Origin of the sequence: Acidovorax sp. 22279, from assembly GCF_052045435.1 — a bacterium.
Taxonomy (GTDB): Bacteria; Pseudomonadota; Gammaproteobacteria; order Burkholderiales; family Burkholderiaceae_C; genus Acidovorax; species Acidovorax delafieldii.
The window spans coordinates 164,748-218,273 of sequence record NZ_JBQEOV010000009.1 but is presented as its reverse complement, the minus strand read 5'-3'; the positions used below and the strand labels follow the sequence as shown (position 1 = coordinate 218,273).

Below are 53,526 nucleotides of genomic sequence, written 5' to 3'. Positions count from 1 at the left end.
GGGCGCCACGGCGGTGTTTCGGCGCCTCAAGCTGGACTTCTGCTGCGGTGGCCAGGTGAGCCTGGCCAAGGCGGCTGCCGACAAGAGGCTGGACGCCGACGCCGTGCTGGCCGAGCTGGCGGCCCTGCAGCGCAGCGACGCCGTGCCCGAGGCAGCGTCGCCCAGCGCGCTCATCGACCACATCCTGGCGCGCTACCACGAGGTGCACCGCCAGCAGCTGCCCGAGCTGATCCGCATGGCCCGCCGCGTGGAGGCCGTGCACCGCGACCACCCGCAGGTGCCGGTTGGCCTGGCCGACCACCTGGAGGCCATGCACGAAGAGCTGCTGTCGCACATGCTCAAGGAGGAGCAGGTGCTGTTCCCCATGCTCAAGAACGGCGGCAACCCGTTTGTGGGCCAGCCCATCGGCATGATGCGCGCCGAACACGTGGACCATGGCGAGGCGCTGGACAAGCTCAACGCGCTGACGAATGACGCCACGCCTCCCCAAGGCGCATGCAACACCTGGCGCGCGCTCTACGCGGGCATTGCCCAGCTGGGCGACGACCTCATCAACCACATTCACCTGGAAAACAACGTGCTGTTTCCACGGTTCGAAGCCAGCGCTGCACCCGCGCAAGCTTGTGCCACGTCAGCCTGCGGCTGCCAGTGAGCCAGCACACTGCCGCCATGACCGAAGAAGCCCACCCTACACAGACCGCCGGCAAGCTCGCCCCCAGCGCGGAGAGCATCACGCAACTGGTGCACGGCTTTTATGGGGATGTGCGGCGCGACCCGCTGCTGGGTCCGGTGTTTGAAAAGGCCCTGCACGGCCAGTGGGACGCCCACCTGCAGCGCTTGGTGGACTTCTGGAGCACCGTCGCGCTGGGCGCCCGCAGCTTCAAAGGCGATGTCTTCGGCAAACACATGGCGCTGGAGGGCGTCACGCCCGCCCACTTTGCGGCCTGGGTGGCGCTGTGGCAACAGCACACCAATCGCTTGTTTGCGCCGGAGGTGGCGCACGACCTGCAGGTGGCGGCCCATGGCATTGCACGCAACCTGTTCCGGGGCTATTTTGCGAACGACCCCGGTTTTGTGCAGCACCGCGACGAGAGCCATGGGCGCCATGGGCGCGATGAGCACGGCGCCCGTCACCAGGGCAGCGGAGAAACCCAGCGAGGTTGAAGACTGCCGACTGGCAACGCGGTCGCCAGCGCCCGCTACTGGCTTATTTGCCCTTGTTACCCGGCGTGAAGAACAGCGCCAGACCCACTGCTATCAGTGCCACAGGCCACCACACCCGCAGCAGCTCGCGCAGGCTGATGCTGATCAGTCCCAGGTTGGTCAGCAGAAAAAACACGCCCAGCACGACCAGAACGATCGCAGCGATATTGCCCTTCATGTGCATTCCCTCGGTGTGGTTGTTGGTATGGCCGCGATTATGGCGGGCGGGACAACTGCGCGCCCAGGTAATCCACCCACACGCGCACCTTGGGCGACAGATGGCGGCTGGAAGGCCACAGTGCCCGGAACTGGCGGGCCGGGCCCAGGTGTGGCTCCAGCACGCTCACCAGTCGCCCCTCAGCCAGGGCATCGCGCACCAGAAAGTCGGGCATACAGGCAATACCGATCCCCCGCAGGGTGGCACCCAGAACGGCTTCGATGTTGTTGCAGGCCAGCACCGTGCGAAGGCGTGGTTCGTCGCTGGCCAGATCCTCGCGCCACGGCCAGTCGAGCAGCTTGCCGGAATCCGGGTGGCGAAAGCGCACGCAGGCATGTCGCTCCAGGTCGCGCAGTGCAGCGGGCGTGCCGTGGCGCTCCAGGTAGCTGGGCGCAGCGCACAGCAGCAGCCGAAAGGTCTGCAAGGGCCGCGACACCAGGCGTGAATCGCGCAGGTCGCCACTGCGAATCGCCACGTCGATGCCTTCGTCGATCAGGTCGATCGCTCGGTCGCTGAACGTGATGTCCAGCTCCACCTCGGGGTAGCGCGCCAGAAACTCCGGCACCAAGGGGATCAGGAAGTGGTAGCTCACGATGGGCGCACTCACCCGCAGCTTTCCCCGTGGGGTCTCCCGCGAGAGCGACAGCATGGCCTGCGCGTCGTCCAGGTCGTCCAGCACGCGCCGGCAGCGCTCATGGAACAGGCGCCCCTCTGCCGTCAGCTGGATGCGCCGGGTGCTGCGCTGCAATAGGCGCACGCCCACCTCCTGCTCCAGCCTCGCCACGCCCTTGCCCACCGCAGACGCCGATATCTCCAGCGCCCGTCCGGCGGCCACAAAGCTGCCCAGTTCTGCCGTTTTCACAAAGGCCAAAATGCCACTGAGCTTGTCCATCTGCGTTTTTCACTCCGGTTGAGCACGGCCAATTCAATCGTTTTATTCCGCAATAAGAGGAATGAAAGCCACTTTTTTGCTGATTCGATCCAGTCTAACCTTCTTGCACTTCCACACATCCACGCCATGCCGAACCCGTCATTCCTTCGCGCCGACTCCACCAGCACCTGCGAAACCCGAAAGTCGCTGATGGGTTTGCAGGCTGAATATCTGCGCTGGGTGCATGGCGAAATAGCCCGGTGCTTTCCGGCCCTCTCCCCGCGTGCCAGCTTGTCGCTGCCACCGGAGGACCTGCCCGGATTGAAGGTCTCACAGACCGGAAACCGGCCAAACAGCGCGTACTACCTGATCGCCGTGAATGGCGAAGCCGCAGGCATGTGTGGCCTGCGGCCCTTGGGCGCAGGCACCGTCGAAGTCAAGCGCCTGTACGTCCGCCCCGCCTACCGGGGCCTGCATCTCGGTTCGTCGGCACTGCGCAAGCTGTACGCAGATGCCTGTCAGGCGGGCTACACCCGCATTTGCCTGGACACCGCCCTTTTCATGCAGGCAGCACACCGCCTGTACGAAGCCCAGGGCTACGCCGACTGCGCGGCCTACGAAGGCACCGAGGTGCCGCTGGCACTGCACAGCCACTGGCGCTTCATGCAGCGTCCCATCCACCGCCCCAGCCACGGCATCACCCATGAGCACGATCTTCGAACGGCGTAGCACGCAAGCAGGTCTGGTCCTCGCAGTGCTCCTGCTGCCCCTGGTACTGCAACCCTTCGGCCACCACTGGGTGCGCGTTGCTGACGTCAGCCTGCTGTACGTCATGCTGGCACTGGGCCTGAACGTTGTGGTGGGTTATGCAGGCCTGCTGGACCTGGGGTATGTGGCCTTCTACGCACTGGGTGCCTACCTGTTTGCCCTGCTGACCTCACCCCACCTGACCGACCACTTTGCGTGGATCGCTGCGCTGTTCCCGCAGGGGTTGCACGCCCCCTGGTGGGTGACCATCCCGCTGGGCGCGGCATGCGCGGCCCTGCTCGGCATGCTGCTGGGAGCCCCCACCCTCAAGCTGCGGGGGGACTACCTGGCGGTGGTCACCCTGGGCTTTGGCGAAATCGTGCGCCTGCTGGTCATCAACATGAGCCACCCCGTCAACATCACGCAGGGCGCCCAAGGTCTGGGCTTGATCGACCCGGTGCACATCCTGGGGGTGGACCTGGGCCGCCCCCTGGTGGTGGCGGGCCATGAGGTGGCGTCGGTCACGCTGTACTACTACCTGTTTCTGGCGCTGGTGACGCTCACCATCGTTGTCTGTCTGCGCCTGCAACACTCCCGCATCGGCCGCGCATGGATGGCTATCCGCGACGATGAAACCGCAGCCCGGTCCATGGGCATCAACACCCGCAACCTCAAGCTGCTGGCCTTCGGCGTGGGCGCCAGCTTTGGCGGAGTGACTGGCGCCATGTTTGCGGCTTTTCAGGGCTTCGTTTCCCCCGAGGCCTTCAGCCTGCAAGAGTCTGTGCTCATCGTTGCCATGGTGGTGTTTGGCGGCATGGGGCATATCCCCGGGGTGGTCCTGGGAGCCGTGCTGCTCGCAGCGCTGCCAGAGGTACTGCGCTATGTGGTCGGCCCCCTGCAGGCAGCAACGCACGGGCTACTGGATGCGGGCGTGATGCGCCCGCTGCTGATTGCCTTGGCCATGATCGTCACCATGTTGTGGCGCTCCAGCGGCCTGTGGCCAGCGCCCGACGCAGCGCAGGCACTGGGGAAGAATCACCGCCCCCGCAAGGGCCGCAGCAGGTCCGACAGCCCGTTGTGATCAATCTCGTGCATCAGCGCCAGCAACTGGCCCAACTCGCCCTTGGGAAACCCCTCGCGCGCAAACCAGTTGAGGTAGTTGCCCGGCAGGTCCGCCAGCAGCGTGCCTTTGTGCTTGCCGTACGGCATCTCGGTGGTGACCAGGCGCTGCAGTTTCTCTGCGTCCATTGCCCTGCCCCGCTCAGCCGCCCGCGCGCTTGACCTTGTGGCCCAGCTTCTGCAGCGCGGCCATCACACGCTCCACATGATCGCCCTGCACCTCGATCACGCCGTCCTTCACCGTGCCTCCGCTGCCACAGGCGGCCTTGAGCTGCTTGCCCAGCTGCTCCAGCGCGGCCTCGTCCACCAGCACACCCTTGACCAAGGTGACCGCCTTGCCGCCACGCCCTTTGGTCTCGCGCGAGACGCGCACGATGCCGTCGCCCGTGGGCAGCGGTTTGTTCTGCTTGCACACGCACTGCGCCACCGGCTGGCGGCAGGTAGGGCACATGCGGCCTGACTCGGTGGAATACACCAGGCCACCCAGGTCGGCAAAAGACTTCATGGCTTCTTCCCCTCCACCTCTTGCTGCAGCATGTGAAAGTCGAGCAGGCGTGTGGCCAGCAGCGTCTCGGTCAGAAAACACACCAGCGCCAGCAAAAAGCAGGCAACGCCCGCCAGAAACCCGCCCACCGCAAGGCGGCTGGACTGAAAGTCGGTGGTTTCGCCCAGAAACAGCAGGATGATGGTCGTGCCAATGAGGAAGGCACAAAACGTCAGCAGCGCAATACAACCGTTGGCCAGCCGTCCACGCAAACGCAAGTCCGCCAGCTCCTTGTAGGCACGGGCCAGAAATTCGGGTTCGGCATTGACGCGCGCGCGGTCTTCCACCACACGCGCCCGGTCGATGATCCGGGCCAGGCGGCCGGCCACCGCGCCGATCATGCCGGACACCGCAGTGAGCAAAAACACGGGCGCCACCGCCAGCTGGATGCCGTGGGTAATGGCGGAGGTATCTAGGGGCAAAGCCATGGGGTTCGGGTCCGGGAAAACTGTCAACGAAAAACGGGGCGGCCCGATTATCGGTTGCCCAACGCAGGGGCCGAGCACTCGCATTCCCTGCAATCTTGCAAGTGCAAGGCGCGCATTGCTGGCCTGTGAGAACGCACCGGGCATGAGGGCATCGGGCAAACGCGGCGACAATGCGGGCCATTACTGCTTTGTCCGCGCTGCCTTGCGTGCCCTCCTCAACGCATTACCAGCGCCTTTCCATGCCTTTTGCCTCCCTCGGTCTGTCCCCCGCCCTTGTCCATGCCGCCGCCCAGGCGGGCTTTGTGGCGCCCACGCCCATTCAGGTGGGCGCCATTCCGGCCATCCTGCAGGGGGTAGATCTGCTGGGTGCCGCACAGACGGGCTCGGGCAAGACGGCGGCATTTGCCCTGCCCTTGCTGCAGCAGCTGCAGCTCAGCGCCACTGGCGGCCCGCGCCGGGTGCGCGCCCTGGTGCTGGTGCCCACCCGTGAACTGGCAGCGCAGGTGGGAGAAGTGCTGCGCAGCCTGGCGCAGCACCTGCAGCAACCGCTCAAGATCGCCATCGTGTTCGGCGGCGTGTCGATCAATCCGCAGATGCTGGGCCTGCGCGGCGGCGCCGACATTGTGGTGGCCACGCCGGGCCGCCTGCTGGACCTGGTGGACCACAACGCACTGCGCCTGTCGGCCGTGGCACACCTCGTGCTGGACGAAGCAGACCGGCTGCTGGACCTGGGCTTTGCCGAGGAACTGCAGCGCGTGCTGTCGCTGTTGCCAGCCCGGCGGCAGAACCTGTTTTTCTCGGCCACATTCCCAACCGCAGTGCAGGCGCTGGCCGATGGCCTGCTGAAGCAGCCGGTGCGCGTAGAGGTGCCCCACACGCCGGGTAACGAGCCTGCCATCGAACAACGCGCCATTGCGGTGGATGCGAGCCGCCGTACCCAGTTGCTGCGCCACCTGGTCAAGGAGCACAACTGGTCGCGCGTGCTGGTGTTTGTGGCCACGCAATACGCGGCCGAGCATGTGGCCGAGAAGCTGTACAAGGCGGGCATCTTTGCATCGCCCTTCCACGGCGGCCTGAGCCAGGGCGCGCGCAACCAGGTGCTGCAGGAGTTCAAGGACGAGCGCTGGCAGGTGGTCGTGACCACCGACCTCGCAGCACGCGGCATCGACATTGCGCAGTTGCCTGCCGTGGTGAACTACGACCTGCCCCGATCGGCCGTGGACTATGTGCACCGCATCGGCCGCACCGGCCGGGCGGGCGAGAGCGGCATGGCCGTGAGCTTTGTGACCGCCGATGCCGAGGCGCATTTCCGGCTGATCGAAAAACGCCAGCACCTCACCATCCCACGCGAGCAGATTGCGGGCTTTGAACCCACCGAGGCTCCCGCGCCCGCACCATCCACCGACCCCGGGGGCACCGGCGGCATCAAGGGCAAACGCCCCAGCAAAAAGGACAAGCTGCGCGCAGCAGCGGCGCAGGCAGCCGATGCCCCCGCTGCGCACAAAAAAGGCCCCTGAAAGGGGCCTGCAGTGCTTGACTGAGGGTGAGCGGGGTGGCATCCACCCAGCGCCAGGGCTTACGCGCCTTCTTCGTCGTCCGCGTCCAAGCCATCTGGCCCGCTGTGTGAAGCCTCACCAGCCGGACGGGGTGTGCGCTTGCCGGGCTTGGCCAGAATTTCCACATAGAACTGGGCGCCCCCCTCGGCGGCCACGCCGTTGATCAGCCCGGTCAGGGCGGCCAGGTGCGCCACGGCGGCGTCTTCCTTGGTGCAGCCAAACTGGCAGTCAAAGTCCCAGAAATCGGCGCCTTCTGGCAGGTCGCGGCGCCGTTCGCGCTTGATGTACTTGCGGATTTCGTGCTTGACGGCATCCAGAACGCGATCGCGGTTCTTGCCTTCAACGTGGAGTTGGAAAGTTTTTCTCATGGGCGATAGTACCGCCTGCGACAGGTGCCGTTTCACACCGGCGCATCCAGGTGCCACAATGGTGCATTACTTTTGGTTACCACCAGCCCATGAACCACGACCTGCGCCTGCTGCACCTGTTGCCAGCGGCTGTGCTTGTCACACAACAGGGCGCCATCCGCTTTGCCAACGCCGCCAGCATGGAGTTGCTGGAGGCGCCCAGTATCGACAGCCTGATCGGGCGGCTGTCTGGCGACTTTGTGCACCCCCTGGACCAGGTGCGCTCCACCAACCGTATCCAGCAGGTGGCCGTGCCCGAGCAGGCCGGGCGGCCCAACAAGTCCTCCGAGTTCCGTATCCGCACCGAGCGCGGCAACTTGCGCATGGTGCTGATCAGTAGTGTGGCCATGGAATGGGACGGTGCCCCCGCCGTGCTCATGTGCGGCATGGACATGACACACCAGAGCGAGATCGAGGCCCAGCTGCGCGAGAGCGAGCAGAACTTCCGGCGCCTGTTCGAGAACATGCAGGACGTGTACTACCGCACCGATGCGCAGGGCACCGTGCAGCATGTGGGCCCGGGCGTGCGCCGGGTGCTGGGCTACGAGCCCCACGAAATCGAAGGCCGCACGGCCGAGTCGTACTACCCCCAAAGCAAAGACCGCGACGCGTTCAAGGCCGCGATCATGGAGCACGGCGAGGTGTCGGACTTTCCGGGTCAGATGGTGCGGCGCGATGGCACGGTGATCGACATCTCCATCAGCAGCCATGCGCTGTACGACCATGCAGGCAATTTTGCGGGGGTCGAAGGCATCTACCGCGACGTCACGCAGCGCAAGAACCTGGAGCGCGAGCTGCAGCGCCTGGCCACCACCGACATGCTGACGGGCATTGCCAACCGCCGCGCGTTTCTGGAATGCGCCGAGTCGGCCTATGCCCATTCACGCAGCAACGGCGAGCCGCTGACCTTGCTGATGCTGGACCTGGACCACTTCAAGGCCATCAACGACCGTTTTGGCCACCTGGAGGGCGACCGGGCGCTGCTGGCGTTTGCACAGGCCATCAAGGGCCAGTTGCGTGCCAGCGATGCTGTGGGCCGCCTGGGCGGCGAAGAGTTTGGCGTGCTGCTGCCGCTGACCACACTGGCCGAGGGCCTGGAGGTGGCCACGCGCATGCTGCGTAGTGTTAGCGCGCTGGAACTGACGGACGAAGCAGGCCACTGCTACTGCGTGACCACCAGCCTAGGGGTGAGCACCTTCCGCCAGAGCGATCGCAGCCTGCGCGACATGCTCGACCGCGCCGACCAGGCGCTGTACCTGGCCAAGCACCGGGGACGCAACCAGGTGGCTTCGCTCGAGACGCTGGACGAGTGATCATTTCCGTCGCCCTGATTGGTGAGAGATCAGGGCCATGCAGCATGCCAAGGCACCTGTTCAAAGGCGCATGCGTTCCTGCTGCAGGTTCCACAGGCAGGCGGCGATGCGCAGCAGCATCTCCATCACCTGCTCCGAGCCGCTGCAGGACAGCTCCAGATCATCAATGAGCATCGCCAGCTGGGAGATGGCGTCTTCGGGGGCGGCAGCGCCGCCACTGCGCGCCACCTCGGCAATCGCGATCAATACGTCGGTGCGGTTCATGGCGCAGGTCTTGGCGTGGTGGGTGGCAATGTCTCAGTCATTGGCTGCATAGGCCACGCGATGCAGAGACCACGCCGCCGCCGGGCTAGCGGGCCGAGATGGCCAGTTGCGCGCGACTGCCAGCCCCGCCCTCCAGAGCCACAGCAGGGGGCAACCCTGCCGTTTCCAGCAAGGGCGCGCCTGCAGCAGGCAGGGGCATATCTGGCGACAGGCGGAACTGGTGAATCACCTCCAGCAGGCGCCTTACCTGATTCTTCATGCCGGTCGAGGCAGACGAACTGTCATCCACCAGCGCAGCGTTCTGCTGCGTGGCCGCGTCCAGCTGGCGCACGGCCTCTCCGATCTGGGCAATGCCCCGGGCCTGCTCCTGCCCGGCATCCTTGATGGCGGTGATGAGCGACACCACCTGGTTCACATGGTGCACGGTGTTGGCCACACGCTCGCCCGCCTGCCCCACCAGGGTGGACCCGCGCTCCACACCCTGCACGCTGGCCGAGATCAGGCCGCGAATCTCCCGGGCCGCCATGCTGCTGCGCTGCGACAGGCCCCGCACCTCGCCAGCCACCACGGCAAAGCCCCGGCCCTGCTCACCCGCACGCGCCGCCTCCACAGCCGCATTCAGCGCCAGCAGGTTGGTCTGGAAGGCGATGTCGTCGATCACCTTGATGATGTCCGTGATCTTTTGCGACTGGGTCTTGATCTCCTGCATGGTGGCGATCACGTCGCGCATCACGCTGCCGCCTTCGTTGGCCACGCTGCTGGCCTCCTGCGCCAGGGCGGTGGCACGCTGGGCGTTGTCGGTGTTGTGCTGCACCGTGATGGTCAGCTGCTCCATCGACGCGGCCGTCTCCTGCAGATTGGATGCCTGCACCTCGGTGCGGCGTGCCAGGTCTTCGGTGCCGCCCGCCATCACCACGGCCTCGTGGGCGACCGTCTCGGTGCTGGCGCGCACCTCGGTGATCACGCGCACCAGCTGGTGGTTCATCTCACGCAGGGCCCCCAGCAGCTCGGCGGTCTCGTCGTTGCCACGCACATCGATCTGCGCCGTCAGGTCGCCCCCCGCCACGGTGCGTGCCAGCACCACGGCCTGACGCAGCGGCCGCGAGATGGAACGGGTGATGACCCAGGCCATCGCAGCACCTGCCAGCAATGCCAGGGCGGTGGCGGCCAGCATCCACCAGTGGATGGTGTCGCTCATGGCGCGCGCCCCGGCAAACTCTGCCGCCGCCACGTTGATCTGCAGCGCCACCAGGCGCTCGATGGCGTCCTGCACCTTGAGCGCATTGGGGCGGATCTGGGTGATGTACAGCTCAGAGCCGTCGTCGTACTTGCCGGCCACCAGCGCGGCCGACGCCGGGATCAGGCCCTTGTCCAGATAGGTGGCGTTGGCATCGGCAAAGGCCTGCGCCAGGGCCTGCTCCTCGGCCCCCAGGGGCTTGGCGGCGTACTCCTTCCACAGGGCCTGGATGCGCTCGACATTGGCGGTCAGGGCTGCGTGGCTGGCCTCCAGGTTGCTGGTGCCGGGGTCCATCAGCATGTCCATCACCAGCACGCGGTTGCGCTGCGTCAGGTGGCTGATCTCGGCCAGCACGCCCATGGGCACGGTGCGATCGCCATACAGGGCAGCGCTGCGCTCGGTCAACCGCTTGGCCCCGCTGATGCCACCGGCCGCCAGGGCCGATATCAGCAACAGCAGCACGGCAAAGGCCAGGGCCAGGCGGGTACCAATTTTCATTTTTTGAAGCATCTGAATCTTTCGTGAAGGTCCACCAGGGCGCCGCCGCCTTGTGGGAGCGAACGCGTGTTGCTGCGGGGGGTAAGCCAACCACCCGCCGTGCAACAAGCCCCCGATGGGATGCGAAAGATACTAATTGTTTCAAATGACAGATTAGTGACTCCGCGAGAAACCTTAGCCGTTCAGGCCAATGCTTCAAATCGCTGTCATTTTGCTAGGATCGGCACCGAAATCTGTCCGACTGCTCAATGAACACGCGTGAATTTCACTGCACCTGAAATCCTGCATGGCATATCGTTATTCATAAAAACCATTACATAAAACACATGAAATATATTTACTTCCTTTTGCTGGTGACCGTGGCGCTTGTGCAGGCGGGCCTGGCCAGCGCACAGACCGTGACGGGCGCTGGTTCGTCGGCGGCGGCGCCCATCTACCGCAGCTGGGCCAAGGCCTATGCCAAGGCCACTGGCAGCGCGGTGGACTACGACCCGGTAGGTTCCAGCGCGGGCATGAAAAAAATCCAGCAACAGGCCGTCGGTTTTGGCGCGACGGACGTGTACCCCGCAGAGAAGGACTTGCTGGAGCACGGCCTGCTGGCGCTGCCCGTGGCCATCACCGGCATCAGCCCCATCGTCAACCTGCCCAAAGTGCAAAACACCCAGCTGCGCCTGACGGGTGAGGCTCTCAGCCGCATCTTCATGGGCGAGATTACCCGCTGGAACGCGGCAGAGATCGCCGCACTGAACCCCGATGTCTCCCTGCCCGACCTGCCGATCAAGGTGGTGGTGCGGGCCGACGGGTCGGGCACCACCTACAACTTTGCAGACTACCTGGGCAAGGTGAGCCCACAATGGAAATCATCGTACGGCGCCAAAACCAGCATCGCCTGGCCTGTGGGTGTGCTGGCCTTCAAGGGCAGCGACGGCGTGGCCAAGGGCGTGCGCGACACGGTGGGCGCCATCGGGTATGTGGACCACGGCTATGTGGCCGAATACGGCCTGACCACTGTGCAGATGAAAAATGCCGACGGCAGTTTTGTCAAACCCTCCATCGATGCCTTCAAGGCGGCACTGGCCAACAGCGATTGGTCGGCCACCGGAGTTTTCCACAGCACCTTGACGCAGCGGCCCGGTAAATCGGCCTGGCCCATCACCATGGGCACGTTTGTGGTGTTCCCCAAGGTCACGCAGAACCCCGACCTGACAGCCCAGGCGCTCCGGTTCATCCTCTGGTCGTTCCTCAATGGCGACACCCTGGTGCAAGAAAATAATTTTGTCCGCCTGCCAGACCGGGTTCAGGCGTCTGCATTCAAAATCATCACCTCCATCCGGGATAATCAAGGAAAACCGCTGGGCATGAGCTTGATATCCTCCTTCAATCGCCCTTCATAATCAATACACCCTCACTTGAATCAATGATTTTCCATTATTGGAGAATAACCTCTGCGCGCCCTTCATCCGGCGCGGCCCTGCGATGGGGATACCACGGGATAATGCATCCACCATGGAAATCGAATTCAAGTTCTGCATCCCGCCCGACCGTCTGGCTGCCGTGCAAGCGGCGGTGCGCCGGGGCCGGTGTGTCGCCATCCGCATGGAGGCTCGCTACTTCGACACGCCCGACGGCGCACTGGCGTCACGCGGCATAGCGTTTCGCCTGCGGCGCGAGGGCGACCAGTGGGTGCAAACCGTCAAGGCGCTGGGCGATGGTCCGCTGGACCGGCAGGAGCACAACGTCGCACGCGGCCCCGCCATAGAAGGCATCGCGCCCGAACCCCTGCCCCAGTTGCACAGTGGCACCGTGGCAGGCGCCCAGCTGCAGCAGGCCCTGCAAGCCGCTGGTGGCCCCCTCGTCGAAACCTATGGCACCGAGATGGACCGGCTGACACGCGATATCACCCGCCAGGGAGCGGTGGTCGAGCTGGCGCTGGACACCGGCCGGGTGGTGGCCCACCGGGGCACGCCCCAGCAGGCCGAGGCCCCCATTTGCGAGGTGGAGCTGGAACTCAAGGCCGGGCCGGTGGCGGGCCTTGCAGCGCTCGCCGCGCAGTGGGCCACGCGGCACGGGCTGTATCTGAGCACCGTGTCCAAGGCCGAACGGGGCGAGCGCCTGCTGGCACCAGCTGGCAGTCCATCTGGCATTCCCATTCCATCTGACAGCCCAGCCAGCAGCGGTTCGCCCCGCAAGGCCCGACCCCGGTCCCCCCTGTACCAGCAACTGCCCGCCGGGCAGGCCCTGCAGCGCGCCGTGGTGGCGCAGTGCCTGCAGCAAATCCTGGGCCCCGCCAGCGACATTGCCGAAGGTGCGAGTGATGAGGAGCTGCTGCACCAGCTGCGCATCGGCATCCGCCGCCTGCGCACCGCCCTGCGCGAGCTGGCGCCGCTGGCCCCAGGCAACTTTGACCCCGCCTGGGAGCCGCCCCTGGTCCAGGTGTTCCAGCAGCTCGGCCATCTGCGGGACCGCAGCCAGGTGATGCAACGCATCGGTGCCGAACTGCAGGCCGCCGGAGCGCCGCCCCTGTCCACCCACCAGGGCGACAACACCGCTCTGGTGGCCCAGGCCGCGCAACAGACCGTGCGCGATACGGCCTTTCAGGAAGCGCTCGTGTATCTGATGGCCTTTACCACCCCAGGGCTGGACGCCACGGGCGACGCCGCAGCAGGCCTGGACGCCCGTGCGACGCGCCGCCGGCTGCAGCAGCGCCTGCGCGCACTGCATGCCCAGGTGCAAAAAGGCGCACGGGGTTTTGCCACGCGCACGCCCCAGGCACAGCACCGGCTGCGCAAACGCCTCAAACGCCTGCGCTACCTCACAGAGTTCGTGGCGCCCGCGCTGGATGCACACAGCGCCCGGTTTCTGGACAGCCTGCAGCCAGCGCTGTCGGCATTGGGCCACCTCAATGACGAGCGTGTGGCGGCAGCGCTGTACCGCGAGCTTGCAGAGTCCGGCGACCTGAAGGCCTGGTTTGGCGCAGGCTGGCTGGCGGGGCGGCAGGCCCAGTCGGTGGCGGCTTGTGAGCAAGCCCTGGGCCAGATGGAGGAAGCCCCCCGCTTGCGCAAAACCGGCAAACGCTGAAGGGACACCTACACGGCACAATGGCCCGCATGACGGCCTCTCCTCCTTCGCGGCGCCAGCCGCCCTCCGCGCCCCGCCACCCCTCTGCGCGCACTACCCAGCGCCCCACGCCAGACAAAGACCAGATCGCGCTGCTGGAACCCTTTGAACGCCTGGGCATGGACCGCATTGCGCTGGTCGCCACGCCTGCACAGGCCGACCAGGCTTGCCAGGCGCTGGCCAGCGCCAGTGCCTGGGGTTTTGACACCGAATCCAAACCCACCTTTGTGCGCGATGAGCCGTCGGACGGGCCGCACATCGTGCAACTGGCTACGCTGGAGCGGGCCTGGGTGTTCCAGCTGCACGACCCCGGCTGCCGAGCGCGCGTGGCCGAGCTGCTGGCCCTGCAGGGTGTGACCAAGGCGGGCTTTGGGCTGGGTGACGACACCAAGCGCATCCAGCACAAGCTGGGCGTGCAACCGGCCGATGTGCTGGAACTGAACACCGTGTTCCGCCAACGCGGCTACCGCAAGGACATGGGCGTGAAAGGGGCTGTGGCGGTGCTGTTCAACCGGCGCTTCATCAAGTCCAAAAAAGCCGCCACCTCCAACTGGGCCAACGCCCGGCTGAGCGAGGCCCAGCTGGTCTACGCGGCCAACGACGCGTGGGCAGCGCTGCGGGTGTTCAACGCCTTGAATCTGTCCGCCTCAGGGATAAGGAGGGCACAGCCGCCGTGACCCATCACGGCAGTCGCCATCCTGTATTCACTATCAAAAATATAGCTGCTCAGGCATATTCCACTAGCGCTACCAGCCAAAAAGACCTCAACAACACGCCTGACAGGCCCTGTGAAACCCTGTGAGCCCCTGCAGGCGATGTACGCACCGACCTACAGCCGGGCTGCCAGCCGCGCCGCCTGGTCGATGGCGCGCTTGGCGTCCAGCTCGCCGGCCTCCAGCGCACCACCGATGAGGTGGGGCTTGCGGCCCTGGGCCTCCAGGTCCTGCGCCAGGCTGCGCAACGGCACCTGGCCCGCGCACAGGACCACGGTGTCGCAAGGGATCCAGGTCGGGTCTTCGCGCTTCTCGCCGTACGAGACCAGCAGCCCTTCGTCGGCAATGCGCTCGTAGTTCACGCCACCCACCATCTCCACCGCTTTCATCTTGAGCACGGTGCGGTGGATCCAGCCCGTGGTCTTGCCCAGGCCGCCGCCCAGCTTGCCCTTCTTGCGCTGCAGCAGCGTCACCTGCCGTGCAGGGGGCGTCACACGCGGGCCGCTGGCGGCCAGGCCACCGCGCGCCTCGGCCGGGTCGGTGATACCCCATTCGGCCTTCCAGGCGGGCAAATCGAGCGTGGTGGAGGGGTGCTCGCCGTGCGTGAGGAACTCGGCCACATCAAAGCCGATGCCGCCCGCGCCGATGATGGCCACGCGCTCGCCCACCGGCTTGCCGTGGCGCAGCACGTCGATATAGCTCAGCACCTTGGGGTGGTCCTGGCCGGGGATCTTCGGGTCACGTGGCTCCACGCCCGTAGCCACGATGACCTCGTCAAAGCCAGCCAAGTCGGCGGCTGCGACCTTGCGGTTCAGATGCAGCAACACGCCCGTGTCTTCCACGCGTGTGGCCAGGTAGCGCAGCATCTCGTGGAACTCTTCTTTGCCCGGAATCACCTTGGCCATGTTGAGCTGGCCGCCGATGGCGGGCGCCGCGTCAAACAGGTGGACCTCGTGGCCACGCTCGGCAGCCACCGTGGCAGCGGTGAGGCCTGCAGGCCCCGCGCCCACCACCGCGATGCGCTTGCGCGACGACACGGGGCGGTACACGAGCTCCGTCTCATGGCAAGCACGCGGGTTGACGAGGCAGCTGCTGGTCTTGTTCTGGAACACATGGTCCAGGCAGGCCTGGTTGCAGGCGATGCAGGTGTTGATGCGGTCGGCCCGTCCTTGCGCAGCCTTCTTCACAAACGCCGCATCGGCCAGCAGGGGCCGCGCCATGGACACCATGTCGGCGCAGCCATCGGCCAGCACCTGCTCGGCCACCTCGGGCGTGTTGATGCGGTTGGACGTGACCAGCGGCGTGGTGATGCCTGCCGCCGCAAACTCGGCCTTCATCTTTTGCGTGACCCAGGCAAACGCTGCGCGCGGCACGCTGGTGGCAATGGTGGGCACCCGCGCCTCGTGCCAGCCAATGCCGGTGTTGACGATGTTCGCCCCGCCCGTGGCCACGGCCTTGCCCAGGGTGACGATCTCGTCCCACGCACTGCCGCCAGGCACCAGGTCGATCATCGACAGGCGGTAGATGATGATGAAGTCCGGCCCCACGGCCTCGCGCATGCGGGCCAGAATCTCCACCGGCAGCCGCATGCGGTGGCTGTAGTCGCCGCCCCAGGCATCGCGCCGCAGGTTGGTGGCTTGCGACAGAAACTGGTTGATGAAATAGCCCTCCGAGCCCATCACCTCCACGCCGTCGTAGCCCGCCTCGCGCGCCTTCACTGCACAGCGCACGAAGGCGCGGATCTGTCGCTCCACCCCGCTCGCCGACAGCGCGAACGGCGTGAACGGCGAAATCGGCGACTGCAGCCGCGACGGCGCCACCGCCAGCGGGTGGTAGGCATAGCGGCCCGTGTGCAGGATCTGCAGGGCGATCTTGCCGCCCGCCTCGTGCACGGCCTCGGTCACCACGCGGTGGCGCTTGGCCGCGCCAGAGGTCGCCAGCGTGCCCGCAAACGGTTTGGCCCAGCCCGCGATGTTGGGCGCAAAGCCACCCGTCACGATCAGGCCTACATCCCCCTCGGCCCGCTCGCGGAAGTACGCCGCCATGCGAGACAGGTCGCGCCCGTCCTCCAGCCCGGTGTGCATGGAGCCCATGAGCACACGGTTCTTGAGGGTGGTGAAGCCCAGATCGAGCGGGGCAAGCAGGTGCGGGTACAACGCGGCACCAGGCATGGAGGCAGCGGCGGCTGGAGCGGCCATGGGAGGAGAGGAATGCATGGAAGGATCGTGAACTAGAAGTATTTTCTAGAACTTTATTCTAGAATCCCGTTCCATGGCAAGCCGCAATTCCCCGCCCCTCACCTCATCCCCTGCCGAAGCAACCACCGACCGCCGCCAGGACATCCTGAACGCCGCCCTGGCCTGCGCGGCCGAAGGCGGCGTGGATGCAGTCACCATCGACGGCGTGCGGGCGCGCTGCGGGGCCAGCGTGGGCAGCATCTATCACCACTTTGGCAACCGCGACGGCATCGTGGCAGCGCTGTTCTTCGAGATCTTTCACGACCAGTCGCGCAGCGTGCAGGCGCACCTCGATGCCGCCCAGGGCGTGGAGGCGGGCGTGTTGGCCCTGGTCACGGGCTACCTGGATTGGGTGGTGGCGCAGCCCGAGCGGGCGCGGTTCATGTTCCAGGCGCGCAGCGCAGTGGCAGCGGGCCCGCGCACGCCCGACCTGGCCGAGGCCGCACGGCGCCGCAACCAGGCGCTGGTGGCCTGGTTCGAGCCGCACCGCCGATCGGGCGCGCTGCGCGACCTGCCGTGCGAGCTGATGCCATCGCTGGTGATGGGGCCGGTGCAGAGCTATTGCAGGGCCTGGCTGTCGGGCAACGCTGCCCAAGGTGGCCTGCCGTCGCCCACCACCTACCGCACAGAACTGGCGGACGCAGCCTGGCGGTCCGTGAAAGCCTAGATCTCTAGATCAGTAATGCGGCGGCAGCTCGTCGCGCAGGTTGCGCGGGCCGTTCGAGCCGCCTTCGGGCGCCTGCTGGCGCAGCTGAATGACTTCGTGCGTCAGCCGATCGATCAGTTGCTGCTGCTGGTAGATGGTCATGTTCAGCTGGTCCAGCAGGTCTTCGGTAAAGCTGGCCTTGATCTCCAGGCTTTCGAGACGCTGGAGAACGTTGGCGAGATCGTTGGTGTCGGACATGGAGGCGTCAGATCGCCTGGCCCAGGCGCGCTACGCCTTCGCGGATCTTGTCCACATCGGCCGTCGCAAACGACAGGCGGAAGGTGGCGTGGTCCGGGTTGGCGCAGAAGAACGGCGTGCCGGGCACAAAGGCCACGCCCTTATCAATCGCGCGCTTGGCCAGCACGTTGCCATCGGCCACCTTGCCGCCTGCCCCCGTGAGGCGCGCCCACACGAATAGGCCGCCCTGGGGCTGCACAAATTCGATGGCGTCGCCCAGCTCCTTGCGCAGCGCATCGCCCATGGCCTGGGCGCGCTCGGCGTACACCTTGCGCACATGGGCCAGGGTGCCAGGCATGCGGCCGGCCTTGAGGTACTGCGCGGCCGTGGCCTGCGCAAAGGTGCTGGTGTGTGCATCGCTGAACTGCTTGCACATGGTGGCCTTGCCCAGCAGCTCGGCCGGGGCAATCATCCAGCCCACGCGCAGGCCGGGCGACAGCACTTTGCTCAAGCTGCCGCAGTGCACCAGCAGATCGCGGCTGCCGGGCACGGTGGCCGACAGGTTGAGCAGGCTGGGTGGAGGCGCATCGCCAAAGTACAGGTCGCCGTAGGGGTCGTCCTCGACGATCAGCGTGTTGTGCTTGATGGCCATCTCCAGCACGGCCTTGCGGCGCTCCAGGCTCAGCATGGCGCCGCTGGGGTTGCCGAAGGTGGGGATCAGGTAAACGAATTTCGGCTTGTGCTCGGCAATGAGCTTTTCCAGCTCGTCGGTCTTCACGCCGTTGCCATCGATGGGCGCGCTGATGAGTTCGGCGCCGTACAGGCGAAAGCACTGGATGGTGGCGAGGAAGGTCGGGCCTTCCACAATCACCTTGTCGCCGGGGCTGATGAGGGTCTTGCCCAGCAGATCCAGCGCCTGCTGGCTGCCGGTGGTGACGATGAGGTTGTCGGCCGCGACATCCTTGGCGCCCTTGCTGGTCATGAAGGCGGCCAGTTGCTCGCGCAGCGGGTTGTAGCCCTCGGTGGCGCCATATTGCAATGCTGCGCCAGGCTCTTCGGCCAGGGCGGCGTTGCTGGCTGCGCGGATGCCTTCCACGTCAAACATCGCGCTGTCCGGAAAGCCACCCGCAAAGCTGATGATGCCGGGCTTGCCCAGCAGCTTGAAAAGCTCGCGGATGGCGGAGGTTTCTACGTTGTTCAGGCGGTCGGCAAATTGCATGGCGTGGACAGAAGTGGTTGGCAACAAACTGTGCATTGTCGCCAATTGCGACGCAGGATTCATGCGGTGTCTTTCCAAGAGGCTCTAAACTGGGTTTTCCGTCCACCGCCACTGCCCTGCCCGCCATGACCCTGACCCTCCGCACCCTGCCCCGCATGCGCCTTGCCACCATGCGCCATACCGGCGCCTACGGCCACCCGGGCCTGACCGAGTTGTGGGAGCGTTTTGGCAGCTGGTGTGCCGCCCATCGGCTGGATGATCCGCGCCCCAAGTTCTATGGCTTCAGCCACGACGACCCGGGCTGCACGCCGCCCGAGCAGTGCCGCTATGACGCAGCGGTGCAGATTGGCGTGGGCCTGCGCACCGGGCCCGATGTGCAGGTGATGGACTACGAAGGCGGCGACTACGCCTGCATGCACTTTGTGGGCACGGGGCCCGAGATTGCCGCCGCCTGGGCGCAGATGGGCACGCCGGGCCAGATCCCCGACGGCTGGGAATGGGAGCCCCGCGCTGCGCTGGAGATCTACGACGAGGACTTTGCGGTGGACCCGGCCACGGGGCGCTTTCCGTGCTGGCTGTGCATTCCGGTCAAGCGGACGCGCTGAATCCCATGGGGTTGCGCTGACGGGCCGGGTAGCCCTTTTCAGCGCCGACCGTCAATCCACCCGGATATCCGCCCGTGCCGCCACCGCGCGCATCAGTGGCAGCTCGCGTTCAATGCGCGCGCGCAGCGCGTCGCCATTGCCACCCAGCGGCGTCAGGCCGATGTCCACCATCTTCTTCTTGAACTCCGCCGAGGCCATGGTCTCGGCCAGGGCCTTTTCCAGCTTTTTCTGCACGGGTGCGGGCAGCCCTGCAGGCCCCACAAAGGCAAACCAGGAACCCATGTCAAAGCCGGGGTAGCCGCTTTCGGCCACCGTGGGCACATTGGGCAGCAAGGCCAGGCGCTGCGGGCTGAGCGCCGCAATCGCCTTGATCTTGCCGGACTTGATGAGCGGGGTGGATGCCACCACGGTGTCCACCGCCAGTTGCACCTGCCCGCCCATCAGCGCCGTGAGACTGGGCGAGCTGCCGTTGAAAGGCACATGCATCATCGGAAAACCTGCGGTGGTCTTGAGCATCTCGGCGCCAAAGTGCACCGACGAGCCCGTGCCATAGGAGCCGTACGAGAACTTGTCCGGCGCGGCCTTGGCCTGGGCCACGATGTCCTTGAGCGACTGCCCCGGGGTGTTGTTGTGGGCCACCAGCAGCAGCCCCATGTCGGCCACCAGGGCCAGGGGGGTGAAGCTCTTGATGGGGTCGTACGGCAGGTTGGTGCGGATGGCCGGGTTCATGGTGAGCGTGGTGTTGGACCCGAGCAGCAGCGTGTACCCGTCAGCGGGCGCCTTGGCCACTATGGACGCCGCCACCACGGTGCCCGCGCCGGGCCGGTTCTCGACCACCATGGGCTGCCCCAGACGCTCTCCCAGGGCCGTAGCCAGCAAACGTCCCAGGATGTCGGTGGCTCCGCCTGGGGCAAAAGGCACGACCAGCTTGATGGGCCGGTCGGGGTAAGTCTGTGCCTGCGCCAGGCCGGGCGCGCCCAGCACCAGGGCGCTGAGCAGAAGACTCGATACGAAGAGGGAACGCAGCATGGTGAAGCTCTCCAGAAAGCACGTTGACAAAAGCGGGGGGTAGCGGGGGTTCACGGTGGGAGACGGAATGGCGAGCAGCGAGGCCCAGGTCACCCCAGCAAGGGGCTGCGCTGGCGCGCGTACCCACTGGCCTGGTCGTAGGCATGGCCGATCTGCAGCACGGCGGCGTCAGACTGTGCCGGGCCGATGATCTGCAGCCCCGCAGGCAGGCCGCCGGGGCCAAAGCCTGCGGGGGCTGCCAGCGCGGGCAGGCCGGCCATGGTGGCGGGCACCACGGTCTCCATCCAGCGGTGGTAGGTGTCCATGGTGCGGCCGCCGACCTCGTGGGGCCAGTCCAGCCCGGCATCGAACGGAAAGACCTGCGCAGCGGGCAACACCAGAAAATCGAATTGCTCGAACAGGCCGCGCAGCACCTGATACCACGCGCTGCGCACGCGGGCCGCGTCGTACACCTGCAGGGCCATCAGGCGCATGCCACGCTCGATCTCCCACACCGCCTCGGACTTCAGCAGCGCATGCGTGGCCGGGTTGCGATACAGGGCCGCATTGGCCCCTGCCACGCTGAAGCTGCGCAGGTCGATCCAGGCGTTCCACAGCTGCTTCAGGTCGAACGCGGGCACCACCGACTCCACTGTGCAGCCCACGGTGCGAAAGTGCTCCAGCGCCTGCTCGCAGGTGGCCAGCACGCCGGGCTCGGTGGGCAAATGGCCCCCCAGGTCACCCAGCCAGCCGATGCGGGCACCGCGCCAGTCGCGCTCCAGCGGCTGGCCCAGCAGGGCCACATCCTCGTGCCGGCGCGTGAGCGGCAGGCGCGCATCAAAACCCGCCTGCACCGACAGCAGCAGCGCCAGGTCCGGGATGTTGCGCGCCATGGGCCCGGCCACGCTGAACTGCTGGAAGAACACTTCCTCCGTCGGCCCGTGCGGCACCAGGCCGAACGAGGTGCGCAGGCCGTATACGTTGTTGAACGCCGCGGGCGTGCGCAGCGAGCCCATCATGTCCGAGCCATCTGCCACGGGCAGCATGTGCAATGCCACCGCCACGGCTGCGCCGCCGCTGCTGCCCCCCGCCGACACAGACGGGTTGCAGGCGTTGCGTGTGGTGCCATAAACGGGGTTGTAGGTGTGGCCGCCCAGGCCAAACTCCGGCGAGTTGCTGCGGCCGATGAACAGTGCGCCGCCTGCGCGCATGCGCTCGAACACCACGGCGTCGGTGGCCGACACCTGCCCGGCAAAGATGGGCGAGCCCCGCGTGGTGACCATGCCTGCGGCGGGCATGATGTCCTTGGGCGCCTGCGGAAACCCATGCAGCGGGCCCAGGCTCTCGTCACGCGCCAGTTGCGCATCGCGCTCTGACGCCTGCGTGCGCAGGGCGTTGCGGTCCGCCATCGCCACCAATGCATTCACCACGGGGTTCAGCCGGTCCACCTGGGCCAGGTAGGCGTCAAGCACCTCGGTGCAGGAGACCTCCCGTGCATGGATGGCGCGCGACAGTTCGGTGGCCGTGTAGTCCACGATGGGGCTGGGGGTCCCACCCGGGGTGACGCTGTTTGCAGAAGGCATGGGGGCTGGGGCCGGTGAATGTGTCATTGGTGAGTCAGCATAAGCAGCCCGCTGCGTTTCGACAATCAACGATTTCTGGGGTTATCTTTGCGTTTTACGCAATCCACCCCCCGAAAGGCCCCCGATGCTTTCCAGCCGCTTGCAGGACACCGCGCTGCGCTACTTTCTGGAAGTGGTGCGCAGCGGCTCGGTCAGCGAGGCCGCCGCGCGCCTCAATGTGTCGCCCTCGGCCGTGAGCCGCCAAGTCGCCGCCCTCGAAGACCTGCTGGGCGTGCCGCTGTTTGACCGGCGCCCACGCGGCATGGCGCCCAGCGCGGCGGGCGAGCTACTGGCCGCCCATGCCCGGCGCGGCGCGCTGGAGGCCGACCGCGTGGTCTCCGACATCCAGGCGCTGCAGGGCCTGCGCACGGGGCTGGTGCGCATCTGCAGCTCTGCGGGTTTTGCCATCGAGTTCCTGCCCCGCGTGATGGCGCAGTTCCGCCTGCAGTACCCCGGCATCCAGTTCCACCTGCGCGTGGCCAGCCCCGCAGCTGTGACCGTGGCGGTGCTCAACGGCGATGCGGACATTGGGCTGACCTACAGCCGCTCGGCCGAGCGGGACATCACCGTGCAGCACCGCCAGGCCGCGCCCGTCATTGCCATCATGCGGCCCGACCACGCGCTGGCACGCGCCCACTCCGTCACGCTGGCGCAGATGCACGCCTACCCCATCGCCCTGCCCGAGCGGGACAACACCGTGCGCCAGCTGTTCGACATTGGCTGCAGCCAGCGGGGCCTGGTCTTTGAGCCCGCGCTGGTGTGCAACCACTTCGAGACGCTGATGCACTTTGTGCTGCATGGCGGCGGCCTGTCCATCTCGGGCGAGGTGACGGTGCGCGATCGGGTGCAGCGCGGCGAGATGCATGCCGCCCAGATCCGCGAGCCCGGCATGAGCGCCCGCGCCGCCGAGCTGCAGACCCTGAGCGGCCGCACCCTGCCCGCTGCCGTGCGCATGTTACTGGAGTTTCTGCAGGCGCAGCTGCGGGACAATGCGCCACCGGCCACGCCCGCCAAAAGAAGCCAGCCCCCTGTCCCACTCCGCCAACGATGATGATGAAAACCGCCCAGATCGAGCCCTTCTTCGCCACCCTCAAGGCGGCCAACCCGATGCCCAACACGGAGCTGGAATACACCACCCCGTTCGAGCTGCTGGCCGCCGTGCTGCTGTCGGCCCAGGCCACTGACGTGGGTGTGAACAAGGCCACGCGCAAGCTGTTCCCCGTGGCAGGCACGCCCCAGGCCATCCTGGATTTGGGACTGGAGGGGCTGGAGGGCTACATCAAGACCATCGGCCTGTACCGCACCAAGGCCAAGAACCTGATGGAGACCTGCCGCATCCTGGTGGAGCAGCACGGCAGTGTGGTGCCCCGCACGCGCGAGGCGCTGGAGGCCCTGCCCGGCGTGGGCCGCAAGACGGCCAACGTGGTGCTGAACGTGGCCTTTGGCCAGCCCACGATGGCGGTGGACACGCACATCTTTCGCGTGAGCAACCGCACCGGCCTGGCACCGGGCAAGAACCCGCTGGCGGTGGAGCTGCAGCTGATGAAGCGCGTGCCCGCCGCCTATGCGGTGGACTCGCACCACTGGCTCATCCTGCTGGGCCGCTATGTATGCCAGGCGCGCAAGCCGCGCTGCTGGGAATGTGTGGTGAGCGAGTATTGCGACTACCGGCCGAAGACGCTGGCGCCCTAACGCGCAGAAAGCACAGTGCTTCAAATTTCATAGCAACCAGCGCATATTCTTCTGGCGCATCCAGCCAAAAACACTCAAAACCTGCGCTCTGGCAGAGGTTTCGATCCCTTGCGCAACCGCCAGCCTGCAAGGCCGGGTCAGACAACGCAGCGGGTGCCCAGCGCCGCCATTTCCTGCGACACCCCCACCCAGGCCACATCAAACCCCGCCACCTTGCGCTCCGGTGGCACGGGGTGCGCGCGCAGCGCCCAGGTGGCACCGGCCACCACGCTGTCGATCACGGGCACCGACACCTGCGGCTGCACGGCGGCAGCCATGCCTGCCAGCCCCGCCCCACCCAAAATGACGGCCTGCACCCCCATCTGCCGCACCACATCCCGGCAGGCCTGGGCCAGCAAGGCACGGGCTGCTTCGGGGTCAGCCGCCAGTTGCGCCCCGGTGGGGGCGACGGTGTGAATGCCTGCCAGTGCGTGGGCGTGGCCCAGCGCCTGGGCCAGCCGCTGCAGCATGGGGCCCCAGCGCTCGCCGCCGGTGACGATGGCAAAGCGGCCGTGGCGCGCAGCCTCGATGAATGACGCTTCGGCCAGGCCGGTGACGGGCACCGGACTGCTCTCGCGCAGCGCCATCAGGCCAGGGTCGCCAAAGCAGCCGATCAGCACCGCGTCGGGCGCAGTCTGCGGCTGTGCGATCTCATGCGCCCACACATCGAGCGCGGCGTGGGCCGCCACGGCGTAGCTCGCCTCGCACGCGATGTACGGTGCCCCAAAGCGGGCCGTGGCCGTGCGCACCGCCACATGCGAGCCCGCAGCCCCCTGCACATGCCGCTGCAGCAAGGCACTGACATGGGCCGACATGTTGGGGTTGATGACGAGCAGTTGGCGCATGGGCAAGCGTGTGAAAAAACCGTCAGACCCCGCCCAGCAACCGCGCCAGATCGGGCGCCTCTGCCGCAGGCGGCGTGAACTCCAGCTGCGACTCGATCCGAGCCAGGTGGGCCAGCATCAGCCGGGGCGCCTCGCGCGCGTCACGCAGGCGGATGGCGTCGATCAGCGCACGGTGCTCGCGGCAGCCGCAGGCCGTGGCCTCTTCGCGGGTCTGCGCGTGGCTGGGGCTGTAGGTCATCAGGATGAGCGAGGTGCGCGAGACCAGCTCTCGCAGGATGCGGCCCAGCGTTTGGTGCCCTGCGGCCTGCGCGATGTGCAGGTGGAAATCACCCGACAGGCGGATGGCGCGGCGCATGTCACCACTGGCGCGGGCGGCCTCTTCGTCGTCGATGCAGGTGCGCAGCGCGGCGATGTCGGCATCGGTGGCGTTGGCGATGAACAGCTCCACCAGACGCGGCTCCAGCAGGCGGCGGGCCTCGAACACTTCCAGCGCCTCTTGCGGCGTGGGCTGGGCAATGGATGCGCCCCGGTTGGGCGTGAGCGTAACGACCTGCTCGTTGGCCAGCCGCACCAGCACAGGCCGCACGCGGGTGCGGGACACGCCAAAGGCCGCCGCCAGCTTGTCTTCCACCAGCTTGGTGCCGGGTGGTAGCCGGTGGTCGAGGATGGCCGACACCATGCGGTCGTACATGTCGTTGTCGCTGAGCTGGCCCGTCGTGTCGGGCTGCACGGGCGGTTCGGTGACCGCAGCGCGCGCGCGCCGGGGCTTGGGGAGGGTGGTCGTCATAAGGGTGCCGTTTTTACCCCGAACGGCCCTTGCGCCTGCGGCCCAATGCCCACACCAGCGCCAGCGTGATACCCATGACCACAAAAGACACCACCGTGGTCAGCGTGCCCAGCGCGTAGATGGACGGCGTGGTCACCGTGCTGGTCAGGCCCTGCAGCTCCAGCGGCAGCGTGTTCGCGTCGCCGATGGCCTGCGAGGTGCGGGCGATCTCGTCCCAGCTCAGGGTGAAGCCGAACATGCCGATGCCCACGACCGAGGGTGCGATCAGCGGCAGCACCACGTGGGCGAAGCCCTGCCAGGGGGTGGCGCCCAGGTCGCGCGCCGCCTCTTCGTACGCGGGGTTGAAGCGGTTGAACACCGCGAACATGATGAGCAGGCCAAACGGCAGCGTCCACGTCAGGTGCGCGCCCAGGGCCGAGGTGAACAGGCCCAGCGAGGTGCCGTAACCTTCGAGCGTGCTTTCCATGCCCAGCCATTCGAGCGCGGCCTTGATGCCGTTGTCGATGAGCCGGAACTCCAGTCCGATGCCCAGCGAGACGATGATGGACGGCATGATGAGGCTGGCCACCACGATGAAAAACAGCGTGTTGCCGCCCGCCAGACGCTTGCGAAACGCCAGCCCGGCCAGCACCGACAGCACCACCGTGCACAACATCACCGCCACGCCCAGGCCCAGCGAGCGCCACAGCGCCGCGCCAATGTCCACCACACCCAGCCCTTCGGCCAGCTTGGAGAACCAGTGCAGCGACACGCCGCGCATGGGGAAAGTGAGCCCGCCCTCGGGGCCCTGGAAGCTCAGGATGAAGATGACGAACATGGGCCCGTACATGAACAGCACGAACAGCGCAAAGAAGATGGCCAGGGGCCAGAAGCTGGCGGGACGAGATTCACGGTCTTTCATCTCACAGCTCCTTGCGAATGTCGACGAGGCGCGTGAGGCCCCAGATGATCATCAGCACCACGGCCAGCAGGATCACGGCATTGGCCGCCGCCAGCGGGAACTGCAGGTAGGACGTCTGCACCTGGATGATCTTGCCAATCGATGCGATCTGCTGCCCGCCCATCACGCCGATGGTCACGAAGTCGCCCATGACGATGGTGATCACAAAGATTGAGCCGATGATGATGCCGGTGCGCGACAGCGGCACGATCACGTTCCACAGCGTCTGCCAGCCACTCGCGCCACTGTCGCTGGCCGCCTCGATGAGGCTGCGGTCGATGCGCATCATGCTGTTGAAGATGGGCACGATCATGAACATGGTGTACAGGTGCACGAAGGCCAGCACCACCGAGAAGTCCGAGAACAGCAGCCACTCCACGGGCGTCTCGATCAGGTTCATGCCCATCAGCGTCTGGTTGACCAGCCCATTGCGCCCCAGCAGCGGCACCCACGAGATCATGCGGATCACGTTCGACGTCCAGAACGGGATGGTGCACAGCACGAACAGCAGGGTCTGCATGCCCGAAGAGCGCACATGGAAGGCCAAAAAATAGGCCACGGTGAAGCCGATCACCAGCGTGATCAGCCACACCAGATAGCTGAACTTGAGAGTGGAGTAATACGTCTTGAGCGTGACACACAGGCCCTCCGACGCATCGCCACAGCCCGCGAAGATCGACACGTAGTTCTTGAACGTGAAGCCGGGCAACAGCTCGTACTCATTGAAGTCCCAGAAGCTGACCATCACGATCAGCGCCAGCGGAATCAGAAAAAACAGCGCGAACACCAGCGTGAACGGCGCGGCCTGCCACCAGGCGGCAATGCTACGACCGGGGACGGCTGCAGCAGGTAAGGACGGGGTGGTGGTGCTCATGGTGTTTGCAATCAATGAATCCAAAGGTCTACCGTTCGGCGCTTGCTCTTGAGACTGGCGCTGCTCAAGGCCAGTGCCCCCGTGCAAGGGCCGCCCCGCCGCACCGGGGGCGTCCCCCTCCCGACCCGCGCAGCGGGTCGAGAGAGGGGTGAAGGCGCGCAGCGCCTCAGGGGGTGCACTCCTTACGCCGCGACGAATTCATTCCACTTCTGCACCATGTAGTTGTTCTCGTCCATCAGCGCGTTCCAGCAGGCAATGCCACCCATGCGCGACTCATAACTGCCGCCGTCGCGCACTGCACCGGCCTTGGCCAGCACGTCGCCATTGGGGCTCTTGATGTCCTGCGTGGCGGGCTTGCCTTCCATCCAGTAGGCCCACTCGTAGGCTTCCATCTTGGACTTGGCGGTCTCCAGCACGGCGCTGTAGTAGCCCTGGCGGTTCAGGTAGGCACCGGCCCAACCATCGAGGAACCAGTTGATGAACTCGTAGGCGCCATCGAGCTTGCGGCCGCTCAGCGTGGCGGGCAGGCCAAAGCCTGCGGCCCAGGCCCGGTAGCCTTCCTTCAGGGGCTGGAAGTTGCAGGCGATGCCCTTGGTGCGCACGGCGGTGACGGCCGGGCTCCACATCGACTGGATCACCACCTCGCCCGAAGCCATCAGGTTCACCGACTCGTTGAAGTCCTTCCACAGCGCGCGGAACTGGCCCTGCTTCTTGGCCTCGATCAGGGTCTTGATCGTGAGATCGATCTCCTTCTTGGTCATGTTTCCCTTGTCGGGGTACTTGTAGAGGCCCATGGCCTCGACCACCATGGCGGCGTCCATGATGCCGATCGAAGGAATATTCAGGATCGCGGTCTTGCCCTTGAACTCAGGGTTGAGCAGCTCGGCCCACGAGTTGATCGGGCGCTTGATCAGGTCGGGGCGGATGCCCAGCGTGTCGGCGTTGTACACGGTGGGGATCAGGCTCATGAACTGCGTGGGCGCAGTCGCGAACTTCTTGGACTTTTCACCTTCCAGGTAGATCACCTTCTTGGGTGCGGTGCCCTGATCACCCACGGCTTTGCCGGCCACCTGGCCGGTAGTGAACAGCGTGGTGATCTTGTCGGCGTTCTTGATGCGCTTGGTGTCGATGCCCTTGAGGTTGCCCGTGGGCACGATCTTTTTCAGCGAGAAGTACTCGGTGTCGATCAAGTCAAAGCTGTTGGGCGCGGTGACGGCGCGCTTGGTCACGTCGTCCGTGGTCACGGCCACGTACTGGATCTCGATGCCGGTGTCGGCCTTGAACTTCTCGGCAATCGCCTTGTCCTGGTTCACCGCCGTGCCCAGGTAGCGCAGCACGATCTTCTCTTGCGAATGCACGGCCGGGAACATGCCAGCGGCCAGGATGCCCGCCGTGCCCTTGAGCAACGAGCGGCGCGCCACTCCAGTGGCATCGGAGACAACAACAGGGGAATCAGCACGGGAAGCATCGGACATGGGAAAACTCCTTGGGTTGCGGAAGGGGACGGGTGGAAAAAGAGGTAAAGCGGCGGCGCGGTCAGGCGGCGACGGCCACTGCGGGAGCGGGCACCGCCAGTGATGCGACAGCAGGCTGGGAGAGCGGGTGTGCCTGGTCGGGCGTCCAGTGCAATTGCACGCCCTGCCCCACCTGGTAGGGCTGCGCAGCAAAGGCGGCCTCGGACACCATCACCGAATACGCCGCCGTGGCGTTGGCCGACAGAACTGCGCCGTGCTTTTGCAGGCCCACCAGCACATAGGTGCCTTGGTATTCCACATCGGTCACCACGGCCTGCATACGCTGGGTGCCCCAGGGCAACTCGGCATGGGTGGGGGCGATCTGCAGGTGGTCGGTGCGCACACCCACCTTGCCCTCGGGTGTGTCGATCACGTTGTGGCCGCCCATGAAGCGCGCCACAAACTCGCTGGCGGGCCGGTTGTAGACCTCGTGCGGGCTGCCCACCTGCTCAATCACGCCGTGGTTCATCACCACCATGGTGTCGGCCAGGGCCATAGCTTCTTCCTGGCTGTGGGTCACATGGATGAAGGTCAGGCCCAGCTCTTTTTGCCAGCGGCGCAGCTCGGCGCGCATCTGGATGCGCAGAAAAGGGTCGAGCGCGGACAGCGGCTCATCGAGCAGCAGCACGCGCGGCTGGGTGATCAGGGCCCGCGCCAGCGCCACGCGCTGCTGCTGCCCGCCGGAGAGTTCTGCAGGCTTGCGCTCGGCCAGGTGACCCAGAGCCACGCGCTCCAGCAGGTCGCGCGCCTTGGCCTGGCGTTCGGCCTTGGCCACGCCTTTCATCTTCAGGCTGAAGGCCACGTTGTCCAGCGCAGAGAGGTGCGGAAACAGCGCAAAGCTCTGGAACATCATGGCCGTGCCGCGCGCGGCGGCGGGCAGGTCGGTGATGTTGCGGTTTTCCAGCAGGATGTCACCACTGGTCACCGACTCGTGCCCCGCAATCATGCGCAACGTAGTGCTCTTGCCGCAGCCCGAAGGCCCCAGCAGGCAGCAGTAGCTGCCGCTGGCAATGCGCAGGTTGATCGCATCCACGGCGGGCTTGCCTTGGGCGTAGCGTTTGGTCAGCGCCACGATTTCAATGGCGGCGGAGGTGGGCGCAAGGTGGGTGCTTTGCATGGCGTATGCCCTACGCAAGGCCCATGCCAACTTTGTACACAATGTTTTATGAACTTTGCATACAAAATGCACCAACACGGCGCAATATCCCGCCCCATACCGGTCCACACCCGCGCTGCCCCTGGTCCAACCTCGGGCAAACCATGCACCGAAACAGCGCTGAGCCGTGCGGGTGCGTGGCTATACTGGCTTCGCCTTTGAAACAATTTATTACGTCGGCACGTCCCTCCCCCTCCTCTTGCCTGCCGCATGACGAACCTCGACCCGCGCTCCATGATCGCCCTGGCGGGCTTCATGTCTGCCGTCATGGCCCTGGTGCTGCTGTTCATGCGGCGGCACTACCCGCCCAGCATCCGGGGCGTGGGCGGATGGGCGGCGGCGCCATTGCTGTGGCTGCTGTCCACCGTGCTGTTTGGCGCGCGTGGCGCCATCCCCGACTGGCTGGGCCTGGTGCTGGCCAACCAGTTGCTGGTGCTGGGCTCGGTCACCTATTACATGGGCACCCGCCAGTTCATGGGCCAGCCCGCCACCTGGCGCACTTGGAACTGGGTGATGGCCGGCACCACGGTGGTGTTTGCCTGGCTGACCTACGGGTGGCCCAACTATGCGGTGCGGGTGGGGTTTTTCACCGTGGTGATGGGGGCGCTGTACGCCGCGCAACTGCGCTTCATGCTGCGCCACGGGGGGCGCAACTTCCCGGTGCGGCTGGTGGAGGTGATGCTGGGCCTGCACATGCTGGTACTGGGGGTCAGGCTGGGTTCGATACTGGCAGGGCACGCGGGCAACGACCTGATGGAGCCATCGCTGTTCCAGACCCTGTACATCGGCGCCTATGCGCTCACTGTGCTGATGCTGTCCATTGGCGCGGTGCTGATGGCTACGGACCGCTTGCGCACCGAGCTAGAGCACCTGGCCACCTATGACTCGCTGACCCAAACCCTCAACCGCCGTGCCTTGCTGCAGCGTTGCGAGGACGAGCTGGAGCGCGCGCAGCGCTACGGCGGCGGTCCGTCCATCATGATGGTGGACCTGGACAACTTCAAGGCAGTGAACGACACGCGCGGCCACCAGCACGGCGATGCGGTGTTGGTGCACTTTGCCGAGCGCACCCGCCAGGTGCTGCGCCGCGCCGACCGCCTGGGTCGCTACGGGGGCGAGGAATTTCTGGTGCTGCTGCCGGGAGCCGACGCGCAAGCGGCCCTGGCCGTGGCCCAGCGCATCCACGCCACGCTGGCCTCGGGGCACCCGCTGGACTGCGAGGTGAGCATCGGGCTGACCAGCTGGTCCGGGTCACACGAGACCCTGGACGCGATGCTCTCCCGCGCCGACGCCGCGCTGTACCGCGCCAAGGAAGAAGGCCGCAACCAGACCGTGGTGGGCTAGAGCCTGCCCAAGCAGGGCGGCTCAGGCCGTCTGCGTCGCCACGCCAGCCGATTCAAAACTCGCCATCTCGCGCAGCACGGCGCAGGCCGATTGCAGCAACGGCCAGGCCAGCGCCGCGCCCGAACCCTCGCCCAGGCGCAAGCCCAGGTCCAGCAGAGGCTCTGCCTGCATCTGCGCCAGCATCAGGGTGTGGCCCCGTTCGCCCGAACGGTGGGCAAACACGCAGCGCTGCAGCACCTGAGGCGCGATGCGGCTGGCCACCAGCACGGCCGCGCTGGTGATGAAGCCATCCACCACAATCACGCGCCGCTCGGCCGCTGCCTGCAGCACTGCGCCCACCAGCGTGGCCACCTCGTAGCCACCCAGGGCAGCCAGAGCCTCCAACGGGCTGGTGGCGCCCGCATTGGCGTCCAGCGCCTGCTGCAGCACCAAGCGCTTGCGTTCGATGCCCGCAGCATCCAGCCCCGTGCCCGCGCCCGTCACCTCGACCAGCGGCAGCCCCGCCAGGCGCGCCAGCAGCAGCGACGCCACCGAGGTGTTGGCAATCCCCATCTCGCCCAGCAGCAAGGCGTTGCCTGGCAGGGCACGCACCACCTCCACCCCGTTGGCCAGCGCCTGGGCACATTGCTCGGCACTCATGGCCGGGCCGACGGAGGCGTCCTGCGTGCCGGGTGCCACCTTGCGCAGCAACAAGCGGGGCTGGCCGGGTGCTGCATCGCGCGCAGCAATGGGCTTGGCCACACCACAGTCCACCACCGTGAGGCCCAGGCCATGCTGGCGCGCAAGCACGCTCACGGCCGCGCCACCCGCCAGAAAATTCTCCACCATCTGCCAGGTCACATCGCTCGGGAACGCCGAGACACCCCGCGCGGCCAGGCCGTGGTCGCCCGCGCACACCAGCATCTGGGGGGCATGCAGCACGGGGGATTCGGTGCCCAGAATCACGCCCAGGCGCAACGCCAGGCGCTCCAGCAGGCCCAGCGAGCCCAGGGGCTTGGTCTTGTGGTCAATGACGTGCTGCAGGCGGCTGGCCAACGCGGCATCATGCAGGTCAGCAACGGATGGAAGTACGAAAGATGAGGTCATGGTGATGGAGAACACAAAGAACGCCGTGCACAAAGCGGCACAGCAGGGTTTTGAAAAAGAAGCGCAGGCCTACGCGCGCGGCAGGCCGGACTACCCGGCGGCGCTGTCGGCCTGGCTGGCACAGACGTTGGGACTGGGCCCCGGTCGTGAGGTGGCCGATGTGGGCGCGGGCACCGGCAAGTTCACCGCGCTGCTCACAACCACCGGGACCGCGGTGGTGGGCGTGGAGCCCGTGGACGCTATGCGCGCCAAGATCGAAGCCTTGCAACTGCCCACGGTGCGCGCCGTGGCGGGCACGGCACAGGCCATTCCGCTGCCGTCCGGCACGCTGGATGCCGTGGTCTGCGCACAGGCCTTCCACTGGTTTGCCACCCGCGAAGCCCTGGACGAATTCCATCGCGTGCTGCGGCCGGGCGGCAAGCTGGGCCTGGTGTGGAATGTGCGCGATGAGTCGGTGGACTGGGTGGCGGAGCTCACCACCATCATCACGCCCCACGAGGGCGATGCCCCGCGCTTCTACAAGGGCGACTGGCGCAAACCCTTTCCACACCCCGGTTTCGGCCCATTGGTCGAGACCCGGCTGACCCACGAGCATGTGGGGCCACCCCAGCAGGTCATCGTGGACCGTTTCATGTCGATCAGTTTCATCGCGGCCCTGCCGGATGCTGAACGCGCCAAGGTGCGCGCCCAGATCGAGGCTTTGATAGCCCGACACCCCGCGCTGCGCGGGCAGGACACCGTACGCTTTCCGTACACCACCCTCGCCTGCCACTGCGAACGGGTGTGAGGGGCTGAATGGCGCCACGGTATCCGGCACGCTAAGGCGCTACCAGCGCATCCAGCACGCCCGGTGTGAAGCTGTTGCCCAGGAAGCCCGCGAGTCCGTCAAACACGCTGTCCAGCGTGGGCACCTGCGCGCCAAACAGCGCGTGCAGTACCGCAGCATCCTCGAACAAGCCGTGCAGGTACACACCCAGCACGTTGCCTGCCGGGTTCTGCCAGGCGATGCCGGGGATGACCTCGCGCGCCACATCGCCCTTGGCAGCCATGGCCGGGTGCTGGGCGGTTTGGCCGTGGTGGATTTCGTAGCCCGTGGCGGACACACCCGCCAGCGCAGCCCAGGCCCCCAACACCGCACCAAACTGCGCCTGGGTGCGTTGCACGGTCTTGGCAACCTCGAAGGTGGTGACCAGCGGCAGCAGGCCCAGGCCCGGAGCATTGCCGTCGATGCCTGCGGTGTCGATCAATGCCTCGCCCAGCATCTGCAGGCCGCCACACACGCCCAGCACCGTGCCGCCCTGCCCCGCGTGATGGGCAATGGCCTGGTCAAGCCCTTGCGCGCGCAGCCAGGCCAGGTCGGCAGCGGTGGACTTGGAGCCCGGCAGCACAACCCAGTCGGTGGGCTTGAGGCCCGCCAGGTCGGCCGGGCTGCGCGCCCAGATCAGGCGCACGCCGGGCACGTTCTTGAGCGGCTGAAACTCGTCCAGGTTGCTGATGCGCGGGTAGGCGATGACGGCCACGGTGGTGTGGACCGCGCCCGCTGACAAGGTGCGGTCATCAAACACGCCGTCCTCCTCGGGCAGGCCGTGGCGCCATTGCATGGGGATGGTGGCCACGGTGGGCACACCCGTGAAGTCTTGCAGCATCTGCGGCGCAGGCGCCAACAGGCTGGCATCGCCGCGAAACTTGTTGAGCACAAAGCCTTGGATCAGCGCGCGCTCGCCCTCGGGCAGCAGCGCCCAGGTGCCGTACAGGTGGGCGAACGCGCCGCCCCGGTCGATGTCGGTCACCAGCAGGCAGCGCGCATCGGCATGGCGGGCTACGCGCATGTTGACGATGTCGCTGGCGTGCAGGTTGATCTCTGCGGGCGAACCGGCGCCCTCGATCACCACCACGTCGTTCTCGGCACGCAGTGCATCCAGCGCTGCAGCGATCTGCGGCCACACCTTTTCGCTGCGGCCGCGCCAGGGCATGGCCGTGAGTTCGGCACTCACCTGCCCCATCAGCACGACCTGGCTGTGCGTGTCGGCCTCGGGCTTGAGCAGCAGCGGGTTCATGCGCACCTCAGGCTCGGCGCGGGCTGCGAGGGCCTGGAAATACTGGGCACTGCCGATTTCGCCCATCACACCCGCAGGGCCGGGCACCACACGCGCGTTGTTGCTCATGTTCTGCGCCTTGAACGGCGCAACCTTCAGACCCTGGTTACTGTAGTAACGGCACAGCGCCGTGGTGAGCCAGCTTTTGCCAGCGCCGCTGGTGGTGCCCAGCACCATCACACAACGGGCCAATTGGGGAGCAGAGTTTTCAGTCAAGGCAATGGGCGGACCATGCGGTCCATGATGTGTTCAAGTGCTGCGGCCGCATTGGTGCAGCGGCCCGTGTGCACGGGAGAGGTCTGGATGATGGCGCTGCGCTTGGCGGTGAGCCAGTGAAAGCGCTGGCGGTACGGCAGGCGCGCGATGGGGCCACAGCCTTCGTCGCCCGCACAGATGGCCACGATGGCGGCCAGGTGGCGGCGCACGGCGTCAATGTCGGCGTGCGGGTCCATGGCCAGCAGGCGCGCTTCATCGAGCGCGATGGCAGCCTGGAGAAAGCCGGTGCGCTGGCACGACAGGATCACGCCCGCGTTGATGAACTCTTCGCGCTCCACGCGCGGCACCACGCGCACGATGGCGTAGTCATACACCTCAGGCACGTGCATCGGCGGCCTCCTTCAGTGCATTCACCCAGGTGGCGCGCCCGGCCAGGCGGGCGCAGAAGTAGTCCACATAGGCCTGGCGGTGGGTGGCGGCGGCGGTCAGCAGGCCTTCTTCGTGGTCGGCGCCGGCCAGCACCAAAAACTCGTCGGGCACCTCGGCCAGGATGCCTGCCACCATCTCGGGCGTGAGGCGTGCGGCCAGCTCGGCATCCACCTGCGCGAGCAGCGTGGCCCGGGCCAGCAGCACATGGTCGGCAATGGGCGCAAAGGGTTTGGCGGGCAGGGCCACCGTGCCGTTCCAGGCGTGGTGAAAGGTCAGCGCCGCACCGTGGTCGATGAGCCAGGGCTGGCGGTGCCACATCAGCAGGTTGGTGTTGCGCGCAGTGCGGTCCACATTGCCCACCAGCGCGTCGAACCACACTAGGCGTGATGCGAAATCATCCGACACCACATCCACAGCCGGGTCGAAATTGAGCGCGCCCGACAGGTAATCCAGCCCCACGTTCAGGCCACCGCTGGCGCGCACCAGGTCCTGGATTTCGGGATCGGGCTCGGTCTGCGCCAGGGCGGGGTCGAGCTGGGCCAGCACGATCTCGGGCACGGGCAGGCCCAGCGCACGGGCAATGCCACCCGCAATGATCTCGGCCAGCAGTGCGCGCACGCCCTGCCCGGCGCCACGGAACTTGAGCACGTAGGTGCCCAGGTCGTCGCCCTCGACGATGGCGGGCATGGAGCCCCCTTCGCGCAGCGGCGTGACGTAGCGATTGACGGTGATGGTTCTCACAAGGTCTCCCTCGATCCGATGGAATGCGGGATGGTACGGCCCGCAGGGCCCAAGACGGCCTGCCATGCGGCCCGCAGCGCATCTTGTGCGGAGGGCGCCAGCACCCCCAGGCGCACGGTGCCGGGCAGGCCGAACGACGCCGCATCGCGCAGCTTGATGCCACTGGCGCGCAGCGCAGCCAGATCGCTCTGCAACGTGTGGGTAGCAGGCTGCACGCAGAAATAGTTGGCCAGGCTGCCCGCGTGCACAGCCCAGCCCAGATCGGTGCACAGCGTCTGCTGGCGCGCCTTCCAATCGCCCAGAGTACGCAGGCTGTGCACCAGCCATTGCTGCACGGTGGCCTGCGTCCACGCCTGCAGCAGTGCCACGCCGTGGGCGCCCACGGGCCAGGAAGACGCCAGGGCCGTCAGCCCCAGCGCCTGCTCTTCACAGTCTGGCGGCGCAATCGCATAAGCGGCACGTACACCCGTCAGCCCCAGGGCCTTGTTGGGGGTCCAGAGCTGCCAGCAGGCCGAGGGCATGAGCGGCGACGGCGCGCCAGCCCATGCGCCCTCCGCGCCGAGCCGCAGGGGGACATACGCGCAGTCGAGCACACGCCAGGCAACGTCGGCATCGCTTTGTCGCCAACCGCGCAACGAGGGGTCTTCCACACCCAGAGGGCTGGAGGGCTCGCACGCCCATTGCAGGCCCGCTGCGGCGCCGCCGCCCCGCAGCACCTCCAGCCCGCGCACCTGCGCGGCCTGGGCGTAGTCGCCATAGCTGTGTAGCGGCACGGCTACCTGCACCGCGCCCTGCTGTGCGGCCAGCGCGGTGATGCGGTGGATGAACTCGCTGGCACTGGCCGCCAGCACGATGCGCCCTGGCGATACACCGTGGAAGGCACCCAGGGCCTCGCGCAGCGCCGTGTAGGCCGGGTCGGGGTAGCGCGTGGCGTCGGCCGCCTGCACGGCGTGCAGCGCCTCAGGGCATGGCCCGCAGGCGTTGCTGTTGGTCGAGAAATCAAACACCGGAACGCCCGCGGCGTCCGGGCCACCGTGCAACGGCGTGGGCGCAGAGAAACGACGCGGCGAGCTCATGCATGCGCCCAAGCAAACACCACCAGCACCAGCAACTGCAGGCCCGCCACCACGGGCACCATGGCCAGCACCACCTGCGTGCCCAGGCGTGCAGCGCGCCGCGTATCGAGCGGCCCCGCCCGGCGGCCCTTGCTGTGCAGCGTGTACACCCCGGGCTTGGCCAGGCGCACGTTCAACGCCAGTGCCATGGCCGCCATGGGCCAGCCGCTGTTGGGCGATGGCGTCTTGCGCGCCTGGCGGGCCAGCGTGGAAAACGGCAGTCCCCTGGCGACCACCGCCAGCAACAAGGCGGTGATGCGGGCCGGCACCCACGACAGCACATCGTCCGCCCGCGCCGCCCACTTGCCCGCCCATTGCCAGTAGCGCCCGCTGCGCATGCCGGGGTAGCCCCACATGGCGTCGGCCGTATTGGCCATGCGGTACAGCGCAGCCCCCGGCAGACCCAGCAGCGCAAACCAGAACAGCGGCGCCACCACGGAATCGTTGAGGTTCTCAGCCAGCGACTCGATAGCGGACTCGCGCACCTGCACGGCGGTGAGAGCGCTCACGTCCCGGCTCACCAGCCGGGCCAGTTGCGCGCGCCCGGCGGGCAGCGACTGGCCCAGCGCTACCTCCACCGCCAGCACCTCGTCGTGCAGCATGCGCCAGGCCAGCAGGGGCTTGAGCAGCAGCGCCAGCATGCCGAGGGCAAGCCAGCCGATCAGCGTCAACGCCAGGTGCTGCAACCACCAGGAAACTATCAAAACAATAGCAGCCAAGGCAATCCACACTAGCGCCCCCAGCCAAAAACGCCGAAAGTCCTGTACCACAGGCGTCAGCGGGGCCACCCGCCCCCCCCCCCAGTGCAAGGCCGTGCCCATCCACACCACCGGGTGCCAGCGGGCGGGCGGCTCCCCCAACCACCAGTCAATGGCCAGCGCCAGCAGCGGCGCTCCCATCCACACCGCTGCCGCAGGCCAGCCCAGGCCCGGGAGCAGTAGCAAGGACCAGTGCTCGGACACAGTGTCTCAGTCTTCGATGCCGCGCTGCGCGGGAATGCCCGCCTTGAACGCGTGCTTGATCAGCTGCATCTCGGTCACGGTGTCGGCCAGCTCGATGATCTCGGGGGGGCAGCGGCGGCCGGTGAGGCACACGTGCACGTCCTTGGGCCGATCGCGCAGGGTCTGCAACACGCCGTCGAGCGGCAGCCAGCCGTAGATCAGCGGGTAGGTGATCTCGTCCAGCACCACCAGAAAATGCGCGCCCGACAGGATGGCGGCGCGCGCCTTTTCCCAGCCGTCGCGCGCAAGCTGGGCCGAGTGCTCCAGGTCCTTGCTCTTCCAGCTGAAGCCGTCGCCCAGCCCCTCGATGGGCAGGCCAATCTGCTCGAACATGCGGTGCTCGCCAAAACGCGCGGTGGGCACCTTCATGAACTGGAAGATCTTCACGGCCTTGCCCCGGCCATGGGCGCGCAGCGCCAGGCCAAAGGCGGCCGTGCTTTTGCCCTTGCCGTCGCCGGTGTTGACGATGACAAGGCCCCGGCGTTCGCCCTCGGGTTTTTCGTAGCGTTTTTCGGTGGGCGGGGTTTCGATCTGCATGGTGTCGATTCTTTCAGAGAGGCCAGGCATCAAACGCCGGCCGGTTGCAACGGGGAAGACAACGACGACGGACGGCGCGCCTGCCACGCGGCGCCCGCCATCGCCACCAGGGCCATGACCAGCAGGGCCACGATGCCGGCCATGCGCTCCACGGGGCTGGGCTCGGTGGCGCTGTCAGAAGGGGCTGGCTCCGGCTGCCGCTCCAGCAACACGCCCATGGTAGGCACGGCGGGCGCGGAAGGTGGTGCTTCTGCCTGGGCGGGCGGCGCGGGCAGGTCAGCGGCGGGGGACGCAGGCTGTGGCGCTGCCAGGGCTGGCGACTGCGGCGCGGCAATGGCCATGCCTGCAGGCGGGGTCAGCTCTACGGACTCACCACGCGCCGCTCGCTCCACCCAGCGGCGCACGCTGGGCAGCTCGGCCGCCAGAGGCGCGGCACGCGTCAGCTCCTGGTACATCTGCGCCAGTTGTTTTTGCGTGTCAGCATCGGCCTGCCAATAGCCCTGGCGCTGCGCCTGCACCAGGCGCTCCAGGGACTGGGCATAGGCCTGCGGATGCTCTTTGAGCCACTCGGGCAGGCCCAGCTGGTGCTTGTCGCGCACCAGCACGTCGTAGAAGCTTTGCCAATGGTCGCTGCGCACCGTGTCGCGCGCCACGGCCTGCCAGCCCCAGGCGAACTGCACGGCCTTGAGCACCTGCAGTGTGCCCGAATAGCCCTCGGCCTTCTGCGCCTGGAGCCAGCCCGGGTGCAGGTAACGCGACTGCATCTCCAGCGCAATGGCGCGCTGTGCCGTTTCGGTGGTGGGCTCGCCTGCATCCTGCAGCTGGGCCACATGCAGCTCCAGCCCCTGTGCTCGCCCCGCCACGCGGGCGGCCGCCGACAGGCCGCCCAGGTACTGGAAGGGGTCGTCCGAGCTGACCATGGCGTACAGGTGCGAGCTGCGCGACAGGATGGCCGCGTCGGTGCGACGCAGGTGCGCCCCCAATGCCTTCGCCGCCGTGCCGCCCGCCACGCCCGTCACCGGCTCGCCCTCCAGGTAGGGCTGGCTCATGCGTTCGAGGAACATCTGGCCCAGGCGCGCATCGTTGGTTTGCAGGCCGTCGCTTTGCACCGCGTCAGACAGGCCGGTGCCGTAGTCGCCCACCGCATTGCCGAACGCGCGCACGCGCGCCAGTTGCTCGGCCTGCGCGCGGGGCACGCCCTGCTTGCGCAGTTCCTGGCCGATCTGCGCGGTATTGCGAGCGATCACGTTGCCGGGCTCGGCTGTGGCGGCCTGGGCCACCGCGCGGTCGAGCAGCGCCATCAGCGCGGGGAATTGGTCACGGTACGAGCCGGTGATGCTCATGAGCACATCGACGCGCGGGCGTTTCAGCTCATCGGCGGGAATGGTCTCGACCCGCACCGGGCGGCCCGAGTCATCCCACACCGGGCGCATGCCCAGCGCCACGAGCGCCTGGGCTTCCATGATGCCCTGGTGGCGCAGCGTTTCACCCGCCCACAGCGACAGCGCCATGCGCTCTGGCGCCTGGCCGCCATGGCGCGCCTGGTAGTCCTTGAACCAGTCGTTGAACAGCGTCTGCGCCACGGCATAGGCCTGGCGCGTGGGCAAGCGGCTCGGGTCCAGCCCCGTGAGGTTGCGGCCTGTGGGCAGGCTCTCGGGGTTGCGGATGGGGTCGCCGCCGTACGCAGCGGTGAGAAAACGGCCCTCCAGCCCTGCGAGCAGGCCGGGCATTTCGCCTTCGGTGGCCAGCAAGCGCTCCAGCTCCTGCGCGCGCTGGGCCAGTTGCAGCAGCGCGGGCGTGTCGATGGGTTGGCGCGCGGCGCGGTTGGGCACATGGTCTTCGGCGCGCACCACGTCGGATGCACCCGCTGCACCCAGCGTTGCAGCCTGCGCTGGCAGCACGGGGCGCAGGTCCAACACGCTGGCAGCCTGCGCGTCGGTCAGCGCCACTTCCAGCCAGCGCGCGGGGCGCGCTGCCAGCACCGCATCGTGCTTGATGAGAAAAGCCTCATCGATGTCCTCGCCCAGCGCCTCGATCAGCGGCTTGCGCAGCGCCTGCAGGATGGTCTCGCGCCGCTGCTCGGGCGCGGGCACGCGGCCGAACACGGCCAGGCCCTTGGGCTGCGAGCTTTGCGCGAGCTGGTCCAGGTAGGGATGCAGGATTTCAAGGAAGCCGCTGAAATCGGCCGCGATGCGCGCGGCGCTCCAGCCCAGGTCGCGGTGCAACTGGTGCTCCACAAACTGCGCCACCAGCTGCTTTTCGAGCGCGCGGCGCGTGGGGCCTTCGTCCACGGTTTCCCATTCGTGCATCACCTCGTGCATGTGGGCCATGCGCGCCTCGAAGCCTGCCGGGGCGAACACGGGCGTGCGGTGGCTCACCAGCACGGCGCGGCCCCGGCGCTTGGCCGTGAGGGCCTCGCCCAGGTTGTCCACGATGTAGGGATAGACCACGGGCAGGTCACCGAGCGGCAGCAGCGCGTCGTCGTGCACATCCAGCGCACGCGCCTTGCCACCGGCCCATTCCTGCGTGCCATGCGTGCCAAAGTGGATCAACGCATCGGCCTCCAGCTCCGCCCACAGGTACACCGCCAGGTAATGGTGCGACAGCGGCGCCTTGCTCTTGTGCATGAACGGGTTCTGGCCCAGGCGCAGTGTTTCCTCGCGCGGGGGTTGGGGCAATACCGAGAGCTGGCCCACCTGCAGGCGCGGGATGGCGAACACCTTTTCGCCCTGCCAATCGACCACGTAGCGGCTCTTTTCGGGCGTGCCCCAGTGCGCGTTCATGCGCTCGCGCACGGCCTTCGGCAGCGTGGCCAGGTGCTGCTCATAACGCGCCAGCGGCAGCGCGGCGGCCTGTCCGTTTTGCAGCAGCGCGCGCACATCAGCACCGGGGTAATAGGCGGCCAGCAGCGGCTTGAGCCCATCGATCCAGCCCTGCTCGGGCACACGCTCGGTGCGGTAGCCCGCCTGGGCCAGGCCGCCAGAGACCTGCTCCAGGCTGCGCGGCACGTTGAGGAACGAGGCACCGAAGTTGGTGCCGCCCGGCGGGTAGTTGTAGACCATGGCCACCAGGCGCTTGTCGGCAGCGGGTTTGGTCTGCAGTGCGATCAGCCGCCGCGCCTTCGCGGCCACAGCCTGGGCCTGGCGCTCGATGAGGCGAAAGTCCTGCCCCTCGGCGCCGTGGGCTGCGACCAGGACCGGGTCGATGGCACCGGCCGCTTCGGGCTGGGCCAGGTAGAACGGCACATCGGACAGCGACAGGCCCGTGTCGCTGGCCTCCCACGCGGCGGCATCGCCCGCGCGGTAGGGCTGGGTGCCCAGCAGCGGCACGCCCCAGCGGGCCAACAGCGGCTGCAGCGCAGCGGCCTGGGGCACGAGCTGGTGCAGCACCAAGGCAGAGGCATGCAGGCGGCCCGGGCCGGTGCCGTTTTCGGGGGGCAGCTCCAGCACCTCGGCCAGCGTCTGCGCCGTGACCTGCTGGCCAAAGGCCGCATAGGCGAACAGGCCCTGCTGGCGGAAGGTGTGCAACCAGGCATCGAGCCACTCCGTGCTGCCGTCGATGAAGTGGTGGCGGTGCACCAGCACGGCCACGGCGGGCAGGCTGCGCAGCGCGGGCTGGCCCTGGCGCCAGTCCTCCAGCGCGGCGGCGTTGGGCAGCAGGCGGGGCGCGTCGGGGTGGTAGATGCCCCGGGGGGGCAGGACGTCGGGCGCGGGCAAGGTCGGCATCGCAACACCCGCCACGGTGGCACGCGCCAGGGCAATGGCGCTCTTCAGGTTGCGCGGGCCACCGGCCTGCAGGTAGGCCACCATGCGGGCGGGCGCATCGAGCGCGGTCAAGTCGGCGGCAGGCGTGCCCGCAGGCACCCAGACCACGCGGCCCGGGGCGCGTGCGGCGCGGGCCTCGAGCTGCGCGCCGACCATGCGGCGCAAGCGCGCCTCCACGCTGGCATGCGGCGCATCCACCCACACCATGGCGGCGCCTGCCAGTGCGCGCTCCAGCTTCTGGGCCTGGGCCGCGTCCAGTACCGCCGGGCCGGCCAGCGGGTAATCGATGTGCACAAAGCCCAGGCCCGCGTCGGAGGCCAGGCGCTGCACCATGGCCGTGCGTGGGGCGGTGGTGATGTCGGACGTGAGCCAGAGCAACACCAGCGCCGTTTTTTCAGCGCCGCCCGCTGCCAAGGCTTTATCAGCCTGGACGGCATGCACCAGTGGCGCAGCCAGCAGCAGGCACCACAGTGCCGCACGCAAGATCAGTGTCTTCATGGCTTGGCGGGTGCCGGCGTGGCGGCGCCACCCGCGCCACCGGCCGAAGCGCCGGCAGGAGCAGCGCCCGTTTCAGGGATGTAGACGATGTTGCCGTCTTCGAGCTTGTAGGCCACGCCCGCGCGCACGCCCTGCCCTTGCGCTGCGCTGCCAGCGCCCTTGAAGCGCACTTCCTTGCCCTGCTCGCGCACGACCACTTCCATGTCAGGCTGGCCCGCGTTGCGGATGATGGTGACGCTCTCGTGGGCGCTGGTCTGGCTCTGCACGGCCACGGCGGTGAGCAGCGCCACCACCAGCACCAGGAACACGTCCACCAGGTTCACGGCCGACAGCATCGGGTCGTCGTCGTCCTCGGCCAGCACATTCAGGTGCTTCAAGCTCATTGCGCCACCCCACGCTCCTTGCGCACCACCAGCAGCTCGGCCAACAGCCAGCGGCGGCGCACCGAGTACACCACCAGGCCCACCGACGCGGCGGCCAGCGCCAGCACCACGCCTGCAAAGGCGCCGCTGAACACGGCCAGCGCCTGCTGGCCGTTGCCTGCCGCCACGCTCTGCAGCGCGGGGCCGAGTGGGATCATCGTGGCGATCAGCCCCAGCATGGGCGACAGGCGGCTGAGCAGGCGCACGGGCTCGACCTGGCGCACCAACTGCAGCTCCAGCTCTTCCATCGACAGGCCCGGAGCCACGCGCAGCGAGCGGTACTGCGGCTGGCGCCAGCGTTGCCAGGCCTCCATGAGCGTGGCGCCACCCGTCCACAGCGCGTAGACAAACGCCAGCCCCACCAGCACCAGCACCGGCCAGAGCAACGACTGCGCGACCTGCGAAAAACCCGATTCGATGTTCATGCTTCCACTCCCTCAATCCATGTGTTGTTTCATTGGCTGTGCTTGCGCTGCATCGATGGCAGCGCCATCCACATGCCATCCAGATGCCGCACGTGGATGCGGTGGTCAAACACGCTCTCCAGCGCAGCGTGCGTGGCGGGTGCATCGCAGGCGCCCTGGTGCAGCACGCGGCCCTGTGCCATCACCACCATGTCGTCGGACTGCAGTGCCAGCGACACCTCGTGCAGCACGCTGACCACCGTGCCCCCCGCATCGACCAGTGCACGCATGGTGTGCAGCCAGTCGGTCTGGTGCGGCGGGTCGAGGTTGGCCAGGGGCTCGTCCATCAGCAGCACCTGCGCCTGCACCGCCAGAGCGCGGGCCAGCAGCACGCGCTGGCGTTCGCCGCCCGACAGCTGCGACAGCGGGCGGTGGCGCCAGTCCCAGGCCTGCGTGATGCGCAGCGCCTGTTCCACCGCTGCGTGGTCGGCCGCACCCGGCGGTGCCAGCCAGGCCTGGTGCGGCAGCCGGCCCAGCATGGCCACGTCGTAGCTCGTGAGGTCGTCGGCCGAGCCTTCGTTCTGGCCCAGCCAGGCGAGCTGGCGGGCGCGTTCGCGCGCCGGGATTTGCGCCAGCGGGCGGCCGAGCAACAACACGTCGCCCTGCACCGCCACACGCGGCAGCAGGCCCGCCAGCACCTTGAGCAGGGTGGACTTGCCCGCGCCGTTGGGGCCGACGATGCTGGTCCAGCGCCCGGCGGGCAATTGCAGGTCGATGCCCTGCAATATCGAGCGATTTCCGATGCTGGCGCTTATTCCATTTGCACTGATAGCTATTGATTTCATAGTGCGCCCCCCTGCGAGGTGCGCCGGTGCATGAGCCACAGCAGATAGGTGCCGCCCAGGGCCGCCGTGAGCACGCCCACGGGCAGCTCCTGCGGTGCCAGCAGCCAGCGCGCCAGGATGTCGGCCGCCATGAGCAGCACCGCGCCCATCAGGCTGGAGAGCACGATGTGCCGTTCGTGTGTCACGCGCACGATGGAACGCACCAGGTGCGGGGCCGCCAGCCCCACAAAGGCGATGAGCCCCGTCTGCGCCACCGCCGTGCCCGTGGCCAGCGCCATGGCAGCCACCAGCCCGACACGCATGGGCATGAGCGGCAGGCCCAGGCTGGCGGCCGTGGCCTCGCCCAGCGTGAGGCCGTCTAGCGCACGTGCCAGCATCCAGGCAACCACCGAGCACAGCGCCCAGGCCACGGCCATGACCAAGCAGGCAGCCCAGCCCACAAAAGCCGTGCTGCCCAGCGTGAAGGCCTGCATGGCCTGCAGGATGTCGGGCGAGGCCAGTTCCACCAGGTCACGCAGCGCGCCCAGCACCACGCCCACAATCACCCCAGCCAGCAACAAGCGCAGCGTGTGCTGCACGCCCTTGGCGAGCAGCAGCGTGAGCACCACCGCCCCCGCCGCGCCCAAAAATGCCATGCCCGTGATGCCGATGCGGGCCATCCACTGCGCCGCCACCGGCGACACCCCGAACAGCGCCATGGCGACCGCCCCGCCCAGCGCTGCGCCCGAGGCGCTGCCCAGCAGGTACGGATCGGCCAGTGGATTGCGAAACAACCCCTGCGCCACCGCGCCCGACAGACCCAGCAGCGCCCCCGCCAGCCACGCACCCGCCGTGCGCGGCAGGCGGATGTCCCACACGATCTGCCAGGCCACAGGGTCGCCGTGCATGCGCAGCACCCTGTCAAAGCCCGTGCTGCCCACGCTGGCGCCACACACCGCCAGCAACGCGCTGGCGAGCAACAGCCAGGCGGCACACCATGCGGCACGGCGGCTGGCGGAACCCGTGGGCAAGTCGATCGGAATGCTGGTCATGACGCTTTGTCCACCAGACACCGCGCCATGATGCGGGCCGCCTCGGCCATGCGCGGCCCAGGGCGCACCACCACATCGGAATCGCCGGGGCCAAACACGCACAGCCGGTTCTCGCGGATGGCACGCATGGAAGCCCAGCCGGGGTACGGCACCATGGCCTGCATGCTGCGGTTGCCGATCATGATGATGTCGGGGTTGGCGCGCACCACGAACTCGGGGTTCAGGCGCGGAAACGGCCCCAGCGACGCTGGCACCACGTTGCGCACGCCCAGCCGGGTGAGCGATTCGCCAATGAACGACGCCTCGCCCGCTGCATAGGGCCCACGGCTCACCTCGAAGTACACACGCACATTTTTGGCCTTGGGCGGCAGGGACTGTGCAGCCGCCAGCACGCCCGCGTCGATCACACGCCAGAGGCGGTCGGAGCCTTGCGCGCGGGGCACGCCCAGCAGGTCGCTGACAGTGCCCAGCACGCGGCGCACGTCGGCATGCGTCTTGGGCTCCAGCTGCACCACGGTGAGGCCGAGCGCCTCCAGCCGGTCACTGGCGCGCGAGCTGACGGACATCAGCACCACATCGGGCTTGAGTGCCACGACGGCCTCGATGCTCGGGTCCAGCCCGCCCCCCACCTTGGGCAGCTTGGCAATCACGGCCTCCGGCCAGTTGGAGTAGCGGTCCACACCCACCAACCGGTGGCATTGCTCCAGTTCGCACACGCTTTCGGTCAACGAGGGCAACAGGCTGACGATGCGCTGCGGGGGACGGGGCAGCGAGACCTCGCGGCCCCGGTCGTCCCGGATGTGCACCGGCTGCGCACGCGCGAGGCCGGCCATCAGCAGGCCCAGCAGCACCAGAATGGCAATCACCCAGAGGATGCGGCGCACGGGGGTTGGTTTCATCAGCTGGGTTCTTTCAAAGTGAGAGGCAGACCGGCAGCCATCAAGGTGACCCGTGGACACACCTGCGCCACCTGCTGGTTGAGCATGCCCAGCGCATCGACAAAGGCGCGCACCTCGCGCCCCATCGGGATGACCCCCAGGCCAATTTCGTTGCCCACCAGAACAACGGGCCCGGGGGACTGCCGAATTGCTTCCAAAAACATAGCAGTCTGAGCATTCCACTCTAGCGCTTGCGCCTGTTTTTGCTCCAAATCCATGGTTTCGAATCCCAGGGGCATGGTCCAGTGGGTGAGCCACAGCGTGAGGCAGTCCACCACCACCAGGGTTTGCGGCGCGCTGTGCCGCGCAACGGCCGCGGCCACATCGCGCGGCTCTTCCACCGTCTGCAAACCTGGCACGCGCTCGGCGCGGTCGCGCTGGTGGCGGGCGATGCGCTCGCGCATCTCGTCGTCCCAGGCCTGCCCGGTGGCGATCAGCACGGCGCGGTGGTCGGCGGATCGGGCCAGCCAGTCGCGTGCCAGCAGCTCAGCGCGGCGGGATTTGCCGCTTTTCTGGCCGCCCAGGATGAGTTCGGTAGTGATGGGGTGTGACGCGGATGTCATGCTTTGCTCTGGCCACCCAGCAGATGCGCAACCGCCTCGGGGCTGGACGGGAACCACGCATGGAAGTAGCTGGCATGGATGCTGCCCTGCTGGTACAGAGCCTCACCCGCATCCGGCGCAACCGCCTCGTGGGGCCGCGCCGTGCGGGCGACCACGGGGGCGCTGCTGTCGCTGGTCGAATAGTGGAAGGTGTGGCCGCGCAGCGTATGTCCTGCCACGGTCAGCTGCTGCGGCCCCAGGGCCGCCAGGCGCTTTTGCATGGTCACGCGGCCCGGCAGCAGGCCCCACAGCGGAGCCGCGCTGCCATCGGCCAGCGTGATGGAATCGAACAGCGCCATCATGCCGCCGCACTCGGCCCACAGGGGATTGCCCGCGGCCACATGCGCGCGCAGGCTGGCCAACATGCCGGTGTTGGCCGCGATCTGCGCGGTGTGCAGCTCGGGGTAACCGCCGGGCAGCCACACGGCATCGCAGTCCGGCAACGCCGTGTCTTGCAGGGGCGAGAAGAACGCCACGCGGGCGCCCATCTGCTCCAGGCATTGCACATTGGCGGCGTAAGTAAAACAGAACGCCGCGTCACGCCCCACGGCCACGGTGCGGCCCGCGAGCAGCGCTGGCGCAGCACTCTTCGAGGCGGGCGCCGGAAAGTCCACAGCCCAGCGCTGCATATCTTCCAACGTCATCTGGCCCAGGGGGGTAGCGGCCAGGGCATCGGCCGCTGCATCCAGCCGCTGCAAGCTGTCGTCCAGCTCGTGCGCGGCCACCAGGCCCAGGTGGCGCTCGGGCAGCAGCGCGGCGCCAGCCTTGCCTGCAGCAGAGGCCGTAGCAGGCTGCACCCGCATCAGCGCCCCCATCCAGTCATCCACATCGTGCAAGCCGTCACGCAACATGTCGGCATGGCGAGCACTGCCGACGCGGTTGGCCAGCACACCGGCCCAGGGCAGGCCCGGCCGGTAGTGGCGCAGGCCATAGGCCAGCGCGCCAAACGTGCCCGCCATGGCCGAGGCATCGACCACCGCCAGCACCGGCACGCCAAAGTGCCGGGCCAGGTCGGCCGCGCTGGGGTCACCATCAAACAGGCCCATCACTCCTTCGATGAGTATCAGGTCCGACTCGCACGCCGCATCGTGCAGGCGCTGCGCGCAGTCGGACTCGCCGCTCATCCACAGGTCGAGCTGGTGCACGGGTGCGCCGCTGGCCAGCTGGTGCCAGTGCGGGTCCAGAAAGTCCGGCCCACACTTGAACACCCGCACACGCCGCCCCTGGCGCGCATGCAGGCGTGCCAGGGCGGCAGTGACGGTGGTCTTGCCCTGCCCGGAGGCCGGGGCCGCGATCAGCAGCGCCGGGCAGCGGGCAGCAGTGGCCGTCGCAAGGGTCACTGCGGTGCCCACTTCACACCGACGTACACCGTACGGCCTGCGGTGGCATAGGTGCGCGCCAGCTGGTAGTCCTTGTCGGCCAGGTTGTCGATGCGCGCCAGCAGCGTGTAGTCGCGTGCAAGGCGGGTGCTGGCATACAGGTTGACCAGCGCATAGCCTCCCAGCACGTTGGTGTTGGCCACGGTGTCGAAGCGGCGGCCCGACGCCTGCACTTCGGCGCCCACGGTCCAGCCTGCCAGGCGCGTGTCGGCGCCAAAGGTGGCGTGCTGCTTGGCGCGGCGTGCCAGTTGCTTGCCGGTGTCCAGGTCGCGCGGGCGCTGCAGGTCGATGGAGCCGTGCAACTGCACGTCGCCTACACGGTGCGAGCCCGCAAACGTCACGCCCTTGTATTCAGCCCGGGCCGTGTTGGCATAGCAACCAAAGCTGGAGGCGCAGGTGCCCGCACCGCCGAAGGAGATCAGGTTACTCACGCGGTTGCGGAACAGCGTGGCCGAAAAGGTGCTGTTGCCTTGGGCATAGCGCAGCGCCACTTCGGCATTGCGGCTGCTTTCGGGGCGCAGCGTGGCCACGCCGTATTCGCTGAAGCGGTGGTACAGCGTGGGCGCACGGAAGGCCGTGCCCACCGACGCCGTGGCGCGCCACTGCGGGGTGATCGCGTAGCCATAGGCCACGCTGCCGGTGCTCTTGCCGCCAAACTCGCTGTCGGAATCGTGGCGCAGATTGAGCTGTACGGTGTGGCCTGCAGCGTTGTAGCCGTAGCCCAGCGCCAGCGCGTCTTGCGAACGTTTGGCGTCGATGGGCTTGTTCTCCAGCCGATCTTCACGGCGCTCCAGGGCCGCCGTGACCAGGTGCGCACCCTGGCGCCATTCGTTCTGGAACAAGTAGCCGCGCAGGCGCGTGTCGCTCAGATACGGCGAGGGGCGAGTTTCGTATTCGTCGCGCGAGTCGGTGATGGAAAAGCGCGTCTTGTAGGCACTGCTCCACTGCGCGATCCAGTTGAGGCCCAACGCGTGTATGGTGTGCAGGTTGCGGTCGTCCTTGCCCAGGCCGCTGTCGTAGCCGCTGTTGGTGTCGTTCAGCATGAGGGTGCCTTCGAGGCGATGCACTGCGTTCACCTGCAGGCCTACCCGCGCGTGACCTGCCGTGCTGCGGTAGCCGTCACGGTCGGGGTTCTGTCCAGCGATGGGGCGCGCGTTGAAGCCCTTGCTGTCATCACGCGCCAGTCCCAGGGCGTAGTCCAGCGTGCCGCTGGCACCACTGATCCCTGCCTCCAGCTTGGTGGTGTTATGGCTGCCAACGCCCACGCCCACGTAAGGCGCCGTGCCGTTTTCACCGCGCTTGGTGAAGATCTGCACCACGCCGCCCAGGGCGTCCGAGCCATAGACAGCACCCGCTGGACCGCGCAGCACTTCAATGCGGTCGATAAGGCCCAGCGGAATGCTCTCCCAGGGCGCGCCACCGGTGGATTGCGAGTCGATGCGCACCCCATCGATGTACACCGCAGTAAAGCGCGATTCCGCGCCACGCAGAAACACGCCAGTGGTGGTGCCAGGGCCACCGTTGCGCGAAAACTCCACACCGGGCAGACGGGCCAGCAAGTCGGCCAGACCGGTGGCGCCACTGCTTTCGATGGTTTCGCGGTCCACGATGGAGATGTCGGCCACCAGGTCGGCCAGCGGCTGCGGGGTGCGCGTGGCTGCCACCACCGTTTCAGACAACGACGGTGCGCGCAGGTTTTGCGCCAGCAGCTCGCCGGAGGCCGGGGCGGTCTGTGCAAAAGCGCCGCAGGCGCTGCCAGCCAACAGTGACAGCAGGGCCAGGCGTGGGGCGGGCAGGCGCAACGACGCCACAGGGCGCGCACGAAGGGTACGGATTTTCATGGGGATCAAGGTCAACAAACAACCCGGGCCGGCCTCCCGCCAGCATGTGGGTGATACAGCCGCGCAGCGCCAAAAAAGGGCGCACGCAGCCACCGTGTTGGCCGGTATCCGGGCTGGCGGAACACCCCCCCAATGCCTTCCCAGGCGCTTGTTCAAGGCGCCCAGTGGCTTATGGATGGAGAGAGAATCAGGTGATTCGTCCGCTGACCGTTGCGGGGGCAGCGCAGGCTGGGCGGGTACCGGTGGTACGGCGCCTCCCTGCTTCCCGTTGAACTGCGGCATGTGAACCACACCGCGAGCACCAACCTGTGGATTTTACGACCGTTTACAAGCTGCTCCCAGCGCGCCAGATCAAGCGGGCAACTCCGCATGGCACCCACGCGGCCGACAATGCACTTGTATCTGTTGCGCATTGCACACCACTGCAGCTTGGGGCCAGGGACCGCTCGGTGTCACACCGCCTACAATCCGAGGCTGTATGGCAATACCGTCCCCCACCGACCAGATCGCCGAGCGCGTGGAGCGCCTGCTGCTGCGACATGCGGAGTTGCAGCGCACCAATGCCCTGCTGGCTGATCAAGTTGCGGCACTGACGCAGGAGCGCGACTCGCTCAAATCCCGCTTGAGCGCAGCACGCGCCCGGGTGGATGCGCTGCTCGAACGCCTGCCCGCCGCCGCGCCGCTCACGAAAGAAGCCGAATGAAGCAAATCGAGGTGCAGATCCTGCAGCAAAGCTATCTGCTGACCTGCCCCGAGGGCCACGAAAGCCGCCTGCTGGACGCCGTGGAGCGCGTGGACACCGCGATGACGCGCATCCGCGATGCGGGCAAGGTCCGGGCGCGGGAACGTATCGCCGTACTGGCCGCGCTGAACCTGGCCTTCGAGATCGCCGACCGCGAAGCCGCAGACCTTGCGGCTGCAGCACAGCCCGTGGCAAGTCCATCTGCCAGTGCCAGCGCTCCCGTGGTGGGGCACCAGGAAAGCCTGCTGCCGGATACCGACCAGCAGCGCCTGCAAAGCTTGGTACAGCGTCTGGACGACGCTCTGGGCGACGACGGACGCCTTCTCTAGTCCTTGGTGTGCTGAGGCACACCGCTCCTCCTGCCCGTCCGTCACAGCCGCTTGCGGGCTTTACATCACCCCGAGCGCGCAGCGCCCGCTGGCAGCACCTACAATTGGCGTGTCTGCGAAGCTGTCGGGCTTTATATTTCCTTGAACCAATGCTCATTGAGCTCGGGCTTGGTACATCGTCCGGTGAGCGTGATCATCTCGCGTCAGATGAACCCAACGCCAGGCTGCCCTCGCCCACCTGAACCCCCGGTTCAGGATGAGAGTTCGGTGGCATTCGCAGACACCCTCTTCCCCATGCCCTGTTATCGCAAGCACCCGCTGGTGCTTCCGTGACAGGGCATTTTCTCGCGGCTCCCCGCGTGCTCTGTTGTTCTTTCTTGACTGACATCCCGCCATGCTCGATCCCCTGCTGATTGTTGAACTCGGTGTGCTCGGCCTGGCCACAGGCTTTCTGGCGGGACTCCTGGGCATTGGGGGTGGCATGCTGCTGGTGCCGTTCCTGACCTACATCCTGGGCGCGCGTCAGGTGTCGCCCGACTTGGCGGTGAAGATGGCAATTGCCACCTCCATGGCCACCATCATGTTCACCTCCATCTCCAGCGTGCGCGCCCACCACCGGCGCGGTGCAGTGCGGTGGGACATCGTCACGCGCCTGGCGCCTGGCATCGTGCTGGGCGGGTTCATCGCCAGCCTGGGTGTGTTTGCGCTGCTCAAGGGCTCGTTTCTGGCGATCTTCTTCGCACTGTTTGTGAGCTTCTCGGCCACGCAGATGTTTCTGGACAAGAAGCCTGCGCCCACGCGCCAGATGCCGGGTGGCGCAGGCCAGGTGGCGGCGGGCGGCGTGATCGGATTTCTGTCAGGCCTGGTCGGCGCGGGCGGCGGCTTTGTCAGCGTGCCCTTCATGACCTGGTGCAATGTGCCCATCCACAACGCTGTGGCCACCAGCGCTGCGCTGGGGTTCCCCATCGCGCTGGCCAACGTGATCGGGTACGCCATTGGCGGACAGAACGTGAGCGGCCTGCCTCCAGCCTCCCTGGGCTACGTCTGGCTGCCAGCACTGGGCGTGATTGCAAGCTGTAGCGTGCTGACGGCCCCGCTAGGCGCTAAAGCGGCCCACAACCTGCCCGTCAAGCAACTCAAGCGCGTGTTTGCGTCGCTGCTGTTTGGCCTGGCGGCTTACATGCTGTGGAAAGGCGTTTCGGCCGCCTGAGGCCGACACAGAGGCGGACTCTCCGCAGTCCGCCGCGTTGCAACATCTGAGCGCTCGGCGTCAGGTGTTCAAAGGCCGGTGGCGCCCCTGGGCCTTGAGCGGCAAGGGTTTGCTCAGCAGGGCACGGAACTGGTCGGCCGGCAGCCCGGGCGCGCACAAAAAGCCCTGGTAGTGCTCGCACTGCATTTGCTGCAGCACCGCCTGCTGGGTTTCAGTCTCCACCCCTTCAGCCACCACTTCGATGTGCATGGCACGGCCCATGCTGATGATGGCGCTGACAATGGCCCGGTCGCCATCGTCGTCGGGCAGGCCACGCACAAAAGACTGGTCGATCTTGAGCTTGTGGATGGGGAGTTTCTTCAAATAGGCCAGGCTCGAATAGCCGGTGCCGAAATCGTCGATCGCCAGTCCGATGCCCAGGTCCGCCAACACGCGCAGACGCTGCTCCATCTCCTGCGCGTCCTGCAGCAGGATGGTTTCCGTCAGCTCCAGTTCCAGCAAAGTAGGTGGCAACTGGTGCACCGCCAAGAGGCGCGTGATGCGGTCCACAAAGTCGGGCTGGCGAAACTCCAGCGCTGATACGTTCACGGAAATCATGATGGGCGAGCCGCTGTGCATCCAGAGTGCGGCCTCACGCACCGCCTGCTCCATCACCCAGGCGCCCAAGGTCACGATGTAGCCCGACTCTTCCGCCAGCGGAATGAACACTGCAGGCGATACCGCGCCAAACTCGGGATCTGTCCAGCGCAGCAGCGCCTCGGCCCCGGTGATGCGCCCGGTCGTCATGTTGACCTGGGGCTGGTAGTGCACGGCCATGCGCTGCAGACCCAGTGCCTGCCGCATCGCATGCTCCATCTGCATGCGCGCGAGCAGGTTGGCATTCATCTGCGGCTGGTAAAAGCCATAGCTGCCACGGCCACGCTCCTTGACCCGGTACATCGCGGTGTCGGACTGCTTGATCAGGTCGTCCAACGTGGCGCCATCCTGCGGGTACAGCGCGATGCCAATACTGCACTGGATCGAGAAGCCCATGCTGTCGAGCATGAAGGGCTTGAGCATGTCGTCCAGAATCCGGCGCGCCACGCTCTCCGCAACGGATGCGTCGCCACCGTGCAGGTAGATGACAAATTCATCCCCCCCCAGGCGGCACAGCATGTCGGTTTGCCGCAAACAGGTCTGCAGACGCTCGGCCACCAATTGCAGCACCCGGTCCCCAAAGGGGTGCCCCAGAGAGTCATTGATGATCTTGAATCGGTCCATGTCCAAAAACAGGATCGCAAAGCCGGTGTCGCTCTGGCGTG

The 53,526-nt window shown here is 67.1% G+C and carries 54 protein-coding genes and 1 riboswitch (2 of these 55 running past the window's edge); of the genes, 18 read left to right on the top strand and 36 right to left on the bottom strand.

The window, feature by feature from the left end; genetic code table 11:
• Positions 1–652: the 3' portion of an iron-sulfur cluster repair protein YtfE gene (ytfE, locus tag ACTJKQ_RS13960; protein ID WP_440597169.1), read on the top strand. The gene continues 98 nt to the left of window position 1, outside the view; 652 of the gene's 750 nt are visible here — the last part of the coding sequence; its start codon lies beyond the left edge, outside the window; it ends in the stop codon at positions 650–652.
• 17 nt (positions 653–669) lie between these two features.
• Positions 670–1,164 (top strand): group III truncated hemoglobin, encoded by a 495-nt coding sequence (locus tag ACTJKQ_RS13955; RefSeq protein ID WP_440597168.1) that lies wholly within the window; start codon positions 670–672, stop codon positions 1,162–1,164.
• Positions 1,165–1,207: 43 nt separating this feature from the next.
• On the opposite strand, the gene ACTJKQ_RS13950 is transcribed toward ACTJKQ_RS13955, so the two are convergent.
• Together ACTJKQ_RS13950 and ACTJKQ_RS13945 are read right to left on the bottom strand one after the other, a co-directional pair.
• The gene (locus ACTJKQ_RS13950; protein ID WP_165836502.1) at positions 1,208–1,381 is read right to left on the bottom strand and encodes a LiaI-LiaF-like domain-containing protein; all 174 of its coding nucleotides are present in this window, start codon (positions 1,379–1,381) and stop codon (positions 1,208–1,210) included.
• A 37-nt stretch (positions 1,382–1,418) separates the two neighbouring features.
• Positions 1,419–2,312, bottom strand: coding sequence for a LysR family transcriptional regulator (locus ACTJKQ_RS13945; protein ID WP_440597167.1), 894 nt, complete (start codon positions 2,310–2,312; stop codon positions 1,419–1,421).
• Between the two features lie 126 nt (positions 2,313–2,438).
• Here ACTJKQ_RS13945 and ACTJKQ_RS13940 point away from each other — a divergent pair, with 126 nt between their 5' ends.
• On the top strand, positions 2,439–3,020 hold the full coding sequence (locus tag ACTJKQ_RS13940) for a GNAT family N-acetyltransferase (protein WP_440597166.1): 582 nt from the start codon (positions 2,439–2,441) through the stop codon (positions 3,018–3,020).
• Complete coding sequence (locus tag ACTJKQ_RS13935) at positions 2,995–4,119, top strand: branched-chain amino acid ABC transporter permease (RefSeq protein WP_099730623.1); 1,125 nt, start codon at positions 2,995–2,997, stop codon at positions 4,117–4,119. The genes ACTJKQ_RS13940 and ACTJKQ_RS13935 overlap by 26 nt, the downstream gene beginning before the upstream one ends.
• Here the strand turns inward: ACTJKQ_RS13935 and ACTJKQ_RS13930 are convergent.
• Genes ACTJKQ_RS13930 through ACTJKQ_RS13920 form a run of 3 tightly spaced genes read right to left on the bottom strand, consistent with a single transcriptional unit; the run spans position 4,074 to position 5,129 of the window.
• Entirely contained in the window at positions 4,074–4,286 is a 213-nt protein-coding gene (locus tag ACTJKQ_RS13930; RefSeq protein WP_015014757.1) for a DUF3820 family protein, read from the bottom strand. The genes ACTJKQ_RS13935 and ACTJKQ_RS13930 overlap by 46 nt on opposite strands.
• Before the next feature lie 13 nt (positions 4,287–4,299).
• Positions 4,300–4,662, bottom strand: a complete 363-nt coding sequence (locus tag ACTJKQ_RS13925) for a translation initiation factor Sui1 (protein WP_291436202.1) — start codon at positions 4,660–4,662, stop codon at positions 4,300–4,302.
• Positions 4,659–5,129, bottom strand: a complete 471-nt coding sequence (locus ACTJKQ_RS13920) for a DUF2721 domain-containing protein (RefSeq protein ID WP_056064262.1) — start codon at positions 5,127–5,129, stop codon at positions 4,659–4,661. Before ACTJKQ_RS13920 ends, ACTJKQ_RS13925 begins: the two co-directional genes overlap by 4 nt.
• A 239-nt stretch (positions 5,130–5,368) precedes the next feature.
• Here ACTJKQ_RS13920 and ACTJKQ_RS13915 point away from each other — a divergent pair, with 239 nt between their 5' ends.
• Positions 5,369–6,646: a DEAD/DEAH box helicase gene (locus ACTJKQ_RS13915; RefSeq protein ID WP_440597165.1), complete on the top strand. Its 1,278-nt coding sequence runs from the start codon at positions 5,369–5,371 to the stop codon at positions 6,644–6,646.
• Positions 6,647–6,705: 59 nt separating this feature from the next.
• Here ACTJKQ_RS13915 and ACTJKQ_RS13910 read toward each other — a convergent pair whose 3' ends face one another.
• A complete protein-coding gene (locus tag ACTJKQ_RS13910) occupies positions 6,706–7,053 on the bottom strand; it encodes a DUF6172 family protein (RefSeq protein WP_440597164.1) in 348 nt (115 codons plus the stop codon).
• A gap of 89 nt (positions 7,054–7,142) precedes the next feature.
• Here ACTJKQ_RS13910 and ACTJKQ_RS13905 point away from each other — a divergent pair, with 89 nt between their 5' ends.
• Positions 7,143–8,405 carry a sensor domain-containing diguanylate cyclase gene (locus ACTJKQ_RS13905; protein ID WP_440597163.1) on the top strand — a complete coding sequence of 421 codons (1,263 nt, stop codon included), beginning with the start codon at positions 7,143–7,145 and terminating at the stop codon, positions 8,403–8,405.
• Between the two features lie 60 nt (positions 8,406–8,465).
• On the opposite strand, the gene ACTJKQ_RS13900 is transcribed toward ACTJKQ_RS13905, so the two are convergent.
• Together ACTJKQ_RS13900 and ACTJKQ_RS13895 are read right to left on the bottom strand one after the other, a co-directional pair.
• Positions 8,466–8,669, bottom strand: a complete 204-nt coding sequence (locus ACTJKQ_RS13900; RefSeq protein WP_056747226.1) for a hypothetical protein — start codon at positions 8,667–8,669, stop codon at positions 8,466–8,468.
• Between the two features lie 85 nt (positions 8,670–8,754).
• Positions 8,755–10,404 carry a methyl-accepting chemotaxis protein gene (locus ACTJKQ_RS13895; protein WP_243415609.1) on the bottom strand — a complete coding sequence of 550 codons (1,650 nt, stop codon included), beginning with the start codon at positions 10,402–10,404 and terminating at the stop codon, positions 8,755–8,757.
• A gap of 326 nt (positions 10,405–10,730) precedes the next feature.
• Here ACTJKQ_RS13895 and pstS point away from each other — a divergent pair, with 326 nt between their 5' ends.
• The 3 genes from pstS (at position 10,731) to ACTJKQ_RS13880 (ending at position 14,198) form a co-directional block, all read left to right on the top strand.
• Entirely contained in the window at positions 10,731–11,798 is a 1,068-nt protein-coding gene (gene pstS / locus ACTJKQ_RS13890) for a phosphate ABC transporter substrate-binding protein PstS (protein ID WP_440597162.1), read from the top strand.
• A 112-nt stretch (positions 11,799–11,910) separates the two neighbouring features.
• Complete coding sequence (locus ACTJKQ_RS13885) at positions 11,911–13,482, top strand: CYTH and CHAD domain-containing protein (RefSeq protein WP_440597161.1); 1,572 nt, start codon at positions 11,911–11,913, stop codon at positions 13,480–13,482.
• 20 nt (positions 13,483–13,502) lie between these two features.
• Positions 13,503–14,198, top strand: a complete 696-nt coding sequence (locus tag ACTJKQ_RS13880) for a 3'-5' exonuclease (protein WP_440597160.1) — start codon at positions 13,503–13,505, stop codon at positions 14,196–14,198.
• Between the two features lie 152 nt (positions 14,199–14,350).
• Here ACTJKQ_RS13880 and ACTJKQ_RS13875 read toward each other — a convergent pair whose 3' ends face one another.
• The gene (locus ACTJKQ_RS13875; RefSeq protein ID WP_440597181.1) at positions 14,351–16,405 is read right to left on the bottom strand and encodes an oxidoreductase; all 2,055 of its coding nucleotides are present in this window, start codon (positions 16,403–16,405) and stop codon (positions 14,351–14,353) included.
• Positions 16,406–16,505: 100 nt separating this feature from the next.
• Between ACTJKQ_RS13875 and ACTJKQ_RS13870 the strand changes: the two genes are divergently transcribed.
• Positions 16,506–17,138, top strand: a complete 633-nt coding sequence (locus tag ACTJKQ_RS13870; RefSeq protein WP_440597159.1) for a TetR/AcrR family transcriptional regulator — start codon at positions 16,506–16,508, stop codon at positions 17,136–17,138.
• A 9-nt stretch (positions 17,139–17,147) separates the two neighbouring features.
• Here ACTJKQ_RS13870 and ACTJKQ_RS13865 read toward each other — a convergent pair whose 3' ends face one another.
• Both ACTJKQ_RS13865 and ACTJKQ_RS13860 read right to left on the bottom strand, forming a co-directional pair.
• Positions 17,148–17,375 (bottom strand): SlyX family protein, encoded by a 228-nt coding sequence (locus ACTJKQ_RS13865; RefSeq protein ID WP_008906148.1) that lies wholly within the window; start codon positions 17,373–17,375, stop codon positions 17,148–17,150.
• Positions 17,376–17,382: 7 nt separating this feature from the next.
• Positions 17,383–18,573: a PLP-dependent aminotransferase family protein gene (locus ACTJKQ_RS13860; RefSeq protein ID WP_440597158.1), complete on the bottom strand. Its 1,191-nt coding sequence runs from the start codon at positions 18,571–18,573 to the stop codon at positions 17,383–17,385.
• A 125-nt stretch (positions 18,574–18,698) separates the two neighbouring features.
• On the opposite strand from ACTJKQ_RS13860, the gene ACTJKQ_RS13855 reads away from it, so the two are divergent.
• Entirely contained in the window at positions 18,699–19,178 is a 480-nt protein-coding gene (locus tag ACTJKQ_RS13855; protein WP_099730632.1) for an AraC family transcriptional regulator, read from the top strand.
• A gap of 51 nt (positions 19,179–19,229) precedes the next feature.
• Here ACTJKQ_RS13855 and ACTJKQ_RS13850 read toward each other — a convergent pair whose 3' ends face one another.
• Entirely contained in the window at positions 19,230–20,207 is a 978-nt protein-coding gene (locus ACTJKQ_RS13850) for a Bug family tripartite tricarboxylate transporter substrate binding protein (protein ID WP_440597157.1), read from the bottom strand.
• 89 nt (positions 20,208–20,296) lie between these two features.
• The gene (locus tag ACTJKQ_RS13845; protein ID WP_440597156.1) at positions 20,297–21,769 is read right to left on the bottom strand and encodes an amidase; all 1,473 of its coding nucleotides are present in this window, start codon (positions 21,767–21,769) and stop codon (positions 20,297–20,299) included.
• Positions 21,770–21,893: 124 nt separating this feature from the next.
• On the opposite strand from ACTJKQ_RS13845, the gene ACTJKQ_RS13840 reads away from it, so the two are divergent.
• Both ACTJKQ_RS13840 and nth read left to right on the top strand, forming a co-directional pair.
• The gene (locus ACTJKQ_RS13840; RefSeq protein WP_440597155.1) at positions 21,894–22,859 is read left to right on the top strand and encodes a LysR family transcriptional regulator; all 966 of its coding nucleotides are present in this window, start codon (positions 21,894–21,896) and stop codon (positions 22,857–22,859) included.
• 2 nt (positions 22,860–22,861) lie between these two features.
• The gene (gene nth / locus ACTJKQ_RS13835; protein ID WP_056065129.1) at positions 22,862–23,500 is read left to right on the top strand and encodes an endonuclease III; all 639 of its coding nucleotides are present in this window, start codon (positions 22,862–22,864) and stop codon (positions 23,498–23,500) included.
• A gap of 137 nt (positions 23,501–23,637) precedes the next feature.
• Here nth and ACTJKQ_RS13830 read toward each other — a convergent pair whose 3' ends face one another.
• From ACTJKQ_RS13830 to ACTJKQ_RS13805, 6 genes are all read right to left on the bottom strand, one after another.
• Complete coding sequence (locus ACTJKQ_RS13830; protein WP_288851425.1) at positions 23,638–24,384, bottom strand: aspartate/glutamate racemase family protein; 747 nt, start codon at positions 24,382–24,384, stop codon at positions 23,638–23,640.
• Between the two features lie 22 nt (positions 24,385–24,406).
• Complete coding sequence (locus ACTJKQ_RS13825) at positions 24,407–25,171, bottom strand: GntR family transcriptional regulator (protein ID WP_056747172.1); 765 nt, start codon at positions 25,169–25,171, stop codon at positions 24,407–24,409.
• A gap of 13 nt (positions 25,172–25,184) precedes the next feature.
• The gene (locus tag ACTJKQ_RS13820; RefSeq protein WP_440597154.1) at positions 25,185–26,072 is read right to left on the bottom strand and encodes an ABC transporter permease; all 888 of its coding nucleotides are present in this window, start codon (positions 26,070–26,072) and stop codon (positions 25,185–25,187) included.
• Position 26,073: 1 nt separating this feature from the next.
• Positions 26,074–26,985: an ABC transporter permease gene (locus ACTJKQ_RS13815; protein WP_440597153.1), complete on the bottom strand. Its 912-nt coding sequence runs from the start codon at positions 26,983–26,985 to the stop codon at positions 26,074–26,076.
• Positions 26,986–27,167: 182 nt separating this feature from the next.
• Positions 27,168–28,460, bottom strand: a complete 1,293-nt coding sequence (locus ACTJKQ_RS13810; protein WP_056747170.1) for an ABC transporter substrate-binding protein — start codon at positions 28,458–28,460, stop codon at positions 27,168–27,170.
• A 61-nt stretch (positions 28,461–28,521) separates the two neighbouring features.
• Positions 28,522–29,616, bottom strand: a complete 1,095-nt coding sequence (locus ACTJKQ_RS13805; protein ID WP_440597152.1) for an ABC transporter ATP-binding protein — start codon at positions 29,614–29,616, stop codon at positions 28,522–28,524.
• Between the two features lie 249 nt (positions 29,617–29,865).
• Here ACTJKQ_RS13805 and ACTJKQ_RS13800 point away from each other — a divergent pair, with 249 nt between their 5' ends.
• Complete coding sequence (locus ACTJKQ_RS13800; RefSeq protein ID WP_233584229.1) at positions 29,866–30,999, top strand: GGDEF domain-containing protein; 1,134 nt, start codon at positions 29,866–29,868, stop codon at positions 30,997–30,999.
• Positions 31,000–31,020: 21 nt separating this feature from the next.
• Here ACTJKQ_RS13800 and cobT read toward each other — a convergent pair whose 3' ends face one another.
• Positions 31,021–32,085 carry a nicotinate-nucleotide--dimethylbenzimidazole phosphoribosyltransferase gene (cobT, locus tag ACTJKQ_RS13795; RefSeq protein WP_440597151.1) on the bottom strand — a complete coding sequence of 355 codons (1,065 nt, stop codon included), beginning with the start codon at positions 32,083–32,085 and terminating at the stop codon, positions 31,021–31,023.
• On the opposite strand from cobT, the gene ACTJKQ_RS13790 reads away from it, so the two are divergent.
• Positions 32,084–32,872 carry a class I SAM-dependent methyltransferase gene (locus ACTJKQ_RS13790; protein WP_440597150.1) on the top strand — a complete coding sequence of 263 codons (789 nt, stop codon included), beginning with the start codon at positions 32,084–32,086 and terminating at the stop codon, positions 32,870–32,872. The genes cobT and ACTJKQ_RS13790 overlap by 2 nt on opposite strands.
• A gap of 31 nt (positions 32,873–32,903) precedes the next feature.
• Here the strand turns inward: ACTJKQ_RS13790 and ACTJKQ_RS13785 are convergent, their stop codons facing one another.
• The 15 genes from ACTJKQ_RS13785 to ACTJKQ_RS13715 form a co-directional block, all read right to left on the bottom strand.
• Complete coding sequence (locus ACTJKQ_RS13785; RefSeq protein ID WP_440597180.1) at positions 32,904–34,358, bottom strand: cobyric acid synthase; 1,455 nt, start codon at positions 34,356–34,358, stop codon at positions 32,904–32,906.
• 35 nt (positions 34,359–34,393) lie between these two features.
• Entirely contained in the window at positions 34,394–34,786 is a 393-nt protein-coding gene (locus ACTJKQ_RS13780) for a DUF3037 domain-containing protein (RefSeq protein WP_440597149.1), read from the bottom strand.
• Entirely contained in the window at positions 34,773–35,567 is a 795-nt protein-coding gene (locus tag ACTJKQ_RS13775) for a HipA family kinase (RefSeq protein ID WP_440597148.1), read from the bottom strand. Before ACTJKQ_RS13775 ends, ACTJKQ_RS13780 begins: the two co-directional genes overlap by 14 nt.
• The gene (locus ACTJKQ_RS13770; RefSeq protein ID WP_440597147.1) at positions 35,564–36,643 is read right to left on the bottom strand and encodes an aminotransferase class I/II-fold pyridoxal phosphate-dependent enzyme; all 1,080 of its coding nucleotides are present in this window, start codon (positions 36,641–36,643) and stop codon (positions 35,564–35,566) included. The genes ACTJKQ_RS13775 and ACTJKQ_RS13770 overlap by 4 nt, the downstream gene beginning before the upstream one ends.
• Positions 36,640–37,581 (bottom strand): adenosylcobinamide-phosphate synthase CbiB, encoded by a 942-nt coding sequence (cbiB, locus tag ACTJKQ_RS13765; RefSeq protein ID WP_440597179.1) that lies wholly within the window; start codon positions 37,579–37,581, stop codon positions 36,640–36,642. The genes ACTJKQ_RS13770 and cbiB overlap by 4 nt, the downstream gene beginning before the upstream one ends.
• Before the next feature lie 69 nt (positions 37,582–37,650).
• Complete coding sequence (gene cobO / locus ACTJKQ_RS13760) at positions 37,651–38,220, bottom strand: cob(I)yrinic acid a,c-diamide adenosyltransferase (protein WP_056064339.1); 570 nt, start codon at positions 38,218–38,220, stop codon at positions 37,651–37,653.
• A gap of 29 nt (positions 38,221–38,249) precedes the next feature.
• Entirely contained in the window at positions 38,250–42,482 is a 4,233-nt protein-coding gene (cobN, locus tag ACTJKQ_RS13755; RefSeq protein ID WP_440597146.1) for a cobaltochelatase subunit CobN, read from the bottom strand.
• Entirely contained in the window at positions 42,479–42,865 is a 387-nt protein-coding gene (locus ACTJKQ_RS13750; RefSeq protein ID WP_422847169.1) for a DUF2149 domain-containing protein, read from the bottom strand. Before ACTJKQ_RS13750 ends, cobN begins: the two co-directional genes overlap by 4 nt.
• The gene (locus ACTJKQ_RS13745) at positions 42,862–43,329 is read right to left on the bottom strand and encodes a hypothetical protein (protein ID WP_274112909.1); all 468 of its coding nucleotides are present in this window, start codon (positions 43,327–43,329) and stop codon (positions 42,862–42,864) included. Before ACTJKQ_RS13745 ends, ACTJKQ_RS13750 begins: the two co-directional genes overlap by 4 nt.
• A 29-nt stretch (positions 43,330–43,358) precedes the next feature.
• Complete coding sequence (locus ACTJKQ_RS13740; protein WP_440597145.1) at positions 43,359–44,153, bottom strand: ABC transporter ATP-binding protein; 795 nt, start codon at positions 44,151–44,153, stop codon at positions 43,359–43,361.
• Positions 44,150–45,184 (bottom strand): FecCD family ABC transporter permease, encoded by a 1,035-nt coding sequence (locus tag ACTJKQ_RS13735; RefSeq protein WP_422847171.1) that lies wholly within the window; start codon positions 45,182–45,184, stop codon positions 44,150–44,152. The genes ACTJKQ_RS13740 and ACTJKQ_RS13735 overlap by 4 nt, the downstream gene beginning before the upstream one ends.
• Positions 45,181–46,083, bottom strand: coding sequence for an ABC transporter substrate-binding protein (locus tag ACTJKQ_RS13730; RefSeq protein WP_116747430.1), 903 nt, complete (start codon positions 46,081–46,083; stop codon positions 45,181–45,183). Before ACTJKQ_RS13730 ends, ACTJKQ_RS13735 begins: the two co-directional genes overlap by 4 nt.
• On the bottom strand, positions 46,083–46,685 hold the full coding sequence (locus ACTJKQ_RS13725; protein ID WP_440597144.1) for a bifunctional adenosylcobinamide kinase/adenosylcobinamide-phosphate guanylyltransferase: 603 nt from the start codon (positions 46,683–46,685) through the stop codon (positions 46,083–46,085). Before ACTJKQ_RS13725 ends, ACTJKQ_RS13730 begins: the two co-directional genes overlap by 1 nt.
• Positions 46,682–48,064 (bottom strand): cobyrinate a,c-diamide synthase, encoded by a 1,383-nt coding sequence (locus ACTJKQ_RS13720; RefSeq protein ID WP_440597143.1) that lies wholly within the window; start codon positions 48,062–48,064, stop codon positions 46,682–46,684. Before ACTJKQ_RS13720 ends, ACTJKQ_RS13725 begins: the two co-directional genes overlap by 4 nt.
• Positions 48,061–49,944, bottom strand: a complete 1,884-nt coding sequence (locus tag ACTJKQ_RS13715) for a TonB-dependent receptor domain-containing protein (RefSeq protein WP_440597142.1) — start codon at positions 49,942–49,944, stop codon at positions 48,061–48,063. The genes ACTJKQ_RS13720 and ACTJKQ_RS13715 overlap by 4 nt, the downstream gene beginning before the upstream one ends.
• 82 nt (positions 49,945–50,026) lie before the next feature.
• Positions 50,027–50,264: riboswitch (cobalamin riboswitch) on the bottom strand.
• A 158-nt stretch (positions 50,265–50,422) separates the two neighbouring features.
• On the opposite strand from ACTJKQ_RS13715, the gene ACTJKQ_RS13710 reads away from it, so the two are divergent.
• The 3 genes from ACTJKQ_RS13710 (at position 50,423) to ACTJKQ_RS13700 (ending at position 52,225) form a co-directional block, all read left to right on the top strand.
• A complete protein-coding gene (locus ACTJKQ_RS13710; RefSeq protein ID WP_015014799.1) occupies positions 50,423–50,647 on the top strand; it encodes a hypothetical protein in 225 nt (74 codons plus the stop codon).
• Positions 50,644–51,015: a cell division protein ZapA gene (locus ACTJKQ_RS13705; protein WP_056064363.1), complete on the top strand. Its 372-nt coding sequence runs from the start codon at positions 50,644–50,646 to the stop codon at positions 51,013–51,015. Before ACTJKQ_RS13710 ends, ACTJKQ_RS13705 begins: the two co-directional genes overlap by 4 nt.
• Positions 51,016–51,409: 394 nt before the next feature.
• Positions 51,410–52,225, top strand: coding sequence for a sulfite exporter TauE/SafE family protein (locus ACTJKQ_RS13700; protein ID WP_440597141.1), 816 nt, complete (start codon positions 51,410–51,412; stop codon positions 52,223–52,225).
• A 60-nt stretch (positions 52,226–52,285) separates the two neighbouring features.
• Here ACTJKQ_RS13700 and ACTJKQ_RS13695 read toward each other — a convergent pair whose 3' ends face one another.
• Positions 52,286–53,526, bottom strand: partial view of an EAL domain-containing protein gene (locus tag ACTJKQ_RS13695; RefSeq protein WP_440597140.1) — the 3' portion only. The gene runs 1,204 nt beyond the window's last position; the window shows 1,241 of its 2,445 coding nt (coding positions 1,205–2,445); the start codon falls outside the window, past its right edge; it ends in the stop codon at positions 52,286–52,288.

Excerpts from the sequence above, each read along its gene's own strand:
- ACTJKQ_RS13830 (WP_288851425.1), bottom strand. The coding sequence starts at position 24,384 with ATGCGCCAACTGCTCGTCATCAACCCCAACATGTCGGCCCATGTCAGT.
- nth (WP_056065129.1), top strand. The coding sequence starts at position 22,862 with ATGAAAACCGCCCAGATCGAGCCCTTCTTCGCCACCCTCAAGGCGGCC.
- ACTJKQ_RS13850 (WP_440597157.1), bottom strand. The coding sequence starts at position 20,207 with ATGCTGCGTTCCCTCTTCGTATCGAGTCTTCTGCTCAGCGCCCTGGTG.
- ACTJKQ_RS13785 (WP_440597180.1), bottom strand. The coding sequence starts at position 34,358 with ATGGTGCTGGGCACCACCAGCGGCGCTGGCAAAAGCTGGCTCACCACG.
- ACTJKQ_RS13870 (WP_440597159.1), top strand. The coding sequence starts at position 16,506 with ATGGCAAGCCGCAATTCCCCGCCCCTCACCTCATCCCCTGCCGAAGCA.
- ACTJKQ_RS13950 (WP_165836502.1), bottom strand. The coding sequence starts at position 1,381 with ATGAAGGGCAATATCGCTGCGATCGTTCTGGTCGTGCTGGGCGTGTTT.
- ACTJKQ_RS13845 (WP_440597156.1), bottom strand. The coding sequence starts at position 21,769 with ATGCCTTCTGCAAACAGCGTCACCCCGGGTGGGACCCCCAGCCCCATC.
- ACTJKQ_RS13910 (WP_440597164.1), bottom strand. The coding sequence starts at position 7,053 with ATGAGAAAAACTTTCCAACTCCACGTTGAAGGCAAGAACCGCGATCGC.
- ACTJKQ_RS13855 (WP_099730632.1), top strand. The coding sequence starts at position 18,699 with ATGACCCTGACCCTCCGCACCCTGCCCCGCATGCGCCTTGCCACCATG.
- ACTJKQ_RS13905 (WP_440597163.1), top strand. The coding sequence starts at position 7,143 with ATGAACCACGACCTGCGCCTGCTGCACCTGTTGCCAGCGGCTGTGCTT.
- pstS (WP_440597162.1), top strand. The coding sequence starts at position 10,731 with ATGAAATATATTTACTTCCTTTTGCTGGTGACCGTGGCGCTTGTGCAG.
- ACTJKQ_RS13925 (WP_291436202.1), bottom strand. The coding sequence starts at position 4,662 with ATGAAGTCTTTTGCCGACCTGGGTGGCCTGGTGTATTCCACCGAGTCA.
- ACTJKQ_RS13805 (WP_440597152.1), bottom strand. The coding sequence starts at position 29,616 with ATGCAAAGCACCCACCTTGCGCCCACCTCCGCCGCCATTGAAATCGTG.
- ACTJKQ_RS13800 (WP_233584229.1), top strand. The coding sequence starts at position 29,866 with ATGACGAACCTCGACCCGCGCTCCATGATCGCCCTGGCGGGCTTCATG.
- ACTJKQ_RS13840 (WP_440597155.1), top strand. The coding sequence starts at position 21,894 with ATGCTTTCCAGCCGCTTGCAGGACACCGCGCTGCGCTACTTTCTGGAA.
- ACTJKQ_RS13810 (WP_056747170.1), bottom strand. The coding sequence starts at position 28,460 with ATGTCCGATGCTTCCCGTGCTGATTCCCCTGTTGTTGTCTCCGATGCC.
- ACTJKQ_RS13735 (WP_422847171.1), bottom strand. The coding sequence starts at position 45,184 with ATGACCAGCATTCCGATCGACTTGCCCACGGGTTCCGCCAGCCGCCGT.
- ACTJKQ_RS13885 (WP_440597161.1), top strand. The coding sequence starts at position 11,911 with ATGGAAATCGAATTCAAGTTCTGCATCCCGCCCGACCGTCTGGCTGCC.
- ACTJKQ_RS13770 (WP_440597147.1), bottom strand. The coding sequence starts at position 36,643 with ATGAGCTCGCCGCGTCGTTTCTCTGCGCCCACGCCGTTGCACGGTGGC.
- ACTJKQ_RS13930 (WP_015014757.1), bottom strand. The coding sequence starts at position 4,286 with ATGGACGCAGAGAAACTGCAGCGCCTGGTCACCACCGAGATGCCGTAC.
- ACTJKQ_RS13940 (WP_440597166.1), top strand. The coding sequence starts at position 2,439 with ATGCCGAACCCGTCATTCCTTCGCGCCGACTCCACCAGCACCTGCGAA.
- ACTJKQ_RS13790 (WP_440597150.1), top strand. The coding sequence starts at position 32,084 with ATGGTGATGGAGAACACAAAGAACGCCGTGCACAAAGCGGCACAGCAG.
- ACTJKQ_RS13700 (WP_440597141.1), top strand. The coding sequence starts at position 51,410 with ATGCTCGATCCCCTGCTGATTGTTGAACTCGGTGTGCTCGGCCTGGCC.
- ACTJKQ_RS13945 (WP_440597167.1), bottom strand. The coding sequence starts at position 2,312 with ATGGACAAGCTCAGTGGCATTTTGGCCTTTGTGAAAACGGCAGAACTG.
- cobT (WP_440597151.1), bottom strand. The coding sequence starts at position 32,085 with ATGACCTCATCTTTCGTACTTCCATCCGTTGCTGACCTGCATGATGCC.
- ACTJKQ_RS13740 (WP_440597145.1), bottom strand. The coding sequence starts at position 44,153 with ATGAAATCAATAGCTATCAGTGCAAATGGAATAAGCGCCAGCATCGGA.
- ACTJKQ_RS13935 (WP_099730623.1), top strand. The coding sequence starts at position 2,995 with ATGAGCACGATCTTCGAACGGCGTAGCACGCAAGCAGGTCTGGTCCTC.
- ACTJKQ_RS13780 (WP_440597149.1), bottom strand. The coding sequence starts at position 34,786 with ATGCACGTGCCTGAGGTGTATGACTACGCCATCGTGCGCGTGGTGCCG.
- cobO (WP_056064339.1), bottom strand. The coding sequence starts at position 38,220 with ATGCAGATCGAAACCCCGCCCACCGAAAAACGCTACGAAAAACCCGAG.
- ACTJKQ_RS13705 (WP_056064363.1), top strand. The coding sequence starts at position 50,644 with ATGAAGCAAATCGAGGTGCAGATCCTGCAGCAAAGCTATCTGCTGACC.
- ACTJKQ_RS13730 (WP_116747430.1), bottom strand. The coding sequence starts at position 46,083 with ATGAAACCAACCCCCGTGCGCCGCATCCTCTGGGTGATTGCCATTCTG.
- ACTJKQ_RS13725 (WP_440597144.1), bottom strand. The coding sequence starts at position 46,685 with ATGACATCCGCGTCACACCCCATCACTACCGAACTCATCCTGGGCGGC.
- ACTJKQ_RS13825 (WP_056747172.1), bottom strand. The coding sequence starts at position 25,171 with ATGACGACCACCCTCCCCAAGCCCCGGCGCGCGCGCGCTGCGGTCACC.
- ACTJKQ_RS13915 (WP_440597165.1), top strand. The coding sequence starts at position 5,369 with ATGCCTTTTGCCTCCCTCGGTCTGTCCCCCGCCCTTGTCCATGCCGCC.
- ACTJKQ_RS13900 (WP_056747226.1), bottom strand. The coding sequence starts at position 8,669 with ATGAACCGCACCGACGTATTGATCGCGATTGCCGAGGTGGCGCGCAGT.
- ACTJKQ_RS13895 (WP_243415609.1), bottom strand. The coding sequence starts at position 10,404 with ATGAAAATTGGTACCCGCCTGGCCCTGGCCTTTGCCGTGCTGCTGTTG.
- ACTJKQ_RS13865 (WP_008906148.1), bottom strand. The coding sequence starts at position 17,375 with ATGTCCGACACCAACGATCTCGCCAACGTTCTCCAGCGTCTCGAAAGC.
- ACTJKQ_RS13745 (WP_274112909.1), bottom strand. The coding sequence starts at position 43,329 with ATGAACATCGAATCGGGTTTTTCGCAGGTCGCGCAGTCGTTGCTCTGG.
- ACTJKQ_RS13920 (WP_056064262.1), bottom strand. The coding sequence starts at position 5,129 with ATGGCTTTGCCCCTAGATACCTCCGCCATTACCCACGGCATCCAGCTG.
- ACTJKQ_RS13715 (WP_440597142.1), bottom strand. The coding sequence starts at position 49,944 with ATGAAAATCCGTACCCTTCGTGCGCGCCCTGTGGCGTCGTTGCGCCTG.
- ACTJKQ_RS13750 (WP_422847169.1), bottom strand. The coding sequence starts at position 42,865 with ATGAGCTTGAAGCACCTGAATGTGCTGGCCGAGGACGACGACGACCCG.
- ACTJKQ_RS13710 (WP_015014799.1), top strand. The coding sequence starts at position 50,423 with ATGGCAATACCGTCCCCCACCGACCAGATCGCCGAGCGCGTGGAGCGC.
- cobN (WP_440597146.1), bottom strand. The coding sequence starts at position 42,482 with ATGAAGACACTGATCTTGCGTGCGGCACTGTGGTGCCTGCTGCTGGCT.
- ACTJKQ_RS13955 (WP_440597168.1), top strand. The coding sequence starts at position 670 with ATGACCGAAGAAGCCCACCCTACACAGACCGCCGGCAAGCTCGCCCCC.
- ACTJKQ_RS13820 (WP_440597154.1), bottom strand. The coding sequence starts at position 26,072 with ATGAAAGACCGTGAATCTCGTCCCGCCAGCTTCTGGCCCCTGGCCATC.
- ACTJKQ_RS13880 (WP_440597160.1), top strand. The coding sequence starts at position 13,503 with ATGGCCCGCATGACGGCCTCTCCTCCTTCGCGGCGCCAGCCGCCCTCC.
- ACTJKQ_RS13815 (WP_440597153.1), bottom strand. The coding sequence starts at position 26,985 with ATGAGCACCACCACCCCGTCCTTACCTGCTGCAGCCGTCCCCGGTCGT.
- ACTJKQ_RS13875 (WP_440597181.1), bottom strand. The coding sequence starts at position 16,405 with ATGCCTGGTGCCGCGTTGTACCCGCACCTGCTTGCCCCGCTCGATCTG.
- cbiB (WP_440597179.1), bottom strand. The coding sequence starts at position 37,581 with ATGGGAGCGCCGCTGCTGGCGCTGGCCATTGACTGGTGGTTGGGGGAG.
- ACTJKQ_RS13860 (WP_440597158.1), bottom strand. The coding sequence starts at position 18,573 with ATGCAATTTGCCGACCGCCTGAACAACGTAGAAACCTCCGCCATCCGC.